This is a genomic window from Ruminococcus sp. J1101004sp1_RTP21198st1_B9_RTP21198_201120, assembly GCF_040924245.1.
Lineage (GTDB): Bacteria > Bacillota > Clostridia > Lachnospirales > Lachnospiraceae > Blautia_A > Blautia_A faecis.
In genome coordinates this window covers 1-57,671 of the sequence record NZ_JBCOMI010000016.1, presented here as the reverse complement: position 1 = coordinate 57,671, position 57,671 = coordinate 1, and the positions used below count along the sequence as shown (strand labels likewise).

Here is a 57,671-nt window from a genome sequence, read left to right as displayed (position 1 = left end):
TTCAGACTATCTGCAAGGGCAAGAGCTGTTCCGCTTGGTGCATCCACTTTCAGGTTATGGTGCTTCTCTACAATCTCCATGTCAAAACCAGCTGCTGCCAAAACCTTAGCTGCATCCTGAACCAGTTTCAAAAGAGTATTGATTCCAAGGGACATGTTGGCAGATTTCAGAACGGCGATCTTTTTTGCACTCTCTTCTACTCTTGCAAGCTGCTCTTCACTTAAACCTGTGGTGCAAAGAACTACCGGCATATTTTTCTTCTCGCAGTAGTCCATCAGCTTATCAAAAGCCTTCGGGGAGGAAAAATCGATAACAGCATCTGCTTCCACCTGGCAATCGTCGATGTTTGTAAATACCGGATAGCTGTTTTTCCCCTGGTCTGCAATGTCGATTCCTGCTACGATCTGGGCATTTGCATCCTTCTCAACAATATTGGAAATAACCTGTCCCATATGACCGTTACATCCGTGCATGATAATTTTAACCATTTTATTTTTTCCTTTCTTACTGTAAATTAACGAGCTTGTAAAAATTATTTCAACAATATACGCGCTCTGTTTTTCTCTGCTTACATATTACAAAGAAATCCCGTCAGCCGCTGTCAGACAATATGCTGCCGCACACCAGAGCTGACAGGCTCTGTCCGGGATTTCAACATTATTTATGCAAGCTTAATTCCGTAATCAGCAAGAGCTTTTTTCAGTCTCTCCTCATTCTCCGGCTCCATCTCACAAAGAGGCATACGGGTCGGTCCCACTTTCCAGCCCATCAGGTTCAGGGCAGTCTTAACCGGAATCGGGTTTACCTCGCAGAACAGTGCATTGATAAGCGGAACAGCCTCAAGCTGAAGTCTGGCAGCACCAGCAAGGTCTCCCTCCATAAATTTCATAACCATGTCATGTGTATTCTTCGGAGCAACATTGGATAAAACAGAGATTACTCCAAGTCCGCCAAGGGAAAGGATCGGAAGTACCTGGTCATCATTTCCGGAATAGAGCTCAAGAGCTCCGTCAGCCATGGACATCATCTTGGCAATCTGGGAAAGATCTCCGCTTGCAGCCTTGATTCCCACAATGTTCTTCACATTCTTCGCAAGAGCAACTGCTGTAGCAGGCTGAATATTGCAGCCTGTACGACTTGGCACATTATACATAATGATCGGAGTTTCCGGTACAGAATTGGCAATCTCTGTATAATGACGGATAAGACCCTTCTGGCTTGCCTTGTTGTAATATGGAGTCACAATCAGAAGTGCATCAGCGCCATAAGAAGCAGCTTCCTGAGACATCATAACTGCAGTCTCTGTGCAATTAGAACCGGTACCTGCAATAACAGGAACTCTTCCAGCTACCTTGTCAATTGCAAATTTGATGGTCTGGAGATGTTCTCCATGTGTCAATGTAGAAGACTCGCCTGTAGTGCCACAGATAACGATTGCATCTGTGCTGTTCGCAATCTGATATTCCAGAAGTTCTTCCAGTTTCTCATAATTTACCTTTCCATCTTCATGCATCGGGGTTACAATTGCAACGGCTGCACCTTTGAAAATTGCCATATTATTTCCTCCTATTCATCCTTATCATGAGTTCTGCTCTCTTCCAAGAGTGGTAATGGTAGTCACACTGTCCACATAATCCAAAATGCCAGGGTCTACCCGATTTCCCGTAAGTATCAAATGCATGGATTCGTCCTTCTGTTTCAAAAGCCCGACAACCATATCAACAGTAGCAATATGCTTATCCAGAAGTCCCAGAATTTCATCCAGTACCAGGAAATCACATTCCTGTGTAGCAATCACTTTACGGGCAAAATTTAAACCATTGAGAATATTGCGCTCCTCTTCAGCCTGCTCTTCCTCATTCAACTGGTCGTAACAGCTCTCCATCTTTTCGAAGCGGAAGATCTTGATATCCAGCTGATCCAGTTCTTCCAGAAAGTCCAGCTCACGCCGTTCATTTCCTTTCAGGAACTGAATGATGATCACACTTTTGCCCTGAGAAGATGCCCGCAGTGCCTGACCAATTGCCAGTGTGGTCTTACCTCTGCCATTTCCGCAATATACTTCTGTTATTTCTTTTTCCATACTGATTCCTCTTATTGTTAAAAATAATGTTACCGTCTGCCATAGATCAATAACATTCCTCGCAATGCCGTCTCCGCAAATGATACCGTTCATTATATTCCAGATATCGCGCTTTGCAAATAAGAACCGCAAACTGCGCCATTTTTAATATGTTTATATTACCGCAAAACCAGCAGAAATGCAAGCAGAAGAAACTTGGAGAAAAATCGGGCTGGCTGCCTTCCATAAAGTAACTGGCAGACCATGGCGTATTTCCCGCCACTTCGGTTGGTTTACACATACTCCAGCTTGCTCACCGATACCTCATAAGCGATTCTCTTCTGTGTCTCATTTTCCCCGATGCGCTTCATGTATTCCCTGCTTTGGATCCTGCCCCAGATCAGTACATGACCGCCCACTTCAAAGGCTGAAGCATAGCGGGCATTTCGTCCCCAGCAAATACACGGTATGTAATCTGATTTTCCATAAGGTCGGTTCACTGCAAGAAGCAGATCGGCAATCTCTCTTCCCAGCGGTGTTTTCCGGTAAACAGGCGGCTTACAGATATATCCGTCCAGGAAAATCTGGTTTACCGGTGCCAGAGAATCCTCTTCTTCCAGAAATTTCAATTCCCGTGCAAATGCGGAAAGCACCAGCCGGTTGTGTTTTTCTTCATGACGGTTATAGGAACGGAACTGTCCGTGAATTTCCACATACTGTCCCACGTAATCCTGGGTAACGTCCACCAGCCTTTCAGATACCATCACCGGAATCCTGTCTTCAGAATCGCTAAGCCTCTTTACCAGAAGATCCATGGTATAAAATCCTTCTCCGTAAACCTGGTGGCTGAATGTGAAACCTGTAACGATTTTTCCCGTGATGGAAACCTGATTGTTTTCAATAATTTTATCTGCCATGTTGTAGTTCTCCTTCCTTATTTTCACTTTTTTCTGCAGACATATGATGATATGAGTGTCAAAAGATCTTTTGACACTCATTTGATACCCGGATTGCTACGCAGCTACGCTGCTCCCGCAATCCTCCAAATATTCGAAATCCGCTGATTTACTGCGTAAATCGCTACTTTCTCATATTTGGCGTGTCCCAAGCTCAAAAGCCTTATCGTGCGAGCACGAACAGCTTTTTGACCTTTTGACACTGGTATCATATGATACTTGTCTTACTTGTTGGTCTATAATATCTATGAGAAAATCACCCTGTTTAGAACCAGAAATTTAAAATATTTTTTTCATAGAAATTAAAAAATTTTTTTTCAACACCTTGTAATTCGCGAAAAATGTGGTAAACTGAGGTTTTGGACAATATAAAGAAGAAACTACATTAATATGGAAAGAAAGAGGCAGAATTCCTCTGCCCGATAAAGAAAGGATTTCGATTTTTATGAAGACGAAACGCGAAGATGTACGTAACGTAGCCATCATTGCCCACGTTGACCATGGTAAAACCACTCTGGTAGACCAGCTTCTGAAACAGAGCGGTGTTTTCCGTGCCAATCAGGAGGTTCAGGAACGTGTCATGGACTCCAACGATATTGAGAGAGAGCGTGGTATCACAATTCTCTCCAAGAACACAGCAGTTCATTACAAAGACACAAAGATCAACATTATCGATACCCCAGGACATGCTGACTTCGGCGGCGAGGTTGAGCGTGTACTGAAAATGGTAGACGGCGTTATCCTTCTGGTTGACGCTTTCGAAGGCGCTATGCCTCAGACCAAATTCGTTCTGAAAAAAGCTCTTGAGCTGGATCTGCACGTAATCGTCTGCATTAATAAGATAGACCGTCCAGAAGCAAGGCCAGACGAGGTTGTTGACGAGGTTCTGGAACTTCTTATGGATCTTGGTGCTTCCGATGAGCAGCTCGACTGCCCATTCCTCTATGCATCTGCAAAAACAGGACACGCTGTTCTGGATCTGAAGGATACACCAGAGAACATGGAGCCGCTGTTTGAGGCTATTCTGAAATACATTCCGGCTCCGGAGGGAGACCCGGATGCAGACACACAGGTACTGATCAGTACCATTGATTATAACGAATATGTTGGACGTATCGGCGTTGGTAAGGTCGAGAGCGGCACTATTGCCGTAAACCAGGAGCTTACTCTTCTGAACCACCACGATCCGGACAAAAAACAGAAGGTTAAGATCAGCAAGCTTTATGAGTTTGACGGTCTGAATAAAGTTGAGGTAAAAGAGGCAACTATCGGATCAATTGTTGCAATTTCCGGTATTGCTGAAATTCATATCGGAGATACCCTTTGCGGCGGAGATAACCCGGAGGCAATTCCATTCCAGAAGATTTCTGAGCCGACTATCGCCATGAACTTCCTGGTAAATGACAGCCCGCTTGCAGGACAGGAGGGTAAATACATCACCTCCCGTCATCTCCGTGACAGACTTTACAGAGAGTTGAACACAGATGTCAGCCTTCGCGTAGAAGACACTGAGACAACTGAGTGCTTTAAGGTTTCCGGACGTGGTGAGCTTCATCTTTCCGTTCTTATTGAGAATATGAGACGTGAGGGATATGAATTTGCAGTCAGCAAGCCAGAGGTACTTTACAAAATTGATGAACGTGGCAAGAAATTAGAGCCAATGGAAATTGCCTACATTGATGTTCCGGAGGAATTTTCCGGTACCGTTATCCAGATGCTCAGCGAGCGTAAGGGTGAACTGCAGGGAATGAGCACTGCAAGCGACGGTTCCGTTCGTCTTGAGTTCCACATTCCTTCCCGTGGACTGATTGGTTTCCGAGGAAATTTCCTTACTTCCACAAAGGGAACTGGTATTATCAATACTATTTTTGATGGCTATTCTCCATATAAGGGAGATTTCCAGTATCGTAAACAGGGTTCCCTGATTGCTTTCGAGGGCGGCGAGGCTGTTACTTATGGTCTGTTTGCAGCTCAGGAGCGTGGAACTTTATTTATCGGACCTGGCGCAAAGGTTTACAGTGGTATGGTTATCGGACAGAATGGCAAGGCAGAGGATATCGAGCTGAATATCTGCAAGACCAAGCATCTGACCAATACTCGTTCCTCTTCTGCTGATGAGGCACTGAAACTGACTCCGCCAAGAGTTCTCAGTTTGGAGCAGGCTATTGAGTTTATCGATACAGATGAGCTTCTGGAGGTTACTCCAAGCAGCCTTCGTATCCGTAAGAAGATTCTGGATTCCCGTGATCGTAAGAGAGCTTCTATTAAGAAAAATGCGTAAGGGATTATAAGAAAATAGAGCAGATAGATCTTAGGTTGAGTAAGATTTATCTGCTCTTTTTGTATATAGCAAGCTCTAAAGCTCTTTCTTTAGTTTATAGAAGTCCTTCACAGCCTTCCAGCCAATTTTCACAATCTTCTTCACATTAATGGAATTAGTTCCGCCCTGTCTGGGTTTGAAGGTGATGTCTATGAATTGTACTTTTTCTTTGTAGTGGACAAAGTATGTAGTAAACATAATGTTGGGAATGTTGAAGTCTTCCGGGAGTTTGTCGATATATTTGGCTACCAGGCTGGATTTCATCAGGCGGTACGGCGCATTGGCGTCGGAAACTTTTACACCGAAGATCATTCTCAGCAGAAAGCATACAACATTCTCTACGAATTTTCTGGATTTTCCGTCGCCACGTACAGCGCGGCTACCGATTATTGCATCATACCGACCCCTCTGGTTCCAAAATGGCTCGAATTCGTCAGGGTTCGTCTGACCGTCTGAATCAGTCTGGAAAATATAATCGGCTTTCTGACGGATGGCATAGCGATATCCATAAAGTACTGTAGGGCCGTGACCGCCGTTTGGCTTATCCAGAGGGACAAGAAGTGGTCTTGTAGCAGCGCATTTCTGCAGAAGTTCGTAGGTGTTGTCTTTACTTCCATCGTTAATAATCACCAGTCTGGAATTTCCCTCATCGTTATGACGTTCCACTACTGGGTACCACTGGTCAATGGTTTTCTCAATATTCTCCGATTCATTATATGCCGGAATTACGATATATAAACTGGACATAACTTCCTCCCATTTACTGATTTTTCAAACAGGCTTTAAGCTTTAACAGCATATCTTTAACCGTACTTTATATATCATATTGTAACTGTTCAGTACCTTCACTGCTACACATTTTGCGGTACACAGAAATCATGCTTTCAGCCCGAATTCTTCTGCTAATTTTCCAAACTGGGGCAAAGAGTTCATAATCGTGTCATACGATACACAATAAGCCAGTCTTACATATCCAGGGCAGGCAAAGGAGCTTCCCGGCACCATAAGGATATTGTATTTTTTGCCAGCTTCGCAGAAGGCTTTTTCATCTGTAACTGGAGATTTCACGAATAAATAGAACGCTCCCTGTGGCTTAATACATTCAAATCCCAGTTCTTTCAGTCCATTGTAAAGAGCAAGGCGGTTCTTGTCGTAAGCTGCCACATCTACCTCTGCATCTACGCATTTCGCGATTACTTTTTGGATCAGGGATGGAGCATTTACGCAGCCGATAGTACGATTAGCAATGGCTGCTGCTGCGATCAGTTCCTCGCTTCCGTCTGCCTCGTCTGGAATAACCAGATAACCGATACGCTCACCTGGAAGAGAAAGGGATTTGCTGTAGGAATAGCCTACGATTGTATTTGCATAATATTTTGTCAGATAGGGTACCTGTACGCCGTCATAGGCCAGTTCTCTATATGGCTCATCAGAAATCAGGTAAATCACTGTGCCAAATTCTTTCTGCTTCGCTTCCAGAATTGACGCAAGTTTCCTGATTGTTTCTTCTGAATAAACAACTCCAGTCGGATTGTGAGGAGTATTCACAATGACAGCACGGGTCTTCGGTGTGATTTTCTCCTCAAATTCCTTCAGATTCGGCTGGAATGTGGTAGTATCCGGTGAGATTTCCACAAGATTGCCGTCATAATTGCGTACATATGCACCATACTCCAGAAAATAAGGTGCAAAAACGATCACCTCTTCTCCAGGATTCAGGATTGTCTTAAATGCTACGTTCAATCCGCTGGCTGCACCAACTGTCATGATCAGATTTTTTGCTGCAAAAGAAGTGCCAAATCGACGGTTCAGGGACTCTGCAATTGTCTGGCGAACATCCTCGAATCCTGCATTGCTCATATAGCCATGGAGAACTGTCGGCTCTTCCTCATTTACCAGATCAATAATGGCCTGACGAACACAATCCGGTGCGGGAACACTTGGATTTCCAAGGCTGAAATCAAATACATTTTCCGGTCCGTAAATCGCGCGAAGGCGATTGCCTTCCTCGAACATCATACGGATTGCAGAATTGTTTTTTACATATGGTTTCATTTTTTCTGCTATCATTTTATGTCACTCCTCTTTTGCTTATTTCTTATTAAGATTTCTCTATTATTTCGTCTTATTTTTCCCAAATATAATCCATCCTACAAGTCCCAGCACCAGCAGACTCACAATCATCCACACGGTCAGCACAACCGGTCCCTTCGGGCTGAACATATCATAATATCCTTTCAGATAAATCACAACTACAATCGCCGGAATCACATACAGCATGTATTTCTGTACGTTTGCAGGGAATTTCAGCCCTTCTCCGGTATCCGCCTCTTTAATAAAGCGCTTCCAGCCCCAGCCATATTTGGACACGCAGAACATTACAAATACTACAGAACCCAGTGGAAGAATATTATTGGATACAATGAAATCTTCCAGATCCATGATGTTCGTTCCTGCTCCAAGCGGCTGTATTCCTGACAAAATGTTGAAGCCAAATACTGCCGGCAGAGAAAGAAGGATCATTGCCACCATGTTGACTATAACAGCTTTTCCACGGCTCCAGCCTTTTCTGTCCATTGAATAGGATATAATATTTTCAAAGACCGCAATTACAGTAGACAGGGAGGCAAAGGACATAAACAGGAAAAACAGAGCTCCCCAGATTTTCCCTCCTGTCATCTGGTTAAATACATTAGGCAATGTAATAAATACAAGTCCCGGGCCTGCTCCTGGCTCCACACCAAATGCGAAGCATGCCGGAATAATGATCAATCCTGCCATCAATGCGACAAAGGTATCCAGAATCGTAATATGCAGAGATTCTCCCAGAAGGGATCTATCCTTTCCAAGATAGCTTCCGAAAATCGTCATAGAGCCTGCACCAATACTTAATGTAAAAAATGCCTGCGACAGTGCCCCAAAGATCACATTTCCGATTCCGATCTCGGCCATAGCGGCAAAATCCGGCACCAGGTAAAATTTCACTCCCTCCATCGCTCCGTCAAGCGTAAGCGAATGAACCGCAAGCACTACGATCAGCGCCAGAAGACATATCATCATTACTTTTGTGATTTTCTCCAGGCCACGCTGCACTCCCAAAGAGCACACTCCGAAGGATAAAACAACTACAATGATCATCCATAAAGTCATTGTACCAGCTGAATCCTGAAGTCCTGTAAAATAGTCTGCCACCTGTGCAGAATCTTTCCCGTCCAGTTTGCCGGCTGCCATTGCATAACAGTGGTAAAGCATCCATCCTGCAACCATGGTGTAGAACATCATCAGCACATAGTTGGAAACCATGCTCATGTAGCTGAAATTATGGAAGTTGGCGCCCTCCGGTTCCAGGTCGTGAAATGCCCTTGCCGTGCTTTTACGGCTTGCACGTCCTACTGCGAATTCACATACCAGTACTGGCAATCCCAACAAAACCAGAAATATCAGGTAAATCAGAATAAATGCCGCTCCACCATATTTTCCCGCCATATACGGAAACTTCCACACGTTTCCAAGTCCAATGGCGCATCCTGCAGAGACCAGGATAAATCCCAGCCGTGATCCAAAGGTTTCTCGTTCTTTCAAATCGTCCCCCTTGTTTTCTTTTTCATTTTATAGTGCCTGGCAGCTGCACCTTCCAGGCTTTGTTTTTGTTGGAAAGTAATAAAAAGGACCGGTTATATCCAGCCCTTTTTCATATTTTTCCTGATATCTTATTGTAACGCGCCCACACTTTTATGTCAACGCTTTTATGTGATGGAAATTTGACGTTTTAAAGTCGAAAATAAATCATTGGTGATAATTTACGATTTTTTTCGCAGTAACAGAGACCAATGTATTGGTGTCCGCAAACTTTTATACATAAAAAGAACAGTCTCACCTTAAACACCATTTTCCAGGCAAAACTGTCCTCTTTCATTATTCCTTAACTTTTCACACTAAGTCTCACCAGCGCCCTCTGCAGCTTGGCTTCAACGATCTTGTATTCCTTATCGGAAAGTCCACCCTTGGCCAGCTTTTCCTGGGCACGCTCTTTGGCTTTTCCAGCGCGGTCGGCGTCGATGTCCTCCTGCCATTCCCAGGTGGTTGCAAGAAGACTGCAATTGCCATCCATTACGGTGAGCATGCCACCGATGCAGGCTGCACTGCGGCTGGTGCCATTCTCCAGTATCACATGGGCCTCGCCCATTCCAAGAGCGGTACAGAAGTTGCAGTGTCCTGCCAGGATTGCCAGATCACCGGTAATGCTGCGGCACACAATGCGCTGCACCTCTCCCTCAAAAAGCAGGCCGTCGGGGGTACCGATTCTAAGGGGAAATGTCCTCATAGGCAGCCTCCTTTACTGATTCTGGTTATTTTTTGCTTTCTCAAATACATCGTCAATAGTTCCGGCAAACAGGAAGCAGCTCTCTGGAATACTGTCGCACTCGCCATCCAGGATCATCTTAAATCCACGGAGAGTCTCTTTCAGCGGAACGTACTGTCCCGGCATACCTGTAAACTGCTCTGCTACAGAGAAGCTCTGTGACAGGAATCGCTGCACCTTACGCGCGCGGCTTACTGTCAGCTTATCCTCTTCTGAAAGCTCATCCATACCCATAATTGCAATAATATCCTGCAGTTCTTTATAACGCTGCAGAACTCTCTGTACTGCACGTGCAATCTCATAATGCTCCTGTCCAACTACCTCCGGGGAAAGGATACGGCTGGTGGAATCAAGGGGATCCACTGCCGGATAAATACCCTGGCTGGCGATCTCACGGGAAAGTACGGTGGTCGCATCCAGATGGGTAAATGTAGTAGCCGGAGCCGGGTCTGTAAGGTCATCGGCAGGTACATAAACAGCCTGTACAGATGTGATGGAACCCTTTCTGGTAGAAGTGATACGCTCCTGAAGGGCACCCATCTCAGTAGCCAGAGTTGGCTGATAACCTACAGCGGAAGGCATACGTCCAAGAAGTGCGGAAACCTCTGAGCCAGCCTGTGTAAAACGGAAAATATTATCAATGAAAAGAAGCACGTCCTGATTCTTCACATCACGGAAATACTCTGCCATAGTCAGTCCGGAAAGACCAACTCGCATACGTGCTCCCGGCGGCTCGTTCATCTGACCATAAACCAGTGCAGTCTTGTCGATAACGCCGCTTTCCTTCATTTCATTGTAAAGGTCATTACCCTCACGGGTACGCTCTCCAACACCTGTAAATACGGAAAGTCCGCCGTGTGCTGTGGCAACATTGTGGATCAGCTCCATGATAAGAACTGTTTTGCCAACACCAGCACCTCCGAACAGACCGATCTTACCACCCTTTGCATACGGGCAGATCAGGTCAACGACCTTGATACCGGTCTCCAGGATCTCGGTTGCCGGCATCTGCTCCTCATAGGATGGTGCCGGACGGTGGATTGCCCAGTGCTCTTTCGTCTCTGGTGCCGGAAGATTGTCTACCGGATCACCAAGAAGATTAAATACTCGTCCAAGGCACTCTTCTCCAACCGGAACCTTGATGGGTTCACCAGTATCTACAGCCTTGGTTCCTCTTACCAGACCATCGGTGGAATTCATGGCGATACAGCGTACCGTATTATCCCCGATCTGCTGAGCAACCTCTGCTGTGAGCTTTGTGCCTTCATGATCAATTTCGATGGCATTGAGAAGTGCCGGCAGCTCGTCATGCCCGAACCGGATATCAAGTACCGGACCGATTACCTGCACCACCTCGCCAATGTGTTTTTCGCTCATTTAGCAATCTCCTTATAGATTGAAGGGTAAAATCCTTCATAATCATCATTATTTCTGTGACTGACCATCCGAAAAATCCATATAGTGATATTTCGTTATATTTTTCACTATATCTTATTTTTTGTCCAGCCAGCACGCGGATGAATATTCTATAAATGCAAAATATCAACTACTATTGTAAATACTGTCTTTTTCGTGGCAGCAATATATTTTGCACCTATCTTATACTCCCTCCGCACCTCCAACAATCTCTGTGATCTCCTGCGTGATGCTTGCCTGACGTGCCCGGTTGTAATGCAGATTCAGCTTCTCGATCATTTCCTCGGCATTGTTGGTCGCAGCCTCCATGGCGGTACGTCTTGCAGCCAGCTCACTGGCTACGCTCTCACAAACCGCACCATAGATCAAACCAGCCAGATACTCTGGAACGATGGCATCAAATACTTCCGACGCATCCGGCTCATACAGAATCAGATTCCGGATGCTCTTTGTATCCTGTTCATCTGTCAGGTCCTTCAGAGGCAGCACCGGTATCGCTGATGGCTGCTGGGAAAGCATGGAAACAAATTTTGTGTAACAAAGATCAATGTGTCCAAATTCTCCCTTCTTAAATTCCCCGCAGAGCAGATTCGCCATCTCAAAGCAGTCTGCAACAGAAACATCGGCAATTTCGCCAAAGCTTTCTGTAACACAGGCAAATCCATTTCGCTTCGAATACTCCACAGCCTTTTTCCCAATGGGAAGAACCAGGAAATCCTGATTCACAGAGGCTGCTTCCAGACATTTAAACAAGTTGGTGTTATATCCGCCAGCCAGACCACGGTCTCCGGCGATCAGTACATAGCAGCACTTCTCATTCCCGGATTCTCTGGCATATACAGAAGAAAAATCTGTATTCCCCTGTGCAATATCCACCAGAGTCTGATGCATAGTCTCAAAATAGGGCCGGCAGACTTCCGCCCTTTCTTTTGCTTTACGCAGTTTGGAGGATGCTACAAGCTCCATTGCCTTGGTAATCTGCATAGTGCTCTGCACACTTTTGATCCGCAGCTTTACCGCTTTCATGTTTGCAGCCATAAAAAGTCCTCCTTGTCACAATTTATTTCTCAGGTCTTGTATTTACAAAATTCTCAGTATACTGTTCCAATGCGCCCTTCAGCTTCTCTTCTGTCTCCGCAGATAATGCACCTGTGGAACGGATTTCCTGCATTGCAGCAGCACCCTGTGCATCACTGTCAATCCAGGTATAAAGACCAGCTTCATAGGTTCTTACATCCTCTGTAGCAACCCGGGAAAGGATTCCCTTGGTTACTGCATAAAGGATAGCTACCTGCTTCTCAACTGGAACCGGCGCATTCTGGTTCTGCTTCAGAACCTCCACAATACGGGCTCCCTGCTCCAGTCTGGCCTTGGTATCTGCATCCAGATCAGATCCAAACTGAGCAAAGCTCTGCAGCTCTCGATACTGGGAATAAATCAGCTTCAAAGTACCGGCAACCTTCTTCATTGCCTTGATCTGTGCATTTCCACCAACTCGTGATACGGAAATACCAGGGTTTACAGCCGGCATAACACCGGAATGGAACAGCTCTGTCTCCAGGAAAATCTGTCCGTCTGTGATGGAAATAACGTTAGTGGGAATATATGCGGAAACGTCTCCTGCCTGTGTCTCGATGATCGGAAGTGCAGTCAGGGAACCGCCGCCGTGTGCCTCATCCAGTCTTGCGGCACGCTCCAGAAGTCTGGAATGGAGATAGAAAACATCTCCAGGATATGCCTCACGTCCCGGTGGACGACGGATCAGCAGGGAAAGTGCACGATAAGCAACCGCATGCTTACTTAAATCATCGTAAATGATAAGTACATCTTTTCCCTTATACATAAAATATTCACCCATTGCACATCCGGAATACGGTGCAATGTACTGCAGCGGGCTGGCTTCTGAAGCAGTAGCCGCTACAACGATGGTATAATCCATAGCGCCATTTCTTGTAAGAGTCTCAACCAGGGAAGATACGGTGGAACGCTTCTGACCAATTGCAACATAGATACAGATCACGTCCTTCCCCTTCTGATTGATAATAGTATCTGCTGCCAGAGTGGTCTTACCAGTCTGACGGTCACCGATAATCAGCTCACGCTGACCTCTTCCAATGGGAACCATGGAGTCAATTGCCTTAATACCGGTCTGCAGAGGCTGGTTAACGCCCTGTCTCTCGCAGATACCTGGTGCCGGGCTCTCAATCGCCCTGTATTCACTTGTCACTACAGGTCCTGCACCGTCAATAGGCTGTCCAAGGGCATTTACAACTCGCCCGATCATAGCCTCACCAACCGGAACGGATACCACCTTTCCGGTGCGCTTTACGGTCTGACCTTCGCCAATACCGGAATCATCCCCAAATAAAACGATAGAAACACTGTTTTCTTCCAGGTTCTGCGCCATTCCGAAGCTTCCGTCCTCAAACTCAAGAAGCTCTCCTGCCATACAGTTGATAAGACCGCTGGCTCTTGCAATACCATCACCAACCATAAGAACCGTACCGGTCTCATTCTGTTTGATAGCGTTATCGTAGTATTTGATCTGACTGCGGATGACTTTTGAAATTTCTTCAGGTTTAAGCTGCATTTTCTCTATCCATCCTTATACTATAAGCTCGTTTAATTTCCTGGAAAGATCATCCAGACGGCTCTTTACTGTACCGTCCAGCTGTCTGCCCTCCAGTTCCACTTTAAGACCTGCAAGCACTGTAGGATCTGTCTTCTGGGTCAGGGTAACGGTCTTACCGCTTATCTTCTCCAGCTTGTCCTTAAGCGCTGCCATCTGCTCATCTGTCAGTGCAACCGCGCTGGTCACCACTGCAGTGGCAATGTTATGGTCCACATTGTACCGCCGTGTAAATTCCTCACAGCATCCGGAATACTCTCCCAGGATTCCGCGCTCACACAGCAGTTTCAGAAAATTCACCAGATACCGTTCTGCTTCTGTTCCAAATGCAGTATCAAGAAGTTTTGTCCTCTCTTCCTTCGGGATCGAAGGCTCTGACAACAATTTCACATAATCGGGATTCTCCCGGAAAAGCTGCCGGATTGTCTGCATCTGCTCCAGCACAGTGTCGGTAAGCTGTTCTTCAGCAGCAAGATCATACATGCTGCTGCCATATAATCTGGCAATCTGCGTCATGATGCCTCACCTACATTCGAAATAAACTCGTCGATCAGTTTCGCGTGATCCTCTTCTTTGATCTCACGCTCGATCACCTTGCCGGCAATCTCCATTGCCATGCCGCCGATCTCATTCTTCACCTCATTGACAGCTTTTCGTTTCTCCTGTGCAATGTCGCTCTCAGCCTTCTCTTTCATAGCACGGGCTTCCTGGGCTGCACTTTTCAGGATCTCCTCACTCTGGAGGGAAGCTGTCCTCTGTGCCTCTGTGACAATATCGCTGGCCTTTGCTTTGGCCTGCTGCATATTCTGTTCATACTCTGTCTTCATGGCAAGAGCTTCTTCCTTCGCCTTTGTAGCATCCTGGATTTCGGCATCTGCCATTGCTCTTCTCTTCTGAAGCATTTCATTGACAGGCTTAAACAAAAATCTTTTTATCAGATACATTTGAAGAAAAAGATTGCAGATCTGTGCGATAAACGTCCACGGCACAATTCCTACAAGTTCCTGTACCTGCATGTTCTAACCTCCTGTTGTAACTGCTACCATTCATACCGTTCCAGTATCTTACCAGTATAGAAACCAGCTGCTTTGGTGCCGTCTCTATGGAGCTTCCATAACAGCGGTCTGTGAATGGTAACGCCTGTGATACTTGTCCTTAATTATCCAAGGAACTTCATGAAGGTACCAGGTGCAACAAAGATCAGAAGCAGACCGGTTACGAAACCGTAAATACCTGTAGTCTCTGCGATCGCACAACCAAGAAGCATGGTAGAGGTTACATCACCTTTACACTCTGGCTGACGTCCGATTGCTTCCAGAGCTTTTGCAACTGCGTTACCTTCTCCAATACCAGGTCCGATACCTGCGATCAGTGCAAGACCAGCACCAATTGCACAACCAGCCAGTGCGATACCTTTTGCCAATACTGTAAAATCCATAATCAAATCCTCCTGTTATTTATGATTTCTCTTGTTAGAAATTCAATTCATCCGGAAACTGCAAAATATTTTCTGCATTTTCCGATTTTCTGCCCACTTCGTGAACATCCGCCTTCTTTACGCTACTCTTCTGCTGCATTCGCGATATACATTACAGTCAGCATACAGAAAATAAATGCCTGCATGATTCCGGAAAACCAGTCAAAATAAACTGACATAATTGCCGGAATACCAACGTCCAGGAATGGGATCTTCGACAAAACATCTCCCACAATACCCGGAATCAATCCAAACAGTTTGGAGCTTGCCAGCGCCAGCGCTGCATAGATCAAACCATTGATAACTACACCGGAAAGAATATTTCCAAAATGACGGCACGCCATACTGATCGGTGTGGCGATCTCAGAAAGAATATTAAATGGTGTCATAATAGGGATCGGAGTTGTAAATCCCTTCATATATCCACCGAAACCATTTGTCTTAATCTTCTGTGCCGTGATCATGGTAAATACAACAACTGCCCATGCAGCTTCTGTGGAAAGATCTGCTGTAGGGCTTCGCAGTCCTACAAGGCTGATCAGGTTGGATACCACACTGGTAGCAAAAAGCGCCGCCACAAAAGGAATCATATAGCTGAATTTCTCCCCCATATTTCCGATGACGAACTTATTTGCTGTCTCCACCAGTAGCTCAGCCACAGCCTGTCTCCTGGATATTTTCTCCACTTTCAGATCATGTGTCAGCCAGATACAAAGTCCTGTGATCAACAGCATAACCAGCCAGCTTACAACCAGAGTCTCCGTTATCTGGAATTTCCCCAGGATGGGAATCTCGAACGGAAACGTATAGAATATCCTGCCACCGGTTATTTCGATATCCATGTACTCTCACCTCCTGTCATTATAAATTTGTAACTGTTCCGTACCACATCTGTCACACACTTCGCGGAGCAGTACCTGCTGAATAGTTACATAAAATTGTATATATCATTATGCGGCCTTCCTCCCCCCAATGATTCCAACTGTCTTGATCACAATGTTTGGAAAAAGCAATGGTAAGATTCCGGCTACAAACTGAAAACAGGGAACCGCAATCGCCAGAACGCCCCAGATAAGCTGAAGCATCATTCTCTGACTATAGCTGGCCTTCATCTTCGCTGCAGCCTGTTTATCGTCCTCCATGGAAACTATCTTCTGAACGGTCAGCCCCATAAGGAAAAAGTTCAGTACTGCCACCATCCCGCCAATAAATCCGGCGAGAAGCACTGTATAATCAAACGGAATCTGCTCCGGCACTGCCAGATGTCCGATTCCAAATACAGCCCACATCAGGACTACGCATACAAATGTACCAATCGCCACCTTCTTCGTCTCTTTCCTCACTGCCGGCTGCACATCTGCAAACATTTTGCTCATACAAATCTCCCTTCTGAAACGTGTTTGAAAAAGGTTTTCTGCAAAATGTACGTCACACTTTGCAGGAATGATTCCTCAAACACACTCTAATGATGTCTGTTAAATGAAACTTTATTCTTCTTTTTCTCTTTCTCTTTCTTCTGATGTCCGGTTACGGACAGGTAAAGCTTATAGGCTACTGTAAAGGAGCCTCCCAGTCCGAAAAAAAAGCCAGGAATAAAAATCCATTCTCCTATTCCCAGGCTGGTACTCATCCACCAGCAGATCAGCAGGCACAGAAGCAGAGGAGTGATAAAGGATAAGCTAAATTGACTAAGCAAAGTCATATTCTTGATAATATCTCCCCATTTTTTCATAAAAGTCTCCTGTCTTAAGTCTCATTTTATAGACAGATTTTAACACAATTCAGTATGGATAGCAACTTCTATTGTGCACATTATTTAAAAATTGACTTCCATTTTATTGCATATCGTCAATTTTTTCACACTTCAAAAAGTAATTACATGCTAACAAATTCTTGTTATTTTGTCGTTATACAATCGTTAAACATTGACTAAAATTCAGACACGGCAGGTAGTATTGTCTAGTACATTGAATATTAAGTAACCGCCATATTGACTTGTCTGATTTTTCATCTGCTGCGTTGTCGTCGGTCGCCGTAGCCACCGCTACGCCTCCTTCCTCCGCCTTGCATATGAAGAAATCATCCTGCGTCAATATAGCAGAAACTTAATTTTCGATGTACTAGAATGTGTTTGAAACAGGCTCTGGCTGCAATATCCTTTGATATGCAAAAAACTGCCTTGTATCAGCATTCCCATTCCTGGTAAATTCATGCTGTACAAAGCAGTTTCTCTTTCATAGTTTCTTATGAACCGCACTATCTTATTTTAGAGCGTATTTATAAAATCATTCTCGCAATCTGCACGCCCCGCTTTGCGACATATTTTGCCCAAATTCGTAGAGCGTGTTTGTGAAATCATTTCTGAAAATTATGACGTGCCTCTTATGAAAGCTATTTCAATTTGCATACAAATAAGAACTGTATGTAGGATCATCAATGTTTGAGGAATCAATCCATGCCGGGTCGATACGCACATTCCGCTTGATTTCCACACTCTTCTTTGGTGCTGTAGTCAAAAGTGCTGTCCAGATGGTCTGATATCCCATCGCGTAAGGCTGCTGGGAAACCACGCCGACCTCTTTACTATTCCGGATAGCCTCCTGTTGTTTCGCTGTGGCATCCACACCAACCATCACAATGGAATCCTTTGTCTCATCCTTTTTCATGTCCAGATACAGATCGGCAATATCTGCATTATTGCAGAAAACACCGTCCAGCTGCGGATATTTGTCAAGAACCTCCTGCATGGCAGCTGTCATATCATCTACCTGATCCTGATAAACAATCTCCACAACTTCAATATCCGGATAATTGGTGATATAATTGGTAAAACCGCTTACACGTTCCTGAATGCTCTGCGTCTTTTCCTGCGCAGAAAAGACTGCAACCTTACCCATTTTTCCGATGGCTGTGGCTAATCTATACGCAGCGATTTCGCCCACCCTGGTATTATCCGTACCACGAAATGCACGGACCATCTTGCTGTCTGTAACACCAGAGTCAAATGCCACAACCGGGATTCCATTCTCCTTGGCAGCTTCCAGCTGCGCCTGAAGGGAATCCATATCGCTGGCAGAAACACAAAGTACATCCGGATTCTCTGCAATTACCGCATCTATGGTATTTACCTGGCTCTCCACATCTTTCTCATCACTGGCGCCTTCAAAGGTCATGGTCACCTGATCTTCTTTCTTGAAGCCATATGCCTCGTTTACATCGGCAATTGCCTGCTCCATTCCTTTCTTAACCAGTCCCCAGAACTCTCCGCTTGTACTCTTGCTTACAACTGCCACCCGGGATCCTGCCTGGAGTTCTACAGATGTATCAATTTCAGGAATAAGAGGATCCTTTTCTTCCTGGGCTTCTTCTGTGGATTCCGTAGTCTGCCCGTCAGAAACCAGTGGCGCGATCACTTTCTCCACTTCTTCTTTCTTACAGCCTGTGAAGGTGCATAATGCAGCCAGAACAACAGCAGGTATCACTGCTACTTTTTTCATTTTATTCACTCCTCATCTGAATGTTTAAAGTTTTTCATAGAAACTTTTTATAACTATTTTTCGCAGTCTTCATCTTTGTTTAATCTTGCTTTTACATTATACACAATTTCGGTTCCACGTCTATAGTTTTTATGTTTTTTTCACATTTGCGGGATAGAAATCCCCTTAAACTCAGCCCCTTCCGGCTTTGTCACGAATTTCATCACCTTTCCGGTTACCGGATGGAAAAAGGTAAGGCTTGCGGCGCACAGAGCCAGGCTGCCTGCCCCGATGGTCACATTCGTTCCGGCACCATATTTCCGGTCACCAGCCAAAGGCATTCCTGCATGAGCCATCTGAACCCGGATCTGGTGATGACGGCCTGTATCCAGATGAATTCGAAGCAGCCATTTTTTCTTTCCGGAAATTGCATCCACAGCCTCACCGAGAACCTCATAGGAAAGTCTGGCCTTCTTCGCACCAGGAGTGTGCGCATTTACCACGGAAGAAGTATTGGATTTTCCATCTTTTTTCAGATAATCCTCCAGAACTTTTTCTTTTTTCCCAGCCTCGGCCTGCTTTCCATATGTTACTGCCAGATAAATTTTTTCCATCTTTCCAGCTGTAATCTGTGCACTTAACGATTTCGCGGCCTCAGGTGTCTTCCCAAATACAAGAATACCTTCTACCGGCTGATCCAGCCTGTGGATTACTGCCAGATATGGAATCCTTCTCCCACCACCGTCTTGCATTGCCAGATAATTTTTCAGGCTGCTCTCCAGATCCATGGCACCGATTCTTGCATTCTGTACCGCAATTCCCGCTGGCTTACGGCAAACTATAATTTCTTTATCTTCGAAAAGAATGTAGTCCTCTATTTTCCCACTAAACATCGTCTGCTTCCCTCATAGTTTCCAATTTTCTCCGCTCATTATAGCGGATTAAAGCCTGATTTACAAGCTCACACTTTCTATTCCGGTATGCTTTATGCTGCATATCGGTTCCTGTTCACTTCGTATCCAATACATCATCCCGCTTTTTTGTCTCTCACAGCATGGAAAAGGACGGTCATCATTTTACTTATATTTCAAATGATGACCGTCCTAAAATTCTTCAGTATTCAATGGTCTTTTCCTCGTTTTTCAAATTGATTTACAATTTAATATTTACGTGGTCTTTATTCAGTTGTTCTATATTCAGTTTTAAGTTTTTATTTAAAATATCTTATCTTATTTCCTGCTCATAAACGATATGATGTTTATCATTCGGTTTATTTAGAAGTTTGATAGATTGAAATTATAATTCACGTTTTATAATTTCTTCTGCAGAAATATCGGATATACTTCTCAGGCTCTGAATCATTATCATAAACAATTTCAAACTTAATTCGGTTAAATCCAAAACCACTTACTGGTTCATATGCTCTCTTATATGTATTATACAAAAAAGTTTGAGCGGAAGTTCCTGATCTATTTCTGACTGGAATATCAATTATGATATTCTTCTAATGCAAAGTTTCGATTCATATTCTAAAGGTTCAATAGGAATCTCAAGATATCCTGCTTATCTGTGATAAGGGGTTATATCCTCTGGAGAAATGTTTCTTTACACAAGTTCCAGATCTTTGTATTAGTGGTGGACAGTTATTCAATATAAGTAATCGCTTCTATTTACCTTGGATACGTTTATAAGTATCAGCTGAATCAAGTGATACTTTATTTTCTATTTACACGGTTCTCGTATCAGGTCTTCTTGCAGGAAATGCGATTCCTGTCTCTCTTATATTGATTAGAAAGATTTTATGTTCCCATTGGAATCACTAAGCTCCTTTCTTTATGAAGTTGTTTTTCTTTTCTTTTGATGAGCTTATATTACCATCTCCTGTCTTATTTGTCAATACTTTTTCGTGTATTTTTTGTTTTATTTCTGTTTTATTTTGGTGCTTCACGTTGTATTTCTGTGTTTTTTACTAATTATTGTAATTATTCAGAATATTTGTTTATATAACAAAAAAGGCTCCTTTTTGCAAAAGTCTAAATAGGTGTTTAAAAAAGGCTTTCTGCAAGATATACGTCATGATTTGTGGGAGATTTTGTCCGGTTGAGGGTATCATAGCGGGCTACGACAACCGAATTCGGGAAAAATATACCGCAAAGTGGGACGTGCAGATTGCGGAAATGCTTTTTTAAACACGTTCTAGCCTATGTAGAAACACATTGAGCGATATTTGCCTTTTCATTGCAGTGTGATCATACCATGTAGAACTTTTTATGTAACAGGGAATTCTGATAAAAAGGCAGGTCGCTCTCAAAAAGAATGACCTGCCTCATAACATTTTATTTTCTATTGTAGTTGATCAGACAGCCTTTCAGGATGATTTCCCGCTCATCATCTGTCAGTTCTCCAAGTGTTACAGTAAATGGAACCAGTCCGCTCTCTTTTACCACATAGCCGGTAATGCAGTCGGCTTTCTCTTCCACAGCCTTGCGGATTTCCGGGAAGAACAGGTAATCACCGTTTACAAACGGAAGATCACCGGCCGGGATCAGGAATGGAAGCATTCCCCAGTTAATCAGGTTGGAACGGTAACGTTTGGTAGCGTATTCGTTGGCAATGTTTGCCCACCCGCCAAGTACTTTCTGACAGGAAGCAGCCTGCTCACGGGCAGAACCATCTCCGGGCTTCACTGCGAAAATAGTACTTCCAACGCCAAGATTGCCTTTGCCAGCTTCCGGATACTCTTTGTTCACCGCTTCCATAACCGGCTTCAGCTCTGGCAGTGCATCCAGCGGACATTCGCCGTTCTCAATGGCATGCTCTGCTTTCTGAACCTCTTTTGCTCGTCCAACATAAGCCGGATCCTTTCTGGAAAGAGTAAACTCAGCCAGTCCAAGAGGATTGGAACGGTAGGAGGAAGTCTCACCAGACGGGATCAGCTCGTCGGTAGTAGTTACCGGATCGTGAATTTCGGAAACAACCTTCAGAACCAGATTCTCTGCAAGTGCCGGCATCTTCGGCCAGTCTTTGATGTTCGGTCCAAACTGGATCTCAACAGACGGATCAGCCACGCCTTTGCTGTCAAATACACGGTTATCGTAAATCGTTTTATCAAAGAAATATTTCTGTCCTCTGTACTCTCCTGTGAAATTCTCAGCAGAGGTAAGGAATCCCTTGTTTGCAGCTGTAGCAGCGATAGAACGGGCATCCATAAGTGCGACAGAAGAAATCTGACCATTCTGGATCTTGGAGCCTTCACGGTTCGGGAAGTTTCTGGTGGTATGGCGGATACTGAAAGCATTGTTTGCCGGAGTATCTCCAGCACCGAAGCATGGACCACAGAATGCAGTTTTCACAACAGCACCTGTCTCAAGAAGATCTGCCAGAACTCCATTCTTAGCCAGTTCCATATAAATCGGAGTACTTGCCGGATATACGCTTAAAGTAAAGGCATCTGCACCGATGCTGGTTCCGCGGAGAATATCCGCTGCAGCACAGATATTCTCAAATCCACCGCCTGCACATCCTGCAATAATTCCCTGGTCAACATAAAGCTTTCCGTCTACAACCTTATTACGGAGAGTATAAGGAACCTTGCCGTCCAGACTTACCAGAGCTTTTTTCTCAACATCGGCAAGGATGTCATCCAGATTTGCATTCAGTTCATCAATTGTATAAGTATTGCTTGGATGGAACGGCATAGCGATCATTGGCTTGATCTCGCCAAGGTCAATCTCCACACAGCCGTCATAGTAAGCCACATCTCCCGGTTTCAGTTCTTTATAGCTCTGGGCTCTTCCATGGATCTCGTAAAACTCCTGAATCTTCTCATCTGTCTGCCAGATAGAGGAAAGGCAGGTAGTCTCAGTAGTCATAACATCGATTCCAATACGGAAATCAGCACTTAAATTAGCTACGCCAGGACCTACGAACTCCATTACTTTATTCTTCACATAACCATTTGCAAATACTTTACCAATGATAGCAAGAGCAACGTCCTGCGGTCCTACGCCCGGACGTGGGCTTCCTTTCAGATAAATAGCAACAACTCCTGGCATATTAATATCATATGTCTGGGAAAGGAGCTGCTTCACAAGCTCCGGTCCGCCCTCTCCCATAGCCATAGTTCCAAGAGCGCCATAACGGGTATGGCTGTCTGAGCCAAGGATCATCTTGCCGCACTCAGCAAGCATTTCGCGGGCAAACTGATGGATAACTGCCTGATGTGGCGGAACATAGACACCGCCGTATTTCTTCGCACAGGTAAGACCAAACATATGGTCATCCTCATTAATAGTACCGCCTACTGCACAGAGAGAATTGTGACAGTTTGTCAGAACATACGGTACCGGAAAACGCTCCAGTCCTGAAGCACGTGCAGTCTGGATAATTCCTACAAAAGTAATATCATGGGATGTCAGTTTATCAAATTTAATCTGAAGCTTGTCCATATTACAGGAAGTATTATGGGCTTTTAAAATAGAATAGGCAATGGTATTTCTTGCTGCATCTTCTCTGGAAACAGGAAGCTGGGCTTCAGCTGCCGGAATGATTTCCTTTCCATTATGCAGATACACACCGGTATCATATAATTTCATAATAAAGCTCCTCCTCATCTTAAGAGATTTGTAACTAACCAATTTTATCGTTAATTATAGTAGATTTCTCCGAAAGGGTCAAGCAAAAACACTTTAGCGTGCTAAAAAGCTTTTTCTGCAAAAAATGGTCTGTAATTTTGCTCCACATTTCTGTTGCAACTTTTTCAAATCAGTGATAAGGTAGAATCTACCAACACTGAAATAATGGGAGGTGTTCTAAGATGTTTCGCCTTTGGGGAAGAATCTGGAAAGATAACCATATGCTGAAGGATACCGTGATCTGTGATGACCGCCAGGAGACCAGAACGCACAAGGTTTTTCACTGTCTGGAGCAGATCTGTTATGAGCTGGATCTGGGAAATCCGATCTGGCTGGATACTACGGTGCGGGATTTTAAGAAGCACAGTAAAACACGTTTTTATCAGGATAATTTTATTGAACAGATTGACTTTGATTACCTGGAAATACAGGTAATAGAGGAAGATGGAGGAGAATGATGAAAAAGACAAAAATGTTTATGCTGGTTCTCACCAGCGCAGTACTTGCCCTTACTCCGGTAACTGCAAACGCAGCTGAAGCTGCACCTTCTCAGGTAACGGAAACTGTTATTGCCACCCCTACTCCGACACCCAAAAAGCCACAGAAAAAAGGCTGGGTGAAGACCAAATCCGGAATCAGAAGATACTATCGAAAAGGAAAACGCCTCACCGGTTTCCAGAAGATTGGCAAGAATTATTTCTATTTCAGTGCCAAGAGAACCCTATTAAAAAATACTACTGTTAATAAAGGTTACAGGGGATTTACTTACTACATCGACAATAAAAGTCATGTAATCGGCAGAAAAAAGGGTTCTACCTACTATACTGCCAGCGGAAAGAGAATGACTCAGGTTCAGATTGCCAACCTCCGCTCCAAGCAGATTGCAGCAGAGATCACCAATTCCAGCATGTCCAAATCCCAGAAGCTTCAGACATGCTTCAACTGGGTGATCAAGGGCTATTATAATATCTGGCGTGATTTTGACCAGGGCGGCAAGGACTGGCCGGCTACTTTTGCAAATGACCATTTTCTCCATCACAACGGAGACTGCGTTTCTGACGCTGGCGCATTTGCTTACCTCGCCAAGGCAATCGGATACAAGAATGTTTATGTATGTGCCGACGCTGTGCAGAGCAACAACAATGCCCACGCATGGTGCGAGATCAACGGGTATGTTTATGACCCGCTTTTCGCAGAGGCAAAGAGTTACAGCAAGTATTACGGTGCTACTTACGGCTCTTATGGACTTTACCCGGTTTTGAAATATAAGATCTCATAAATAGTTAATATTCGCTGTACTGGCTGCAGTAACTAAGTTCAGACAAAATATATGCGGCGCACAGATTACAAAAGCTCCCGGATCCGCTACAGGATTCCGAGAGCTTTTTTGGCAAGCTGGTCAGCCATATCGTTGTATTTGTCGTTGGAGTGTCCTTTTACTTTTACAAAATGGACTTTTACTTTCTTCATGGCTTCCCGGTAAAAGGCCTGATACGCAATTGTTCCGGGTTTGGTAGCTTTCCAGGCACCGGTGCACCATTTGGCAATGCCTTCATAATCATGGTAAATGGTGATTTCCGGAATATTATGATCCACAGCATACTGCATTGCCGCTTCGGAGCCTTTGATTTCTCCTGCTACATTATGCATCAGTGCCAGCTCTTTGTCTGTCATTTTTTCGCAGAATGTGTGCTCTTCTCCATCCTTCAGGATGACCATTCCGTAGGAAAATTCGCCGGTGTCAGAGCGGTAACTGCCATCTACGTAGGCAATCACCTGGTCTGACGCAGGTTTTTCTGCCCTAGAAAGTGTATCCGGGATGCCCTCTGCACTCACACCGGCAAATGCCTGTGCCTCTTCCATAGTGGGAAAGCTCTTAAATTCTGCTCCCGAAAATCCCGTGACCTGTTTCTGACACTCTGCCCAGGTCATAAATACACCTGTTTTTCTGCCTGTTCTTACTGCATAGTATTTCTTTGCCATGTAGTCTCCCTTCTGTATCAGACATTCTCAAACACTTTTTCTTTAATTATAACGAAACTGTTTCTTATCTTCAATAATAGATTAGAGCATGTCCACAACACACTCTAATCTATCCCTGGCCCGAAACTTTAATATACCCTGTTTGTCCTGTCGTCACGTTGGAACCGCTGAATGTTTTTCACCACTTCATCTACTACGCGGAATCTGGTCTCTTTCGCAGCCCATGCAATATGCGGAGTAATGATCAGCTTGTTGCTATCCTGGATCTTAAGAAGCGGATTCTCCGGATCCATTGGCTCTTTGCAAAGAACATCAAGGCCTGCACCTGCAATGGAGCCTTCGGTAAGAGCTGTATACAAATCTGGCTCATTTACAATGGCGCCTCGCGCAAGATTCAGGAAAATAGCGGATTTCTTCATCTTGCGGAATTTTTCCAGCGTCATCAGGTTCTCCGTGTACCCGTTCAGCGGTGCATGGACGGAAAGAATGTCAGAGCGGGAAAGAAGCTCATCCAGGCTTACCTGTTCATATTCTGTATTGTATTTCTTCCCGGAAGCGGAATAGCAGATAATATGGCAGCCAAATGCCTTGGCAATCTGCGCCACCCTGTTTCCAATTGCGCCAAGACCGATAATTCCCCAGGTTTTTCCATCCAGCTCGAAGAAATTCTGACCGAAGTGAGAGAAGCAGGTGCCTCTTGCATATTCTCCGGATTTTACGTAATTGTCGTAATAATTCAGTTTTTCCAGAACATAGAAAAGAAGAGCAAAGGTATGCTGTGCCACTCCGTTTGTGGAGTATCCGGCAACATTGTAAGCTGCAATTCCTCTCTTTTTCAGATAGTCGCCATCCAGGTTATTAAAGCCTGTTGCGGTCAGGCAGACCAGCTTCAGGTTCCGGGCTTTTCCAATGGTAGACTCGCAGATTGGAACCTTGTTGGCTACGATCACATCTGCGTCTTTTGTCTTTTCTTCCATTTCATCTGCAGTTGTTGTAGGATAAATAACTACCTCGCCCAGCGCCTCAAATGGGGTAAACACCATATCCTGTCCCAGGCTGTCTGCTTCCAGAATTACAATTTTCATAATGTGCTCCTCGCTTTCTTCTGTGCTCACTTATATAGTCGTGCGTTTCCTCATCTGTTTTATAAAATACCGTTTTCTCCAGGAAAATGCAATCCCCAAAATATAAGAGCGCAAAGCTGATAGTGCCTACGCCCTTATTTAGCAGTCTGTAATTATCAAGCCATAAATTCCCGGATGATCTCACGCATAATCTTCTCTTCCTCAGGAGTCAGCATCTTACTGAAATGACTTCCGGAAGCAGCGGTCTGCTTAATGCTGCTGGTAATCTTGTCCACGATTTCTTCCTGTAAAACGGGGTCCGCTTTTTTCGCAGCAGGAATCTCTTCTGCCCAGCTTCTCATCTGCTCCACATAATCTGTCAGCGTGTCCATCACCAGCTCTTCTTTGTAAGAAAAATCCAGAGCCTGACGCAAAAGCAATAATGTAACTGGTACAGTGGCGCCCACATACAGATAGGTCAGAGGAAGCCCCTCTTCTATCCTTAACGTCTGGGAAAAATAGATGGCACAGCCAAGGATCACAGTGGACAAAAGTGCCGGATACCACACCAGCCGATTCATTCTGTGAAGAAGCCTGTCCCGTGTTTTCCAAAGCCTCAGCCATTTTTCCTTCAGGCTGATCCGCTGGCTGCTGCCTGTTCCTTGGGTGTTTTTCGCGCCTGTGGTTTTGCTTCCGGTACTTTTCAGCATTCTTCTGTAGGTGAGGTTTGTCGTCAGCATTCCAATTGCTCCAAGAGCCCCCAGGGCCGCCATACTGTAGAGCAATATCTGCAGATCCATAATTTTCTCCAGCATAATGTCCTCCCATATTCTTAACGTTTACGAACATTATACCGCTGTCCTGCTCTGTATGAAACATAAATCGTTCGTCAAATTCTCGGTAAATCTCGCTTATCCTGTGGTTTCTCTGCATATTTTCCTATTTTATGATCACTTATATAAAGACTTTCCGCAATATATCAATTAGTTTTTGATTTATTGCGGAATAAACGTGATATATTGCGGAATAGTTTTGATATTCCGCGCGATAAGTAAAATATATCGCAGAAATAAATATAAATGCCCCTTAAACAGATTCTGCTTATTTCTACAGTGTCTGCTTAAAGGGCAGTATATTATCTTCCTTACATTTCCTGTAATGCAGCTACCACTTTCTCAAACTGCATAAAGTGAGACGCCTTTACCAAAATGGTATCACCAGTCTGCACATAATCAGACAGATGGGACAAAAGGCTGTCACGATCCGGTTCTTCTATAACGATAAGCTCCGGGTTCTTTCTCGCCATCTTCGCAATGTTTGCGGAAAGAGGACCGGTGCAGATGCATACGTCAATTCCACACTGGGCTGCATGCTCGCCTACCTCTGCGTGAAGCTGAACTTCATTCTCTCCAAGCTCTCCCATGTCGCCTAAGATTGCCACTCTTCTGCCAGCACCATCTTTCAGCACATCCAGTGATGCTTTCATGGACATTGGGTTGGCATTATAACAATCGTCTACGATAAGGAAACGGTCTGTCTCGATCATGTGGAATCTGCCGCTGATGGCTTCCAGGGTCTCAATTCCGTGACGGATCTGCTCCAGTGTCAGCCCATAAATGCGGCCTACCGCTGTAGCAGCCAGCGCATTGTATACCATATGGATTCCCGGCATCGGAATATCTGCCATAAAGGATTCTCCGCCTATATGAATACGGCAGGTCATTCCCTTTAAGCCTCTGCTTGTAATCTCGTCTGCATATACATCCTTGTCAGCTTCCATGCCGAAGAATACAGGCTTGATTCCTTCGTACTCTTTTACCATGCAAAGCTTATCGTCATCACCGTTTAACACGATATGACCATCTTTTTGCAGATATTTAAAGATCTCAGTTTTTGCTTTCAGTACACCGTCTCTGTCCCCAAGATTCTCCAGGTGGCAGGTACCGATATTGGTGATCACACAGGTATTCGGTCTTGCAATTTTTGCCAGACGAGTCATTTCGCCGAAATCGCTGATTCCCATTTCCAGAACTGCGATCTCATCCTCGTCACGAAGACGGAAAACGGTGAGAGGAAGACCTAACTCATTGTTAAAGTTTCCCTGTGTTTTCAGGGTACGGTATTTCTCTTTCAGCACAGAGGCAATTACCTCTTTTGTACTTGTTTTTCCCACACTTCCGGTAATTCCAACAACCGGAATCTGAAGCTGCTGCAGGTAAAATTCTGCAATGTCCTTTACAGCCTGAAGGGAAGATTCCACCTTGATATATGGGAAATCAGCATTCTCCAGGATTCTCTCAGATAAGGTAGCAAGCGCACCTGCCTCCATCACCTGGGGAATAAATTTATGGGCATCTACACGTTCGCCTACGATGGGAACAAATAAGGTTCCAGCTTCTGCTTTCCGGCTGTCTGTTGTAATAGAGGAAACCTCCTGCTCCAGCTTGTCAGACGGTCCGAAATAAACACCGCCGCAGACCTTGGTCAGGTTTTCCAGGGTAAGATTTTTCATTTTATTTAATCCTTTTTATATTTAATATAAACATTCGGTAAATAATACTTTGCAAGACATTTTAATTTAAAATAACTATTTCACAATTTATAACATACAAATCAAAGTGTTACTTTCATAAATAATCTAAACGAAATATGCAAATTAAAGTAGTTTCATTTCATATATGCAATAGAACGTATCACGAACGTTCTTTTGACTTGTCTTTTACTATTATTCGTACTTCTTTAATGAAATCCGGATCAGTTCCTCGCAAAGCGTCGGATAATCCATTCCCAGTACCTTCGCCTCCTGAGGAATCAGACTGGTAGGAGTCATTCCCGGAAGGGTATTTGCTTCCAGACAGTACATATCTCCGTTCTCTTTCATCATGAAATCCAGACGGCTGTAGCCGGTAAGCCCCAGTGCTTTCGCTGCCTTCACTGCATTCTCCTGCATTTTTGCTGTAAGCTCCGGAGAAATCTCAGCCGGGCAGGTCTCTACAGTAGAACCAGCCTGGTATTTATTCTTATAATCATAGAAGCCCTGGATTGGTGCAATTTCAATAATCGGATATGCTTTTTCATCTACAACTGCAACAGAGAATTCACGGCCTTTGATATATTCCTCCACAACAATGTCTGCGCCATACTGGCATGCATCTGTAAGAGCCTCTTCGTACTCTTTCTGGTCATTTACAATATAAACACCTACGCTGGAACCGCCGCAGCTTGTTTTTACAACTACCGGGAACTGCAGGTTATATTTGGCAATGTCTTTCTCCAGATTGTCTCTTGTCATAGTAAAACCGCCTGGTGTAGGCACATTATTCATCAGAAAGACTTCTTTTGTAATGCGCTTATCCATTGCCATGGCGCTGCTCAGATAACCGGTTCCTGTATAACGGATTCCCATCAAGTCAAATGCAGCCTGTACCTTGCCATCCTCACCATTTGCGCCGTGAAGTCCAAGGAACACAATGTCACATTTTTCGCAAAGTTCCAGAACATTTGGTCCGAAAAAGCTTCTGCGTTTTTTCTCCATCTCCTTGATCTGCGGATTGAAGCTGCTCATATACTCTGCTGCCTTTTCCACATCATATTCAGCCGGGAAAGGATTCTCCCAGTCTACATTCTCAACTCCACAGAAAATATCTACAAGTATTGCCTCATGGCCTTTCTGGCGCAGCGCACCGCAGATTCCGGTACCGGATACAATGGAAATCTCTCTCTCCGTACTGGTTCCTCCAGCCAAAACTACTATCTTCATAATCTTATATCTCCTTTTTTGTTCGTAAACGTAACTGTTCAGTTCCTTCACAGTTACACGCTTTGCCATGCACAGAAATCATGCATTCGCATGATTTCGCGCTGAATATTCTCTACTGAATAGTTACTCATACACAACCACCGGCATGCCAATCTCAATATTTGCATAAATCTCGGCAGCCTTGTCATATGGAACATTTACACATCCATGGGAGCCTTCCCACAGATAAAGATTTCCTCCAAACTCAGACCGCCAAGAAGCGTCGTGGATTCCCACATTTCCTGCAAAAGGCATCCAATAGGTCACATTTGCTTCGTAGTCCTCTCCTGTAAGCACTGCCGGAGATTCCTTGGCATCCAGTGCATAACAGCCTGTAGGAGTGCCACAGCCTTCTATATCCGGATTTCCGCTTACAATAGGTGTGTCCACGATTGGAGTTCCCTTCTGGTAAAAAACAAGACGCTGGTTTGTCAAATCTATCTCCACATAGGTGGATCCAATATCATTTGTACCGCGGCTGTAGCCTGAGTACAGATAAACAGGCTCACGCACCTGTGTAACGCCGCTTTCGACAGCTTCGATCAAAGCCTTTACCTCTTCATCCTGATCAATTACCCAGCCATAATCACCGCCTTTAATTTCCACCTGGCGATTATCGTAAGTCAGAAATGTTCTGGTCTGTCCCATGGTATCATATTTCAGCCCAAGGTCTGCCACATACTGCCGCACCAGGTTTTCATCCAGGATCACATTACCATCCTCATCATAACCGAACCAATTCTTGATCAGGGTACGGTCCACAGTCTCAGTACGATCAGCAAAGTCGTAAGTTATGATCACCTTGACAAGCTGATTCATTTTTTCACAATTGGCTTTCAGCAGCTCATCTGTGCTGTATACCGAAGGCTTCCGGTAGCAGCTCTCGTCCTCCAGATTTACAGAAGTTTTTCCCCGGAGCATGGCTGCGGAAATCACTTCCTCCGTCTTAGTGCAATCCAGAGCATTTCCCATTACTTCCGGAATGATTTCAAAAGTATCTCCGGTATCCTGGATCTGGGCATCCACAGGCTGGACTACATTCTCTGGCTGCATGCATTTCAGATTATCAACAGCCTGCCCCATCAGCTCCACGTTATAGCTGAGGGATTCTGAAATATCATAATTCTTATCCTGGTTAAAAGCAAGAAACCAGGTAAATCGATCCTGATCTTTGATCAACTGCTTCACAATGCCGGTAGACACATAGGAAAGCCCCACATCCTGGGCGGAAATGGCTTCCTGACCGTTTTTCATGGTCTCCACAGCAAGAACATAAGCGCTTACACGCTGGTTCAGAAGGTCCTCGGTGTCTTCCGAAGTCATGTATGAACAATTAAATCCATTCACCATAGAGCCTGGAAGAAAATGACTGGAAAAGTAGTGCACGCCATATCCATAAGCTCCTGCTGTAAGAAGCAGCAGCAAAACCACAAGTAAAATAACAATCGTTTTTCCTGCGCCTGCTTTTTCCTTATTTTTTGCCATAAATTCCTCCCTGCTTATGATGAATTCTTATTGCCTTTACACGACCACATCTTCTGTTTAACCTTATGCAGGAAATAAACTCCATAGTCGGCATTTATTTATGCCTTCCAAATGCAGACGGGTAAAGACAATAAAAAGCAGATGATTACTGTTCACAGATAACAGTAGATTACTCTGCCTCTTTTTATATGCCAGATCAGGTACTTTTCCTGATCTGGCATGGTTACATTCTATGCGCAAATTTCCGATTTCAGAGCCTGTTTGAAAATTGTGGCTCACCTTTTACGGAAAGGTTGCCTTTCACAGCAACACGCTTTTAGCCGAGAAGTTTTTCTACACTGACAAGCTTCACACAAAGTACGAATACCTGTGCTGCTTTGCCAAGATCCTCAAGTGTAGGGAAGGATGGTGCGATACGGATGTTGGAGTCTTTCGGATCCTTGCCGTATGGATAAGTAGCACCTGCGCCAGTAAGGACAACACCAGCCTCTTTTGCTCTGGCTACAATTGCCTTTGCGCAGCCATCCAGGGAATCAAAAGAGATGAAATATCCGCCGTGTGGCTTTGTCCACTCACCGATTCCAAGTCCGGAAAGTTCTTTGTCAAGCGTATCCAGAACCAACTCGAATTTCGGGCGGAGGATATCTGCGTGTTTTCTCATGTGGGCGTGAAGTCCGTCAAGATCCTTGAAAAATCTTACGTGACGGAGCTGGTTCAGTTTATCATGACCGATGGTCTGAACCTGCATATATTTGCGGAAATCATCCAGGTTTGCCTTGGAAGCTGCAACGGCAGCGATTCCGGAGCCTGGGAAGCTTACCTTTGAAGTGGATGTAAATTTATAAACAAGATCAGGGTTACCAGCTTTTGCACACTCACCAAGAATCTCAACCAGGAAATCCTGATTATCATCATAGAGATGATGGATGCTGTATGCATTATCCCAGTAAATACGGAAGTCCGGTGCTGCTGGTTTCAGTCTTGCAAAACGCTCTACGGTTTCTTTGGAGTAAGTGTAACCCTGTGGGTTGGAGTATTTCGGAACACACCAGATTCCCTTGATCGCTGCATCTTCACTTACCAGCTTCTCTACCATGTCCATATCCGGTCCCTGTGGAGTCATCGGAACATTGATCATCTCGATTCCGAAAAATTCGGTGATTTTGAAGTGACGGTCATAACCTGGTACCGGACAGAGGAATTTCACCTTGTCAAGCTTGCACCATGGAGTATTTCCCATTACACCCTGAGTCATGGAACGTGCGATACTGTCGAACATAACGTTCAGGCTTGAGTTTCCATATATGATAATGTGTTCCGGATCTACCTCAGACATTTCTCCAAGAAGACGCTTGGCTTCCGGAATACCATCAATCACACCGTAGTTACGGCAATCTACTCCGGTCTCGCATTTCAGATCTGAATCGCCCTTCAGGACGTCCATCATATCCATAGAAAGTGCCAGCTGTGCATTGCTTGGCTTTCCTCTTGACATATCAAGGGCAAGTCCCTGTGCCTTGATCTCTTCAAATTCTTTGTCCAGCTCTTTTTTCAGTGCCAGAAGCTCTTCATGATTCATTTCGGTATATTTTTTCATAAATTCCTCCTTTGGCAATTGCCTGTTTGGTGTATCCTCCTCGTATATCTTTTCCATTTTAGTATGCTAAATTGTCGGTTGTCAAGTGTTTGGCTCTATTTTATATAAAATCCCCCTTAAACCGCTTCCCATCTTCCAGAAGCACCGCATGGCAATACCAGCCCATTTGACTTCACCGGAAGACCAATTTCCTGAGAATCTACATGTCCCTTATACTTCTTCATCTCTGTTGCCAGCATATAAGTAAGTACAGCCGGAGCAAGTCCGGTTGTGTAGGAATTAATCAAGAAAAACAGGGGATCATCACTGAGAATCTTTGTGCAAAGTTTCACAAGTGGATGAATGGCATCCTCAATTTTCCAGATCTCGCCTTTCGGGCCTCTTCCATAGGAAGGAGGATCCATGATAATTGCGTCATAGTGATTACCCCGGCGGATTTCACGCTCTACAAACTTCACACAGTCATCTACCAGCCAGCGGATTGGTGCATCAGCAAGACCACTTGCTGCCGCATTCTCTTTCGCCCAGGTAACCATTCCCTTAGACGCATCCACATGTGTAACTGATGCACCTGCGGCTGCTGCCGCAAGTGTGGCACCGCCTGTATAAGCGAACAGGTTCAGCACCTTAACTGGTCTGCCAGCCTTGCGGATCTTATCCCCAAACCAGTCCCAGTTTACAGCTTGCTCTGGGAAAAGACCGGTGTGCTTAAAACTGAATGGTTTCAGATGGAAAGTAAGATCCTTATAATGAAGATCCCACTGCTGTGGCAGATCAAAGAATTCCCATTCTCCGCCGCCTTTGGAACTGCGGTGATAATGTGCATTCATCTTGCGCCATCCCGGCTCAGTTTTCGGTGTATCCCAAATTACCTGCGGATCCGGACGGACAAGGAGATATTTCCCCCATCTCTCCAGCTTCTCGCCGCAGGAAGTATCAATTACTTCATATTCTTTCCAACCATTTGCTATCCACATTTATATTTACCTCGTTCTCTATTCTGTATCAAACATTATTTTATGATAGCAGAAAACTATATCCTCGTCAATTTTGTTAATACCTAAACATACTAATTATTTCTATAGTGTTCCGGAGTAATCCCTTCCATTTTTTTGAACACCCGAAAGAAATATTTAACATTTTCATAGCCTACACTCTGCGCAATCTGATACATCTTTTTATCTGTATTTCTTAACAGAGCTTTAGCATGACTTATTCTCACTTGATTTACATAATCTACAAAGCTTATTCCATTCTGAGACTTGAACGCTGAACTGAGATAACTCCTGTTCAATCTAAATAATGAAGCTACAAATTCCTGTGTGATGTTCTTTTCATAATGCAGATCAATATATTTCTTTACATTATCTAAAACATCTTTTTCGGAATAAACACCAGCACTTTCAAATGCCATTGCCATGTTTTTAAAAAGATTCCCGAAATACTCTTCTAATTCTTTAAAACTGAATATGAAATTCATATTATTAATGAGATTTAGACTTGCAGCTTTACTTTTATGCAATTGCATTTCATCCGGAAGTGATTTTTTTAAGATTTCAGCCATTTCCAGGCAATAATCTTTAGCATTTTTTAAACAACATTTTTCATTTCTTGCAAAATAATGAAACAACTCTGGAAAAATCACTTCAGCTTCACCTATTTTTCCAGCCTCTATCAAAAACATAAATTGTTCCGCCTTAGGCCATACTATTATACAGTCTGAATGTATTCCCTCTTCATAGATCATGTAATTTTTTTCAGGAATCATCGTCATTTGATTTAATGCATCTGTACTCTCAAGAAATGCTTCATGTAATTCCTTTAGTGAACTATGTTTTCCGCTGATTCCATAAAAAGGATGTATCCTACAGCTTTCAAAAAACCTTTCTACACTATCTTTCATTTCCAATAATTTAATTTTAATATCATAAGATGCTTTTTCAGAAAAGAATACCAGTATAAAACACATATTTTCTACATTATCTTTTTGCAAAATCACCGTATTCATTTCCATATTTCGCATAAACATAAACTCTAGTAATTCACTTTCGTTTATCTCTTCTGCCACTACTGTTACAAGTACATAATTTTCAGCGGACATTCGAGCCATTTTCTGTGAACTCAGGCTTGAAATTTCCTGCCCCATTCCAAATAGAATATTCTTCAGGATCTGGCGGTCATACTCATACTTCAACTTTTCTTTTTCTGCCTCATTCAACGTAATCTGCTGGTTCAAATTTTCCCTGTCCTCAAGTCGATTTACAACCCGGGTTACCGCCTCCCATATACTTTCTTTGCTGAACGGCTTCACAATATAATCTAATGTATTGGAACGCAATGCTTCTTTTGCATACTCAAAATCTTTATATCCGCTAATCACAATTATAAATGTATCTGTATATTGTATAGATAATATAGGCAAAAGCTGCATTCCATCCATAATAGGCATTTTCATATCTGTAATCACAAAATCCGGCTTTTGCTTTTCCATAATTTCCAGAGCATCTTTTCCATTAGACACTTGCGCAATACATTCTATATTAGGATAATTTTCCAGTTTCTTTATAGTTCCCCTACGGATCAACGGCTCATCATCAATTATAATATATGTGTACATCTCCCATTCCTCTTTTTCTATCACTCAGATTACTCGATTTCAGGAACACAAATCGTTACTGTCGTTCCCTTTCCAGTTTCGCTCACAATGTTTACTCCATACTGCTCTCCATAATATAATTGAATTCGGGAATTTATATTTTTCAAACCGATACTTCCATTTCCATCCCCGTTCGGCTCTGCAAAACTGCTTTTTTTCATTAATGATTTTCGCAGTTGCTCCATAGCTTCCCCTGAAATTCCCACTCCATCATCTGTTACTGAAAAATAAAGCTTCCCCCCTGCTTTTCTTGCAGACAATGTAATTGTACTTCCCATACTACAATTAAGCAATCCATGATACAAAGCATTTTCAACTAATGGCTGCAAAGTCAGTTTCAATATATGACTGGACAAAAGTTCCTGAGGTACATCCATATTAAAAATAAAAGCATTGTCAAATCTAATCTGCTGAATGGCAACAAAGTTCTCTACATGGCAAAGCTCTTTTTCCAATATTACTACCGCACCCTTCGTCTTTATGCTATATCGAAACATATCCCCCAACGCCAATGCCATAGTTGAAATCTCTTTTTCGCCTTCAATTTCTGCAAGACTGTTTATGGCCTCCAAAGTATTATATAAAAAGTGTGCATTAATCTGAGATTCTAACGCTTTCATCTGCGTATCCATAAGAATCAGTTTATTTTCATATTCAGATTTTATATAACGTTTATTTTCCTCCAACATATTATAATATTGATTGTATAAGGTTCCTATCTCATCCGTTCTATTAAAATATGGTGACTCCAAAATTATAAGTTTCTCTCTTTGCTGCGCCATAATCCGGCTTAAAGCAGTAATAGGCTTTGTCAGATATTGTGCCAGGAAATATGATAGAACTACAAATATAATCAAAAAAATCAGCAATGCACCTACCATAAGCTTCCAAATCATTCGATACTCAGCGGCAAGTTCGGTTTTGTCAAAAACAGCCGTCAAAACTACACCATTACAGGAAATATCTCTTTCATATTCAATAACCTGATTTTCTTTTGCGCCATCACCATCTGATGTACTATATAACACATCATCTGCCCGTTTCAGCGTAAATTCAGCAGACTTTGGCAATACATTTATTTTATCTAACGAAAAAATCTCTGGCGCACAGTTAACATAAAGTACTCCCAGGAATTTTCTGGAATAGACATCATATATGCACATGGAAAAAGAAACAGATAGCGTATCATTCAAAAGATATTCTCTTTTTTTAATCCCATCTGCATATATTTTGCCTTCTAGACTTAATGTATTTTCATACCATTCCGATTCCTTAGGATTATAGTCGCTCCGCACTTCTACACCATTTCCATACCCCTGGCCAATAATCTCACCAGAAGGCGTAAATACAAAAATACCATTAATATATTCTGATAAAAATACCATATTTTGAAATGTTGATTTCAAACTCTTATTTGCTTCGTAAATATCTTTAGCACTATTTTCAGAATCTGTATCTGAAAATTTACGAAGTTCCTGCAAAAATGATTCTTCATTAGGGGCTGCGTACTGCACCGTTTCCAGAATATGCTGTATATCGCTAAAAACAGAATTTGTTTCTTTCACAGCCTGATCCATAATATTTAATGAAGTGGTCACAATCTGCGTATTGGACAAACTAATATAATGAGTATAGGCAATATAAAAAAACAACAGCAGCGGCACTAATGATAGTGCAGAAAAAATCAGGAAAAATCTATACTTTAACTTCATATTCTTCCTCGTTTCATTATTTCTTTGCAGTTTACATTTTCCAAAATAAAATTTATACTGTAATCATATCACAACTGCTAAAAATTTGGTAGAGAAAGGACTTTTCATGAAAAAAACAATTTATTTTTTTACAACAGTCACGCTCTGCAGCTTATGTATATTTTCCTATCCACAAATCCTGTCAGCCCAAGACAATACTTCTGAAAAAACAGAAGTCACCTTTATGGTCAGCGGCACTGGCGATTATGCAAAAACGCAAAAAGAAAAACTTGAACAGCAATTACTTCCCTACTTTCCTGATATTGAAATTACAGTAGAAGCCTATCCAGAAGAACAATATTATACTCTTTTAAACACAAAACTCAGTATGGGGGAAGGTCCAGATTTTTTTGATATTCAGCCAAATCTTGCCGGACCTAATGCAGTACAAAAGCTTGCCCCGGCAGGATATCTTGAACCGCTCGATGATCTGGAACTTGTTCAAAAAGCTCCTGCTGAAAATAAAGAACCTGTCAGCTGCAATGGACATGTATATTCCTTAACTCATGTCACCATGACCTTATGTACTTATTATAATAAACAGATTTTTCAGGAGCTCAACCTTTCAATTCCCCAAAACTGGCCTGAATTTTTACAGGTCTGCGAAAAAATAAAACAGGCAAGTATTACTCCAATCATTTCAGGAAATAAGGATTCCTATTCCTTACAATTTGGACTCTACCAAATTGCAGCAAACCAGGTATATGCAAACAATCCTCTGTTTAATCAGCAGCTAAAAGACGGTATAACTGCTTTTACAGCCAAAGATACCTGGGATAAGACAATTGATCAGTATCTTCTTCTGTATAAAAACAACTATGTTCAGTCAAATTCTCTAAGTATGAGCAATGCTGAAGCCATTGAACATTTCATAAACGGCGATGCAGCCATGATTTTCAACGGAAACTTCAGTTCTTCCTACCTCACAGAGAAAATGACTGAAGATGCTCTTGGAGCATTTCCTTTACCGGCAAATGAAACAGGCTCTCCTATTTATGGCGTTATTTCCAGTGGTGGCGGAACTGCGATTTATTCCGGCAGTAAACATGTAGACTTATGTAAAAAAATCTGGGAAAAACTGCATTCTTCTTTTTCCTTTACTTCAAAAGCTTTCACAGGAATTTGGGATGTTTTTCAACCACTTCTTGCTGAACAACGTTATACGATCAACTGTAACCAGGGATGGCTTGGTGACGTTGAATGGGTTTTGGAAGACGGTATATCTCAGAAAATAGCAGGAGACTCTATATCAGTCAGTCATATCACGGCTTTAATGCAAAAAGCCTACGATGAAGCAAGGTAAACTTTCGGTAACAAATATTATCCAACAATTGTATACCAAACAAAAAACCAAAAGATACTCCTCTTTTCTTATAATTAACCCATCAAGAAAATTATGAATGGAGGGTATCTATGAAAAAAAGAAAACAACTAGGACGTGTAACAGTCATTGCCGTATCTACCGCTTTAATGGCAACCTCATCAGGAGTTGCCGTTATGGCAGAGGCAGAAAGTATCCCAACTGAAATTTCCAATTTACGTGTAGGAAATTATACAGAACCACTTGCTGTAGAAGACGAAAAACCAGTCTTCAGCTGGCAGATGGATTCTCAGTTACACGGTCAGAAGCAGACCGCCTATCAAATTGTCGTCACCAAAGAGGCAACTGGAGATGTTGTATGGGACAGTCAGAAGCAGGAAGATAGTGCCTCAGTTGATATCAGTTACAATGGTGATTCTTTAGAACCAGAGACTGCATATCAGTGGACCCTTACTGTATGGGACAAAGATGGAAAGGAATACACCCAGACTTCCCGCTTTGAAACCGGAATTATGAATCCCGATCTTGAAGGATGGGATGGTGCCGAATTTATTGGAACCACTGCAACAGCATTAGATGCAACCAGTGCTTGTGTATGGCATATCAATACAGATATGCAGATTACAGAAGGAAACAAAGCTTCTCTTATTGTTGGCGCTAACGACTATCGACTTAATGATCAATTCCAGAATGTTGAAAATGTTGAGGGCGAAAACTACATTCGTCTGGAATTTGATTTTAGTGGTGTTTCTGCTGGAAATGGCGCAAAACTTAACATATACAGAGTGGGTTATGCACAGGGAGACAGTGCTGATACTCCGTATTTAACTATTTCAGCTGCTGATACAGAAGATACAAACATCGATGAATTATTTACTCCTGAAAACATTAACGATGTACATAATATTGACATTTACTGTGAAACAGGAAACATTACAATCAAAGTTGATGATCAGGAATTATTCGTAGGCCCCGAACAGGAAGGACGTTTTGGAACCAGCCGTCCGTCTTTAACAGTCAGCCCATTATCAACCGGCAATAACTATAACACATTCCCAAACCTTAACTCTATTGGTTTTTCCACTGAAGATGGTTGTAAGGCAACTTTCAGTAATTATCAGATTATTGATATTGGCCAAAGTGATCAGGATGTTTTATTCAATAGTACTACAGGTGCAACTTACAGCATTTTTGATGGAAATGAAGGCATTCAGGTTGATGGAGACAATATCGAAGTAAGTGGAAATACTTTTGTGTATGCAGATCCAAGCTGCGGTTCCATGCCAATGCTTCGAACTACATTTGATGTTACAAAAAAAGTTGCAAGTGCAAAAATGTATGTCACTGCAATGGGGATTTATGAAATGTACATCAATGGCCAGCGAATGGGAGATGACTGGTTTAATCCTGCTGACAGCCAGTACAGAGATACCCTTTGCTATCACGCTTATGACGTCACTGACATGCTGTCAGAAGGCACTAATGCAATCGGTGCTATTCTCAGTGGAGGCTGGTATACTGGTTACATGACTTTCAGCCCCGGAAATTATAACTTCTTTGGTGATGACCCTGCTCTTCTTTCAAAACTTGTAATTACTTACGAAGACGGAACTGAAGATGTTATTGTTTCTGACGATGATACCTGGCAGGTATACAATAATGGACCAATTGAATATAGTAGTTTCTTCCAGGGTGAGCGTTACAATGCAGAAAAAGAAGACTCCATTGAGGGATGGTCTACATCTGATTATGACACTACAGACTGGGAAACTCCAGATGTAATCAGTTCCCGTGACTGGATTGATTTCGATATTGTTTCCCGCTACGATGTACCTATCCATGTTCTTGAAAACTTTACTGCGAACAGAGTTCTTGAAACTCACAGTGAAGATGGAACTACTTATACATATGATATGGGTGTTGCAATGGTTGGTGTACCTTCAATTACTATTCCAAAGGGCTGGTTAAAAGAAGGGGATACCGTTATTCTTCGATATGGTGAAGACATCTATCCTGGTAATGAGGATTCCCAGAATACAAACGATTATTATACAGGACTTTATGGAGAAAATGGAACTTACCATGCAAATGTAGCCGGCCGTGTTCTCCATGATACTTATCGAGCTGCATTGGCAACAGATTTCTATACAGCAAGCGCTGAAGATGAAAACAAAGATGTTACAATACAGCCAAGCCTGACTTATCGTGGATACCGCTATATCCAGATTACCATTCCATCCAGCACAGAAGCTCTCCCAACAGAAAATGTACAGGGACTTGTTCTTTCTTCTGTACAGGAGTTAATCGGTACATACGAAGCGACAACAACAGATGATACTATTACCAATTATGTAAATCAGCTTTTCTCTAACATTCAGCGCAGCCAGGTTGGTAACTTTATGTCAATTCCGACAGACTGCCCACAGAGAAATGAACGTATGGGATGGACTGGTGATGCACAGGCCTTCTCCAGAACTGCAACCTATAATGCAGATGTTGAGAACTTCTTCCGTCAGTGGATGGTTGCATTGAGAGACGACCAGGCCGATAACGGAGGAATTGGAAGTACTGTTCCGACTTATACTACTTCTACTGATGTAGAATTTGCAGATGGCACTACCTGGGCCGCAGCGGTATGCATGGTACCGTGGCAGCTTTATACTCAGTATGGTGATACTCAGATCATCCGCGAAAACTTTGACACTATGAAAGCATGGCTGGATGGTATGGACAGCTTTGACTTTGAAGCAAATGGAAAAACTTACACCGGTCTATCTGGAAAAACTACTGGTTTAGCTGATTGGCTTTCCATTGATGGTAATACTACATCTGATATTGTAAACAATGCAATTTATATTTATATGATGGAAGTAACTGCAATTATGGCTGACGAAATCGGCGAAACAGAATATGCACAAACTCTTCGTGACCGCCATGATCTTGCAAAACAGGAATGGAATGAAGTTTATGTAGATTCTGAAACAGGTATGACTCAGAATGCAGATGGAGAAATTATTGATTCTCAAACCTCTTATGCTACACCATTAAACTTCAACTGCTTTAATGACGAAAACAAAGAGTTTGCAGCAAAACGTCTTGCAGAACTGGCAGCTGATCCAAATCAGAGCAATGGAGGAAACGGTCTTGTAACTGCTTCCAGCCTCGGTCAGGATGGTGGTGATCCTATTGATTGTCCTGCATATTCAATTACAACAGGTTTCTCTGGAACACCAAACATTCTTCCTGCACTTTCCAGAAACGGAAATAGTGAGACTGCTTATAACATGATCACTTGTACAGACTACGCGTCCTGGTTATATCCAGTAACCCTCGGTGCTACTACAGCTTGGGAAAGATGGAATTCTTATGAGCTTGCTTTCGAGGATGGTGGAAACAGCGCAATGAACTCTTTTAACCATTTTGCACTTGGTTCTGTTGGTTCCTGGATGTATGAATATCAGCTTGGTATTACAACAGATTACGCAGATAGTGAAGGTGGCTATCAGAATTTTGTACTGCAGCCACAGATTGGCTCTATGTATACTTCCTTAACAGGAAGCTATAACTCCAACTACGGCGAAATCAAGAGTTCCTGGACTGCAGATAACGGAGAGCTTCTCTCTTATTCCGCAACTGTTCCCGCAAATACTTCTGCAACACTGTATCTTCCAATCTCTGAAGATCAGGCAAATGTAACAACAGTTCCAGAAGGTGCTGAATTCGTAGAAATGACAGAGCATAACGGAATCACCTGTGCTGTTTATACATTAGAATCCGGAAGCTATGAATTTACGGTTGGAGCATAAGCTTCAAACACAATTTCACATTAAATCTCCACAAATTATGGGGCAGCTGACTGATCAGCTGCCTCTTAATCTATATTATAGTATTAAAAAGTGCCCAAAAATCCGCCCCTCTTTTTTCAGATTTTTTCAATTGAACCGCACATTTTTTTGAACTATAATCACATTAAAAAGGAGCGTGATCCAAATGTCAGAAAAGACAACCGATAATAAATTCCCCTACACCTGCACCCCAGCCTACGACCGAGATGCTTGCAAAGGCTGCGTCTGTTCCACCTGCTACGAGCAGGAATTCTGCGACCGGTGCAGCACATGTGAAAATCATTCAAAACGTAAAGAACACTGTAATGCTTACGAAGGTGCATATAACTACTAAGTATCCAATTGATATAGTGCATTACTGGAATCTAAACAGTTTCTGCCAGTACACAGCATTTAAGCAATGGGTATTACTCCAGCGAACCATTTCAGGCGCGCCCTTAGCGTAGATGAAATCCAGCGCTTACGAAGATTTAGGAGTGACAGCTCTCCGGAACTCCTTAGTCGCAGTTTGCGATTAGTTCATCGTAGCGTTGCGCCGGTGAGTGAGTAATACCCATTGTCCGAATGCGTCCGCTTTAACGCACTTTCAAAAAAACAGACTGGCGTTCCCACCAGTCTGTTTCACTTCTATTTTTCAGTTATCAGCATCCCGCCTTCGCAGCCTTCTCCTTCTGTCTCTCATCCCACAGCTGATCTGCTCTATCTTTCCAGCAGGCTGCATATTTATCACATTTGCCGCAAAGGTGCTCTGCGCTCTCCGGAGACTGAAGATCTGTGGATTTTGCGCCAGTCTCTGCAACTAATTTACGCAAAATTTCCGGATTTTCCAGCATTGGACATGGACGAAGCATGTTCTCGTTGAAAGGCTGGTTATCATGATAAGCCTGGAAAATCGGGCTCTTCAGTGCGTCCAGAAGAGAAGTATCCTTGATGTTGCAGTTTGAATAATGGATGAATACACAAGGCTCCACATCACCATTTGCATTAATATGCAGATAATGTCTTCCACCTGCAATACATCCATGTACAAATTCAGCATCATTCTGGAAATCCAGTGTAAAGATTGCTTTTGTGCTTCTGAATTTACGGATTGCACGATACATTTCTTCTCGCTGATCCGGTGTAAGAAGAAGCTCCGGTGAAGCGTCATTTCCAACTGGCATATAATGGAAGAACCATGCAAATAATGCACCACAGTCAATCAGCTTGTCGAAATATTCCTCGCTGCTTACACTGTCTACGTTCATACCTGTATAGCAGGTGGAAACTCCAAATGGAAGCCCTCTGTCCTTCAACAGCTTCATTGCATGCATAACCTTCTGATAGATTCCCTCTCCACGACGTCCGTCGTTGGCTTCCTCGGAACCTTCCAGACTGAATGCCGGAACAAAGTTCTTTACTTTTAAGATTTCATCACAGAATTCCTCATCGAAAAGTGTTCCGTTTGAGAAGGAAAGGAACTCACAATCCGGATGCATCTCACAAAGTTTAATAAGATCTTTCTTACGTACAGTAGGCTCACCACCGGTATAAATATACATGTAAACACCAAGCTCTTTACCCTGTCTGATAATGGAGTCAATGGTCTCCAGATCCAGGTTCAGCTTGTGACCATACTCTGCTGCCCAGCATCCTGTACAATGCAGATTACAGGCACTTGTAGGATCCAGAAGAATTGCCCACGGAACATTACAGTTGTTCTGTGCTGCAACTTCTTCCTGTCGTGCACTTCCCTTTAAGCTGGCGTTTACAATAAAGTTCTGGAAAAATACTTTTCGGACACCTGGATCCAGCTGATACAGATTCATGATCAGCTTATACCAGTTGCTGTCTGTGTCCTGGATTGCATTACGAATGGCATCCCTCTGACCTTTATACCAGTCCTGCGGAGTGAATTTATCTACCAGCTCCATCAGCTTCGGAATGTTTGTCTCTGGATCCTTTTCCAGATATTCTAATGCTTTTGTTACTGCACCCTCTACGGCTGCCTGTTTTGCTTTATCAATCAGTTTCATAATGCTCCTCCTTTAAATTTCTCTGAATTCATCTTCCCAGACTACATTTTCATTCTCACGGATTTTCACAGTGTATACTACCACACAAAGCTTCAGTATTCCCTCCAGCAAAAATGCCACGCCAGTAAAAATCACAGTCAGCTTTGCACCTCCTGCCGGATCAACGAGAAGAAGCATTCCAAATATTCCGGTTGTTACTGCAATAAGCAAAACTGCCCACCAGAGCTTCAAACCGAATTTTTTCGCTTCCACTGACATCTGGATCCGAAGCAATGCATCGGTCAGAATCACAAGACCGAAAATCACGAAAATCAGTCTTAGTATGGCTTCCCTTCTCACCAGAATCAGAATTCCAACTGCAATCATGAGAATTCCAAAGCCAAGGTCAAATTGAAAAGCCAGACAGTAAAAATCTCTGGAAAAATAGCCGATAATTTTTATGATTCCATCTGCAATGAACAGAATTCCTGCAAGAACACAAATTATTTTCACGGCTTTTTCCGGAACAGCCATCAAAAAAATTCCCAAAGCACAGAAAACAACTGCCATCACTATATATCCATTTCGTGCTATTTTCAAAGTTCCTGACGAATTCATTCTGATTCTCCTTTCTGCTTTTCATGGATTTATTATAGTAAGATAAATTTCAAAAAGGAACGGACAAAAAAAGGACTGTGTCTGAAATTCAGACACAATCCCATATTTGCCTAAAAGCTTACCGCATTTCCATTCTCCGGGGAAAAAAGCAGATTTACAAATTCCCTATACGATTTTCAGATAAGCAGGTTTGGTTCCTGCCACCTTTTCCAATGTTTTCTCAAAAGTATTTTCATAGAGTTCACGCAGTTTCTCTGCATATTCTGTCAGATCGTAAGACATCCTGTGATCCATCCAGTCCAGAATCACTCCGATCATTACGCATTTATAAAAATGCATGAGCACCTTCATATCTTCTTTTTCCATAATTTCTTCTTCAAAATTATGTACGATATACTGCTTTATAACATACTGGCACATTTTATCCAGTACACTGGTAAACGTTTCTCTCTGCACGGAACAGTAAATATGGAGCATGACCTTCTTGTTCTCTCCGATCAGATTCACCAGTACCTCAAGGCATTCCAGCATAGAATCCACTTCCACCGGATGTTCAAAGGCATTGTCCACTTCCCGAAGAAGAGCTGATTCCACAACATCAGAAATATCGCGGAAATGATAATAGAAAGTATTCCGGTTCACACCGCAGCGCTCCACAATATCCTTCACTGTAATTTTCGCAAGAGGTTTCTCATTAAGCAGTTCAAACAAAGTCCTGATAATAATTTCTTTCGTAAAACCAGACATTTTCTCACCTGTCATCTTGAAATGAAGCCGTAAAAAAGCCTAATCGGCTATGTTTCTGGCTTGTTAAGTTATTATCACAGATTATGCCACAAACCAATTTAAAATGCAAGGACAACGCGCCCTTGCATTTACATTAATTTCCCCTGTTCTGATAAAACATCAATTTCTGGAACTGATTCATTTCTTCGGATACGTCCCGGACAGCTCCATAAAACATTTTATGTCCATCCTGTTCTCTCAGGAAAAATGCTTTGATATTTATCCAGATATACTGACCGTCTTCTCTTCTGCGACGCACAGTTCCCTCTGCACCTTCAGCCAGTCTCTGGAAAGACCGCTGGAAAATATTCTGCATTTTTTTCCTGTCATCCGGGTGTATTGCCTCCATGACCTGAACATTCTCTGCCAGATCCACAGGATCCTGTCCAACCAGCAGACAGTACTTATCATTTACCTGCAGCAGCTCCACATTGTCACAATATACATCATAAATGGCAATTGGCCCAAGAATATTATTCAGTATGCTGTCACTTGCCAGCTCAGACTGAAACAGATCCTTGAAACGCACATGCTCAATTTTTCGTGCCTGAATCCCCCGGTAATCCACATTATTCTCGTCATTGAGAAGTGCTTTTATTTCTTCAACCGGAAGAGGCTTGTAGAAGAAATAACCCTGACCATAAATACAGCCCATATTCAGCAGATAATTGATCTGGTCTTCCGTCTCAACGCCCTCTGCGATCATGCGAAGTCCCATAATATTTGCCATTCTGGTAACAGCCTCAAGAATTCCCATTCCCTTGTCCATGGTATTCTCATCCATTTTCAGGAACTTCATGTCAATCTTCAGAACGTCTACATTTACATCCTTCAGCATATTCAAAGAAGAATATCCGCTTCCAAAATCATCCATCAGAACGGTAAAGCCTGCATTTCGCAGTGCCTCTGCCACACCGGTAATCACCTTATATTCTTCTACATAAGCACTTTCTGTAATCTCCAGCTCTACATATTCCGGCGGAAGCCCATATTTGCGAACCAGATTTTTAAAATGCTCTACTACATCAATTGCATAAATATCCACACTGGATACATTGACAGAAATAGGAATTACCTTGTGTCCGCTTTTTATCCAGTCCTGCAGCGTCTGGCAAACCTGCTCCCACACCTTCATGTCCAGTTCTGTGATCAGTCCGTTACTCTCCATAACCGGAATAAAATATCCAGGTGCTACAATTCCCTTCTCAGGGTGCTTCCAGCGCACCAGTGATTCCAGCCCAACGATCTTACCTGTATTCAGATTACATTTCGGCTGAAGATAGTAGATAAACTCATCTCTTTCCAGACCAGCCTGCACCTCAGCAAGGAGCACATGATTATTCTCCAGTCGTGTCTTCATATCTGAGCTGTAATAAGCACAGCGTACAGCATAATTTCCCTTTACTGTCTCCTGCGCAAGAATTGCCCGGTCATACATCTGTGAAGCACTGAGACTGATATCATCAATTACATAAAAACCAAAAGCAGGAAGGAATCCGGTATGTCCACCGTATGCACGCACAAATCCGGTAATACGGCATTTCAGATTTTCGAGAACTTTTTCATCATTTGGAAGAACAATTACAAAGTCATCCCCACCCATATATCCGGCAATCCCGCCAAATTCCTGACGCATTTTATTAAGATGCGCCCCGATTTCTCTTAGGAGCTTGTCTCCTGCCACCTGACCATACCATTCGTTAAAAAGCTTAAAATGTTCAATATCAATGGCTATCAGACAGTATTTCCCTGCCGCAGCTTCATTTATTCTGAGAAAGGTTTCTGTCTGTGTAAAAAAAGGAATTCTGGCAAATAAACCTGTAAGCTTATTCTTCTCCGTCTTGCCCGGGTTTCTCCGTTCCAGGATCTCCTTCTTCATATTTACAAAACGGCAAAGATTATCCATATCTTCCTCGTAAATATCCTTTGCCAAAATCACATGACAGTTCCTTGCTCCCGGCCACTCGACCTCTCCAGCATTGATTTTCAGCCATTTCCCTTGATCTTCATTATAGAATAAATCTGTCTTCCGGTTCGGATGTGCCAACGGGCAATTACGACAGGGCTTCTCTCTTCCCCGAAACTTCTCATAACAGATCTCTCCGGGCTCAAATTCCGAAAACTGTTTCATCAGTGCTTTACTCATATACTGAATTCGATATGACTCATCTACTATGTATGTAATTGTCTCAGTTCTCTTCTCCTGTCTCATACGCGTCCTTTTCCATTTCTGAATGTAAATCCAACGATTAAAACTATTAAAAATATTATAAGCTATTCCTTTTCAATACGCAACAGGTCAACTCGCGAAAGTTTTTCTTTTTTTTTAGGCAAAATGACACACAAAAAAGGAATCCTGCTTAATAGGAAACTCCAACGTAATTTCCTATTACAAAAAACACCTAACCTGAATGGTCGGATTCGCCTTTCCATTGTTGACACATATTACGATAAAGCTAAGAAATGCTCCCGCCAGAAAACAATAGAATCTATTGACTGACTGGATAAATTGGAAAAACAGTATGATGACCCTATTGCTCACTTTCAAAAAAGAGTGGAGCAGCTAAAAGCTGAAAAAGCAGGTAGATGAGAAACAGGTTGTTTTCTGGAGTGAAAAATATGCCAAACGAGCAAAAAGCTGCGCTGACAAAAGCCGACAATATTGTTGCATTTAGCGGAGCTTTCTTTTACACTTATATTTATCGGACAAGTACGTTTTTACACGGTGCAGTATATCCATAAGCTTACATACAATATTTTCATAAGAATATCTTAAGATTTTACCCCTTTCATCTTAAATTTTGTCTGATACCTTATATATTACAGGGGAGGTGAAAAAGAAAATGGCAACAATTCTTGTATGTGATGATGATAAAGATATTGTAGAAGCCATCAGCATTTATCTGGAACAGGAAGGTCACCAGATTCTAAAGGCTTACGATGGACAACAGGCACTTTTGGTTTTACAGAAAAATGAGGTAGATCTGTTGATCATCGACGTAATGATGCCGAAGCTGGATGGCATCAGGGCAACTTTGAAAATCAGGGAGGAGCATTCTCTTCCTATTATCATTCTTTCAGCAAAGTCCGAGGATGCAGATAAAATTCTTGGATTAAATGTTGGAGCTGACGATTACGTAACCAAGCCCTTTAGTCCTTTAGAGCTGATTGCCAGGGTTCGTTCCCAGCTTCGAAGATATACCCAGCTGGGTGCAGCGGTTTCCTGTGAAAGTCAGCATATTTATACAACCGGCGGGCTGACGGTGAATGACGATCAGAAAGAAGTTCAGGTGGATGGCGAAACCCTGAGGCTTACGCCAATTGAATATAATATTCTGCTTCTTCTCATAAAGAATCTGGGCCGGGTATTTTCCATCAATCAAATTTATGAAAATATCTGGAATGAAGAAGCAATTGCGGCAGATAACACAATTGCCGTACATATCCGGCATATCCGGGAAAAGATTGAGATAAATCCCAAGGAGCCCAGGTATTTAAAAGTTGTCTGGGGACTTGGATATAAAATTGAAAAGCTTTGATTAAAAGTATTTGAAAAATTCGCTATTGAATATGCCAAATGGCGTTACCAATACGATAAGCAGCACATTATCAAGAAAGGGGTTAATCATATGGAAAAGAAAAAATGGCACCGCAGCCCTGGTATCAAAGGGCTTTTGCTCCTATTGCAATATATTTTTCTGGGAGCTGTAATCTTCTCAGGTTTATTTTTAATTACCTCTTTGGCACATGGTCTGAGGCTTTCTGATTCCGGGAAAGATTATCTGGATTCCACGGCATTTGCCAATACCCTCTACGACGCAGCCTATGACGTGATGTACGGAATTTCTGGTACATTTCCCTATACTAACGTATCCTGGAAAGGCCTTGCCCAAAATGAAGCTTCCCAGTCATCTGACAAAAATGCCTCATCTGAGTCTCACGCTTCTTTAAATCAGACATCTGCATCCCAAGTAGTTGATCTTAATGAATTTGCCAACGATGAAGAAATCTCTTTTCAAAACACCTCCGGTCTGGCCTATTCAGTTTCAGACCTGGAAAAATGGGCGCAGGATTTTGATACCTCCAGTGGAAATCCCATTGTGATCTGCCACCAGGCTTCTTTCTCTGCCGACGAATCACTTTCCCGGCACTATTACTATGTTGATGATTTTTTGAAAAAAATTGACAGCGGAGAACTGGATTTTTCTGTGGATATGGAGTATTACGGATTCAGTGACTCTGCAACTGAAATAGCATCCTACGATGAAAATCTCAAACAGCTTATCGAAGACATCAAATACGACATGCAATATGGTGTAATGGATGATCTTTCTGGTATTCAGATCACATCCGGGGACGGCAAAGTGCTCTATGATTCCATCTCCCTCTATGATGGATATTATGAACCAACAGAGGCTTATCCGCCCCAAGGCGCAGACAGCATTCTGGATGTTCTAAATTCCAATGCCAAATGGAACGACCGCATAGATGAGGCTTTCGAATCTCTTTACAGCCTTCTTTCCAGAACTGACTTTTATATTCAGCAGGAGCAGATTCTGAAAAATTATTCCCAGGGTCACTCCAACATGAGTTACATTTACATTAACGAGGATGACGGACAGGTTATTTCCAATGACAGCGAGCTGGAAGCCCAGCTGGGCTATACCTTGGAACGCAGTGTAACACACGCTGATTCAGCCATAGAAAATCCTACAGCTGACAATATGGGGGGCACCATCGATTATTGCACAAAACTGACAGATCTTTTAAAATCTATAAATGATATTTCCTATGTTCTTATCCAATATCAACCAGATGGATTTACCAGCAACCTGGCAGGGCTCAGGAAATACAATACTTTCCCCGGAAACAATGTTACCTGCGACTCCTGGAAGGAGGTGGCAAACTCCCTGCTGCCAGCAGTGAACAGCAATTTCATCTTTGCAGCCTATGTGGATCAGACATTTCCTGTTTCCGATACCTTTTTTGCCGACAAAACATTTTTTGAAAACTATTCCAGCTATCAGAAGCCGGTATTTCTTTTCTTCCTGCTGTGCAGCTTTCTTTTCCTGGCTGCGTTTGTATGGCTAACAGCAATTGCCGGAAGAAAAAACAGTGACCAAAAGCTGCACCTTTGCTTTTTTGACCGCTGGCCAACCGAGCTTTCTGCAGGACTGATTCTGCTTGCATGGTTTCCTGTCCTGGTACGCTTTTTACAATGCCTATCCTTTGCAGACTATCAGATTGGCAGACTGCGTGCCACATCGCTCCTTGATGTGAGTCTGTTGCTGAAGCTTATGATTCTGGGGCTTTACACTTTATTCTGGTTCCAGATTGGCTACCTTAGCCTGGTACGGCGGATCAAGGCAAAGCAGCTCTGGAAAAACAGCATTCTGCGCCGTCTTCTTGTCCTGACCTCCAGACTGATTCATTCAGCCAGTCACAAGCTTCACGCCCTTGCTGATCTCTACTCCAGAAACACTGCTGCCAGACTGAAAGCAACCTTCGCTTTTCTTTGCTTTCTTTTCATCAAATATATAATCTGCGGTCCCTTACTTGGCAGCATGCAGCTGTTCTTTTTCTTCAGCTGTCTGGCTGATCTTTTGATACTGCTATATGTTATTACAAAAGCCTGCAGCAGAGAACAGATCATAAAAGGACTGAGAGAAATTTCCAATGGAAACCTGCAATATAAAATTCCTCTGGAACGGCTTTGGGGCGATGATAAACATATTGCAGAATATATTAATAACATTGGAAGCGGTCTTGACGCAGCTGTAGAAAACAGTGTGAAAAATGAGCGAATGAAAACCGAGCTGATCACCAACGTTTCCCACGATCTGAAGACCCCGCTGACTTCCATTATCAGCTACATTGATCTTCTGAAACGTGAGAATTTTACAGATCCTAAGGTTCTGGAATATCTGGATATTCTGGAAGCCAAGGCAGCCCGGCTGAAAGTACTCACAGAGGATGTGGTAGAAGCCTCCAAGGCCAGCACCGGAAATCTGACACTGAACATGAATAATCTTGATTTCGTAGAAATGCTCCATCAGGTAATCGGAGAGTTCGAGGAGCGTTTCGAAAAACACCATCTTACCATGATAGTACATTTTCCAGATGAGCCTTCTGTAATCTATGCGGATGGTCAGCGGCTGTGGCGTGTTTTGGAAAATATTTTCGGAAATGTAACAAAATATGCTATGGAAGACACCCGGGTTTACGCGGAAGTAATGAACGCCCACGGTCAGGTGGTTTTCACCCTGAAAAATATTTCCGCCCAGCCGTTAAATTTCGCTGCCGAGGAACTTACCGAGCGTTTCGTCCGCGGTGACGTAGCCCGTGGCACCGAGGGAAGCGGGCTTGGACTTAGCATTGCCAAAAGTCTTACTGAGCTCCAGGGCGGCAAATTCCAGCTTTACCTGGATGGGGATTTATTCAAAGTGACTATCACCTTCCAGGCGCAGAATTCCAAGTGCACTGACGCAGAAGTCCCTGCTCAGCCCAAACCGGAAGCGAGATGATTTTTATCATATGCAGCTATAAAAATAGCAGCAGGAGTAAGCGATTAGTTGTTACTGTTCACTCCGTTCACAGTAACACGCTTCGCGATGCACAGAAATCATGCTTTGCATGATTTCGCGCCGCAACTCTCGGGTTTTCTGTGAACTTTGTTCACAAAAAACACCTCGCGGAATGCTACCAGTGAACAGTAACCTTTAGATCACATAATCATCTGCACTTGCAGCCTGCCAGTCCAGAAGATCTCCCAGTGTAATATTATCTACCACCTCATTGATGGCATCATCAATCTTCTTCCAGAGAATACGGGTAACACAAGCATCCCCTTTCTCACAGCCGGCTCCATCCGGTGCTACACAGTCTACCGGTGACAGGCAGCCCTCGGTAAGTCTGAGGATCATGCCCACGGTGTACTCCTCTGGTCTGCGTTGCAGTAAATAGCCGCCCTGTGGTCCTCTGACACTCTTCACATATCCGGCCTTGTTCAGCACGGAAATGATCTGCTCCAGATATTTCTCGGAAATTTCCTGTCTACGTGCTACATCTTTCAGCCGGATCGGCTCTCCATTGTCATTGGTAGCCAGATCAAGCATTAACTTTATTGCATATCTACCCTTAGTGGATATTCTCATCTTCATTCCTCCTGCTCTGTGATTCTGCAAATGCAAAATCACTCTACAGAAGATTATACCTTCTAATTCCTATTATTTCAATAGGAAATTATCTTTTTATTCGCAGATAATCCAGTATTCCGGAAATAGTTATCGTCTGCGCATGAGCCGCTGCGCGAACTGATAAGCTGGTTCGCAATGTGAACTTTTTCTCACTCTCTGATGTTTCCTCATAAATTACCGGAACTGCTGTGTCGTCATAAGGCTGTCAAGAGTTTCAACTGCCTGATCATTCTGGATGATTTTAAACGTGACATCCTTTTCCCCATCAATTGGCAAGTAATAACAGCAGTCCCTAAAATTCTAATTTTTCTCAAATCGTTTCCTTTCGCGGGCTAGAGCGTGTTTGACAAAATATACCGCCAAGCGAGGCGTGTCGATTGCAGAAATATGCTGAAAAAAGAATCGCAATTTTCCTGTCTTTCCCTTATAATAATGCTGATAATAAAATGCTTTATCAAACAAGTATCATTTAAAAAGCACTTGAAAAACAGGAGAAAACGAAATGAGTAACCGAATTGAAATAACAGATTTCACTGCCCCGGAGCTGGATGTTTACGCCAGAATCCCGGAGGTGCAGCTTCTACGATTCTATGAGCCCAAACCAGGACTTTTTATCGCAGAAAGCCCAAAGGTAATCCAACGCGCGGCCAATGCCGGATATCAGCCGGTTTCTTTTTTAGTTCAACACAAGGATCTGGAAAAAGAAGGAAAAGAATTGTTACAAAAGTTCCCGGGAATTCCGGTTTATACAGCAGATTATGAGGTACTTGTAAAGCTTACAGGCTTTGCACTTACCCGTGGAATGCTTTGTGCCATGACTCGCCGGGACCTTCCCTCTGTGGAAGATATCTGCAAAAATGCCCGCCGTATCGCCATTCTGGAAAATGTAGTGAACCCAACCAATATCGGAGCCATTTTTCGTTCAGCTGCCGCGCTTCATATGGATGCGGTTCTTCTCACCCCAGGCTGTTGTGATCCTCTTTACCGCAGAGCCACCCGGGTAAGTATGGGTACTGTTTTTCAGATTCCATGGACTTATTTTCATAAAAAAGTGTCCTGGCCGAAAGCTGGAATGGAGCAGCTTCGCTCTCTCGGATTTAAAACTGTAGCAATGGCTCTTCGGAACGATTCCATCAGCATTGACGCCCCAGCCCTTCAAGCCGAAGAAAAACTAGCGATTATCCTTGGAGCTGAAGGAGACGGACTGGTGGATGCAACCATCACCGGCTGCGATTACACCGTAAAAATCCCCATGTCCCATGAAGTGGATTCCCTGAATGTAGCTGCCGCAAGTGCTGTGGCTTTCTGGGAACTTGGAAAAAGGTGAGGGAATGCTTCCTCACCTTTTCCAGAGCGTGTTTAAACAGGTTCTAAGACTCCAGCATTTTCACCAGACATTCCTTTTTATAAAATGAGATTCCATAACAAAAGATATCTTTATACCTGTCCTTATAATCCTCTGCATACTTTCTCTCTTTCATCTGCGCCAGTGCTTTATCACAATCTTTATTTAACTGTTTCATGCTTTGCGAATATTTTACTTCGAAAATCGCTACCTTTCCATTGGCTTTATCAATAATCACAAGATCTGGTCTTCCCAATCCATGCTCTTTGTTCGATTCAATCTGTTCACCAGCTCCCATAAAAATGCCTGTGAGAAACGCATGATAGAAGTCTTCTTTATAATCATGATAACTGATGGTATTCCACAGCAATAGATTCATTTCTCTGGTTATAATTTCTGGTTTTTGATTCCAGAGAGCCTGAAAAATCGCTGTTCGATTCCATTTTTTCACACTGTCAGCAAACCATTTCATTACCGTAGTTTCAAAAATTTCTCTTATTTCCGCATTTGGTATCTTTAATGCTTTGGTATCCGGTGAAAATGCAGTTTTCCCTTCTGAAATCCACGCTTCTGTCAGATAACCAGTCATGTAAAGAATACTCCAAAGATTACTTTCGGATGAATGCAAATAATCATAAGTCAGGTTCTCATCAATATCCTGAAGAATATATCCACCAGAAAGCAATGTTTCCATTTTGTCCGTAATGCTATTGCCTGCAAAATCAATGAAAGAGCGGATAATTGCGTTGTCACTGGTATTTTTCCAATAACTGACTGGCTGCGCTTTGGGATTTCTCTGAAGTTCCCGCAAATAATTCATAACATCCCACGGGCAGTACACATCAATTTCTCCCATATGATATCCATCGTACCATTCCTTCATCTGCTTTGCATACTGCACTGTCCCTGTATCTTCCAGGATTTTGTTGACCTCCTGCTGGGTAAATCCGAAATATTCATTGAATCCGGTATTTGCAATCGTATCTGTAACAAAGTTATTTGTCCCTGTAAAAATGCTCTCTTTTGCAATCTGCAGACAGCCTGTGATAACAGCAAATTTCAATGAAGTATTATCTTTTAATGCAGTACTCATCATACCTCTGATAATTTCCAGCATTTGCTGGTAATATCCTTTGCTGCTGGCTTTTGCTATAGGAACGTCATATTCATCTATAAGCAAAATCATCTGCTTATGGTAATAATTCTCGAGCAGACGCATAAGCAGACTAAGAGATCTGATAACCAAAATTTTGCTTCCCTCACCAGATTTCAGAAGTTTAAAGCGTTTACAATCTTCTTCATCAATTTCTTCGCTTTCCAGCAAAAAACTGTATTTCTGATACAAATCAGAGATGGTAAATACCAGCTGGTCATACGCACTTGCAAAATCAAGTCCATCTATATCTTTAAATGTCAAAAAAATAGTAGGCCACTTATTCAACCATTTTTCACAAAGCTCGTGATTTCTTGAAATTTCAAGCCCTTCAAATAATTTCTGACTCTCATTTCGAACATTAAAGAAATAGTAGAGCATGCTCATGCCCAATGTTTTCCCAAATCGTCTCGGTCTGGTAATCAATGTTACTTTCGCTGCACCATCGGTTAGGAGTTCAGATATGAAACCGCTTTTATCAATATAATAGTTATTATTCTCACGTATCTCTTTAAAATCAGAGATACCTACTGGAATATTAGGATTTCCCATATGCCCTTCCTTCCTAAACAGATATTTTTTATATAAACATGATAACACAGCAGTATAGTTTCAGCAAATAAAAAAACGATAACCAAATGGTTACCGTCTCATTTACTGTACCTTCAAAACTACATACATGTTACATCCTAATGGAATCATTTTTCAACCTTGCGATTGTTGGTCAAGCCCTCACCCTATTAGTAACAGTCAGCTCCATGTGTTACCACACTTCCACCCCTGCCCTATCTACCTCGTCGTCTTCAAGGGGGTTTACTTCTTTCGAATGGGACATCTCATCTTGAGGGGGGCTTCACGCTTAGATGCCTTCAGCGTTTATCCCTTCCGGACTTGGCTACCCGGCCGTAGACTTGGCAGTCTAACCGATACACCAGCGGTCCGTCCATCCCGGTCCTCTCGTACTAAGGACAGCTCCTCTCAGATATCCTACGCCCACGCCGGATAGGGACCGAACTGTCTCACGACGTTCTGAACCCAGCTCGCGTACCGCTTTAATGGGCGAACAGCCCAACCCTTGGGACCTACTACAGCCCCAGGATGCGATGAGCCGACATCGAGGTGCCAAACCACTCCGTCGATGTGAACTCTTGGGAGTGATAAGCCTGTTATCCCCAGGGTAGCTTTTATCCGTTGAGCGATGGCATTCCCACTTAATACCACCGGATCACTAAGCCCTACTTTCGTACCTGCTCCACCCGTCGGTGTCGCAGTCAAGCTCCCTTCTGCCTTTGCACTCTTCGAATGGTTTCCGTCCATTCTGAGGGAACCTTTGGGCGCCTCCGATACCCTTTCGGAGGCGACCGCCCCAGTCAAACTCCCCGTCTGGCATTGTCCCACCGCCGGTTCACGGCGGCTGGTTAGAAGCCCAGTACTGCAAGGGTGGTATCCCAACAGCGGCTCCGCAGCAACTGGCGTTACTGCTTCCTAGCCTCCCACCTATCCTGTACATGCAATACCGGACCCCAGTACCAAACTGGAGTAAAGCTCCATGGGGTCTTTCCGTCCTGGCGCAGGTAACCAGCATCTTCACTGGTACTTCAATTTCACCGGATGCATTGTCGAGACAGCGCTCAAATCATTACGCCTTTCGTGCGGGTCGGAACTTACCCGACAAGGAATTTCGCTACCTTAGGACCGTTATAGTTACGGCCGCCGTTTACTGGGGCTTAAATTCAAAGCTTCGC

General features: G+C 43.1%; 45 protein-coding genes, 1 rRNA gene and 3 pseudogenes (1 of these 49 running past the window's edge). 11 read left to right on the top strand and 38 right to left on the bottom strand.

The annotated features are described in order from the left end of the window. From dapB to AB5618_RS12265, 4 genes are all read right to left on the bottom strand, one after another. A protein-coding gene (dapB, locus tag AB5618_RS12280; RefSeq protein ID WP_148461017.1) for a 4-hydroxy-tetrahydrodipicolinate reductase crosses the window boundary here: on the bottom strand, positions 1 to 488 show its 5' portion. Its footprint begins 271 nt before the window's first position; only the first 488 of its 759 coding nucleotides appear in the window; the start codon lies at positions 486 to 488; the stop codon falls past the left edge of the window. A 173-nt stretch (positions 489 to 661) separates the two neighbouring features. Next, complete coding sequence (dapA, locus tag AB5618_RS12275) at positions 662 to 1,555, bottom strand: 4-hydroxy-tetrahydrodipicolinate synthase (RefSeq protein ID WP_118582161.1); 894 nt, start codon at positions 1,553 to 1,555, stop codon at positions 662 to 664. Between the two features lie 24 nt (positions 1,556 to 1,579). Further along, positions 1,580 to 2,083, bottom strand: coding sequence for a cob(I)yrinic acid a,c-diamide adenosyltransferase (locus AB5618_RS12270; RefSeq protein WP_173716858.1), 504 nt, complete (start codon positions 2,081 to 2,083; stop codon positions 1,580 to 1,582). A gap of 272 nt (positions 2,084 to 2,355) precedes the next feature. Continuing rightward, entirely contained in the window at positions 2,356 to 2,979 is a 624-nt protein-coding gene (locus AB5618_RS12265) for a single-stranded DNA-binding protein (RefSeq protein ID WP_118582155.1), read from the bottom strand. A gap of 484 nt (positions 2,980 to 3,463) precedes the next feature. On the opposite strand from AB5618_RS12265, the gene typA reads away from it, so the two are divergent. Then, entirely contained in the window at positions 3,464 to 5,299 is a 1,836-nt protein-coding gene (gene typA / locus AB5618_RS12260; protein WP_368366787.1) for a translational GTPase TypA, read from the top strand. A 75-nt stretch (positions 5,300 to 5,374) separates the two neighbouring features. Here typA and AB5618_RS12255 read toward each other — a convergent pair whose 3' ends face one another. The 14 genes and pseudogenes from AB5618_RS12255 to AB5618_RS12190 form a co-directional block, all read right to left on the bottom strand. Then, positions 5,375 to 6,085 carry a glycosyltransferase family 2 protein gene (locus AB5618_RS12255; protein ID WP_195590910.1) on the bottom strand — a complete coding sequence of 237 codons (711 nt, stop codon included), beginning with the start codon at positions 6,083 to 6,085 and terminating at the stop codon, positions 5,375 to 5,377. A 129-nt stretch (positions 6,086 to 6,214) separates the two neighbouring features. Beyond that, entirely contained in the window at positions 6,215 to 7,408 is a 1,194-nt protein-coding gene (locus AB5618_RS12250) for a pyridoxal phosphate-dependent aminotransferase (protein ID WP_118582146.1), read from the bottom strand. A gap of 45 nt (positions 7,409 to 7,453) precedes the next feature. Next, positions 7,454 to 8,920, bottom strand: a complete 1,467-nt coding sequence (locus AB5618_RS12245) for a sodium-dependent transporter (protein ID WP_368366786.1) — start codon at positions 8,918 to 8,920, stop codon at positions 7,454 to 7,456. Positions 8,921 to 9,260: 340 nt separating this feature from the next. After that, positions 9,261 to 9,662 (bottom strand): ATP synthase F1 subunit epsilon, encoded by a 402-nt coding sequence (gene atpC, locus AB5618_RS12240; protein ID WP_118582140.1) that lies wholly within the window; start codon positions 9,660 to 9,662, stop codon positions 9,261 to 9,263. 12 nt (positions 9,663 to 9,674) lie between these two features. Next, positions 9,675 to 11,078 carry a F0F1 ATP synthase subunit beta gene (atpD, locus tag AB5618_RS12235; RefSeq protein WP_148461013.1) on the bottom strand — a complete coding sequence of 468 codons (1,404 nt, stop codon included), beginning with the start codon at positions 11,076 to 11,078 and terminating at the stop codon, positions 9,675 to 9,677. A gap of 222 nt (positions 11,079 to 11,300) precedes the next feature. Further along, the gene (gene atpG, locus AB5618_RS12230) at positions 11,301 to 12,155 is read right to left on the bottom strand and encodes an ATP synthase F1 subunit gamma (RefSeq protein WP_195590908.1); all 855 of its coding nucleotides are present in this window, start codon (positions 12,153 to 12,155) and stop codon (positions 11,301 to 11,303) included. 22 nt (positions 12,156 to 12,177) lie between these two features. After that, a complete protein-coding gene (gene atpA / locus AB5618_RS12225) occupies positions 12,178 to 13,707 on the bottom strand; it encodes a F0F1 ATP synthase subunit alpha (RefSeq protein WP_118582131.1) in 1,530 nt (509 codons plus the stop codon). A 15-nt stretch (positions 13,708 to 13,722) separates the two neighbouring features. Then, on the bottom strand, positions 13,723 to 14,262 hold the full coding sequence (gene atpH, locus AB5618_RS12220; RefSeq protein WP_118582128.1) for an ATP synthase F1 subunit delta: 540 nt from the start codon (positions 14,260 to 14,262) through the stop codon (positions 13,723 to 13,725). Next, complete coding sequence (atpF, locus tag AB5618_RS12215; protein ID WP_118582125.1) at positions 14,259 to 14,762, bottom strand: F0F1 ATP synthase subunit B; 504 nt, start codon at positions 14,760 to 14,762, stop codon at positions 14,259 to 14,261. Before atpF ends, atpH begins: the two co-directional genes overlap by 4 nt. A 143-nt stretch (positions 14,763 to 14,905) precedes the next feature. After that, the gene (gene atpE / locus AB5618_RS12210) at positions 14,906 to 15,184 is read right to left on the bottom strand and encodes an ATP synthase F0 subunit C (RefSeq protein WP_179962564.1); all 279 of its coding nucleotides are present in this window, start codon (positions 15,182 to 15,184) and stop codon (positions 14,906 to 14,908) included. A gap of 122 nt (positions 15,185 to 15,306) precedes the next feature. Next, complete coding sequence (locus AB5618_RS12205; RefSeq protein WP_118582122.1) at positions 15,307 to 16,065, bottom strand: F0F1 ATP synthase subunit A; 759 nt, start codon at positions 16,063 to 16,065, stop codon at positions 15,307 to 15,309. A 108-nt stretch (positions 16,066 to 16,173) separates the two neighbouring features. After that, positions 16,174 to 16,599, bottom strand: a complete 426-nt coding sequence (locus AB5618_RS12200) for an ATP synthase subunit I (RefSeq protein WP_118582119.1) — start codon at positions 16,597 to 16,599, stop codon at positions 16,174 to 16,176. 6 nt (positions 16,600 to 16,605) lie between these two features. Beyond that, positions 16,606 to 16,668 (bottom strand): annotated as a pseudogene (locus AB5618_RS12195) (DUF6783 domain-containing protein); the annotation flags it as partial. A gap of 17 nt (positions 16,669 to 16,685) precedes the next feature. After that, complete coding sequence (locus AB5618_RS12190) at positions 16,686 to 16,955, bottom strand: AtpZ/AtpI family protein (RefSeq protein ID WP_173717843.1); 270 nt, start codon at positions 16,953 to 16,955, stop codon at positions 16,686 to 16,688. 551 nt (positions 16,956 to 17,506) lie between these two features. Between AB5618_RS12190 and AB5618_RS12185 the strand changes: the two are divergent. Next, a pseudogene (locus AB5618_RS12185) lies at positions 17,507 to 17,563 on the top strand (DUF6783 domain-containing protein); the annotation flags it as partial. A gap of 56 nt (positions 17,564 to 17,619) precedes the next feature. Here AB5618_RS12185 and AB5618_RS12180 read toward each other — a convergent pair. Both AB5618_RS12180 and AB5618_RS12175 read right to left on the bottom strand, forming a co-directional pair. Beyond that, positions 17,620 to 18,720 (bottom strand): substrate-binding domain-containing protein, encoded by a 1,101-nt coding sequence (locus AB5618_RS12180; RefSeq protein WP_173773544.1) that lies wholly within the window; start codon positions 18,718 to 18,720, stop codon positions 17,620 to 17,622. Positions 18,721 to 18,860: 140 nt separating this feature from the next. Next, positions 18,861 to 19,592 carry an RluA family pseudouridine synthase gene (locus AB5618_RS12175; RefSeq protein WP_173773545.1) on the bottom strand — a complete coding sequence of 244 codons (732 nt, stop codon included), beginning with the start codon at positions 19,590 to 19,592 and terminating at the stop codon, positions 18,861 to 18,863. 1,182 nt (positions 19,593 to 20,774) lie between these two features. On the opposite strand from AB5618_RS12175, the pseudogene AB5618_RS12170 reads away from it, so the two are divergent. After that, positions 20,775 to 20,825 (top strand): annotated as a pseudogene (locus AB5618_RS12170) (hypothetical protein); the annotation flags it as partial. A 210-nt stretch (positions 20,826 to 21,035) separates the two neighbouring features. Here AB5618_RS12170 and AB5618_RS12165 read toward each other — a convergent pair. Continuing rightward, positions 21,036 to 23,294: a hydratase gene (locus AB5618_RS12165; RefSeq protein ID WP_368366785.1), complete on the bottom strand. Its 2,259-nt coding sequence runs from the start codon at positions 23,292 to 23,294 to the stop codon at positions 21,036 to 21,038. A 221-nt stretch (positions 23,295 to 23,515) separates the two neighbouring features. Here AB5618_RS12165 and AB5618_RS12160 point away from each other — a divergent pair, with 221 nt between their 5' ends. Continuing rightward, positions 23,516 to 23,791 (top strand): hypothetical protein, encoded by a 276-nt coding sequence (locus AB5618_RS12160; protein WP_118582107.1) that lies wholly within the window; start codon positions 23,516 to 23,518, stop codon positions 23,789 to 23,791. Then, on the top strand, positions 23,788 to 24,612 hold the full coding sequence (locus tag AB5618_RS12155) for a transglutaminase domain-containing protein (RefSeq protein ID WP_368366784.1): 825 nt from the start codon (positions 23,788 to 23,790) through the stop codon (positions 24,610 to 24,612). Before AB5618_RS12160 ends, AB5618_RS12155 begins: the two co-directional genes overlap by 4 nt. Positions 24,613 to 24,698: 86 nt before the next feature. Here the strand turns inward: AB5618_RS12155 and AB5618_RS12150 are convergent, their stop codons facing one another. From AB5618_RS12150 to AB5618_RS12105, 10 genes are all read right to left on the bottom strand, one after another. Beyond that, positions 24,699 to 25,316 (bottom strand): ribonuclease H family protein, encoded by a 618-nt coding sequence (locus AB5618_RS12150; RefSeq protein ID WP_148461008.1) that lies wholly within the window; start codon positions 25,314 to 25,316, stop codon positions 24,699 to 24,701. A gap of 128 nt (positions 25,317 to 25,444) precedes the next feature. After that, a complete protein-coding gene (locus AB5618_RS12145) occupies positions 25,445 to 26,404 on the bottom strand; it encodes a D-2-hydroxyacid dehydrogenase (protein ID WP_347160969.1) in 960 nt (319 codons plus the stop codon). A gap of 152 nt (positions 26,405 to 26,556) precedes the next feature. After that, on the bottom strand, positions 26,557 to 27,195 hold the full coding sequence (locus tag AB5618_RS12140) for a hypothetical protein (protein ID WP_148461006.1): 639 nt from the start codon (positions 27,193 to 27,195) through the stop codon (positions 26,557 to 26,559). A gap of 329 nt (positions 27,196 to 27,524) precedes the next feature. Next, positions 27,525 to 28,892, bottom strand: a complete 1,368-nt coding sequence (murF, locus tag AB5618_RS12135; RefSeq protein ID WP_148461005.1) for a UDP-N-acetylmuramoyl-tripeptide--D-alanyl-D-alanine ligase — start codon at positions 28,890 to 28,892, stop codon at positions 27,525 to 27,527. Positions 28,893 to 29,105: 213 nt separating this feature from the next. Then, a complete protein-coding gene (locus AB5618_RS12130) occupies positions 29,106 to 30,140 on the bottom strand; it encodes a D-alanine--D-alanine ligase (RefSeq protein WP_148461004.1) in 1,035 nt (344 codons plus the stop codon). Between the two features lie 123 nt (positions 30,141 to 30,263). Continuing rightward, positions 30,264 to 31,664, bottom strand: a complete 1,401-nt coding sequence (locus AB5618_RS12125) for a L,D-transpeptidase/peptidoglycan binding protein (RefSeq protein ID WP_148461003.1) — start codon at positions 31,662 to 31,664, stop codon at positions 30,264 to 30,266. A 316-nt stretch (positions 31,665 to 31,980) separates the two neighbouring features. Further along, positions 31,981 to 33,261, bottom strand: a complete 1,281-nt coding sequence (locus AB5618_RS12120) for an aminotransferase (RefSeq protein ID WP_148461002.1) — start codon at positions 33,259 to 33,261, stop codon at positions 31,981 to 31,983. A gap of 116 nt (positions 33,262 to 33,377) precedes the next feature. Further along, positions 33,378 to 34,238, bottom strand: coding sequence for a class I SAM-dependent methyltransferase (locus tag AB5618_RS12115; RefSeq protein ID WP_148461001.1), 861 nt, complete (start codon positions 34,236 to 34,238; stop codon positions 33,378 to 33,380). Between the two features lie 92 nt (positions 34,239 to 34,330). Continuing rightward, positions 34,331 to 35,878, bottom strand: coding sequence for a response regulator (locus AB5618_RS12110; protein WP_148461000.1), 1,548 nt, complete (start codon positions 35,876 to 35,878; stop codon positions 34,331 to 34,333). Positions 35,879 to 35,907: 29 nt separating this feature from the next. After that, complete coding sequence (locus AB5618_RS12105; RefSeq protein WP_148460999.1) at positions 35,908 to 37,629, bottom strand: sensor histidine kinase; 1,722 nt, start codon at positions 37,627 to 37,629, stop codon at positions 35,908 to 35,910. Between the two features lie 106 nt (positions 37,630 to 37,735). On the opposite strand from AB5618_RS12105, the gene AB5618_RS12100 reads away from it, so the two are divergent. From AB5618_RS12100 to AB5618_RS12090, 3 genes are all read left to right on the top strand, one after another. Further along, a complete protein-coding gene (locus tag AB5618_RS12100; RefSeq protein WP_148460998.1) occupies positions 37,736 to 38,971 on the top strand; it encodes an ABC transporter substrate-binding protein in 1,236 nt (411 codons plus the stop codon). 110 nt (positions 38,972 to 39,081) lie between these two features. Then, positions 39,082 to 42,795: a family 78 glycoside hydrolase catalytic domain gene (locus tag AB5618_RS12095; RefSeq protein WP_148460997.1), complete on the top strand. Its 3,714-nt coding sequence runs from the start codon at positions 39,082 to 39,084 to the stop codon at positions 42,793 to 42,795. Between the two features lie 184 nt (positions 42,796 to 42,979). Further along, on the top strand, positions 42,980 to 43,168 hold the full coding sequence (locus AB5618_RS12090) for a hypothetical protein (protein WP_148460996.1): 189 nt from the start codon (positions 42,980 to 42,982) through the stop codon (positions 43,166 to 43,168). A 307-nt stretch (positions 43,169 to 43,475) separates the two neighbouring features. Here the strand turns inward: AB5618_RS12090 and AB5618_RS12085 are convergent, their stop codons facing one another. The 4 genes from AB5618_RS12085 to AB5618_RS12070 form a co-directional block, all read right to left on the bottom strand. Continuing rightward, positions 43,476 to 44,849, bottom strand: a complete 1,374-nt coding sequence (locus tag AB5618_RS12085) for a radical SAM protein (protein WP_173735300.1) — start codon at positions 44,847 to 44,849, stop codon at positions 43,476 to 43,478. A 12-nt stretch (positions 44,850 to 44,861) separates the two neighbouring features. After that, positions 44,862 to 45,446, bottom strand: a complete 585-nt coding sequence (locus AB5618_RS12080; RefSeq protein ID WP_173735301.1) for an HdeD family acid-resistance protein — start codon at positions 45,444 to 45,446, stop codon at positions 44,862 to 44,864. A 165-nt stretch (positions 45,447 to 45,611) separates the two neighbouring features. After that, positions 45,612 to 46,193: a TetR/AcrR family transcriptional regulator gene (locus tag AB5618_RS12075; RefSeq protein ID WP_368366783.1), complete on the bottom strand. Its 582-nt coding sequence runs from the start codon at positions 46,191 to 46,193 to the stop codon at positions 45,612 to 45,614. Positions 46,194 to 46,326: 133 nt separating this feature from the next. Next, a complete protein-coding gene (locus AB5618_RS12070) occupies positions 46,327 to 48,444 on the bottom strand; it encodes an EAL domain-containing protein (RefSeq protein WP_148460992.1) in 2,118 nt (705 codons plus the stop codon). A gap of 631 nt (positions 48,445 to 49,075) precedes the next feature. On the opposite strand from AB5618_RS12070, the gene AB5618_RS12065 reads away from it, so the two are divergent. After that, complete coding sequence (locus tag AB5618_RS12065; protein ID WP_368366782.1) at positions 49,076 to 49,771, top strand: response regulator transcription factor; 696 nt, start codon at positions 49,076 to 49,078, stop codon at positions 49,769 to 49,771. 90 nt (positions 49,772 to 49,861) lie between these two features. Continuing rightward, positions 49,862 to 52,756, top strand: coding sequence for a sensor histidine kinase (locus tag AB5618_RS12060; protein WP_368366781.1), 2,895 nt, complete (start codon positions 49,862 to 49,864; stop codon positions 52,754 to 52,756). Positions 52,757 to 52,951: 195 nt separating this feature from the next. On the opposite strand, the gene AB5618_RS12055 is transcribed toward AB5618_RS12060, so the two are convergent. Further along, entirely contained in the window at positions 52,952 to 53,386 is a 435-nt protein-coding gene (locus tag AB5618_RS12055; RefSeq protein WP_173716837.1) for an Rrf2 family transcriptional regulator, read from the bottom strand. 544 nt (positions 53,387 to 53,930) lie between these two features. On the opposite strand from AB5618_RS12055, the gene AB5618_RS12050 reads away from it, so the two are divergent. Then, on the top strand, positions 53,931 to 54,755 hold the full coding sequence (locus tag AB5618_RS12050) for a TrmH family RNA methyltransferase (protein WP_368366780.1): 825 nt from the start codon (positions 53,931 to 53,933) through the stop codon (positions 54,753 to 54,755). A gap of 43 nt (positions 54,756 to 54,798) precedes the next feature. Here AB5618_RS12050 and AB5618_RS12045 read toward each other — a convergent pair whose 3' ends face one another. Together AB5618_RS12045 and AB5618_RS12040 are read right to left on the bottom strand one after the other, a co-directional pair. Beyond that, positions 54,799 to 56,478, bottom strand: a complete 1,680-nt coding sequence (locus AB5618_RS12045) for an AAA family ATPase (RefSeq protein WP_368366779.1) — start codon at positions 56,476 to 56,478, stop codon at positions 54,799 to 54,801. Between the two features lie 168 nt (positions 56,479 to 56,646). Beyond that, a 23S ribosomal RNA gene (locus AB5618_RS12040) occupies positions 56,647 to 57,671 on the bottom strand; the annotation flags it as partial.

Coding starts and splice junctions, on each gene's coding strand:
- dapA (WP_118582161.1), bottom strand. CDS start 1,555: ATGGCAATTTTCAAAGGTGCAGCCGTTGCAATTGTAACCCCGATGCAT.
- AB5618_RS12270 (WP_173716858.1), bottom strand. CDS start 2,083: ATGGAAAAAGAAATAACAGAAGTATATTGCGGAAATGGCAGAGGTAAG.
- AB5618_RS12265 (WP_118582155.1), bottom strand. CDS start 2,979: ATGGCAGATAAAATTATTGAAAACAATCAGGTTTCCATCACGGGAAAA.
- typA (WP_368366787.1), top strand. CDS start 3,464: ATGAAGACGAAACGCGAAGATGTACGTAACGTAGCCATCATTGCCCAC.
- AB5618_RS12255 (WP_195590910.1), bottom strand. CDS start 6,085: ATGTCCAGTTTATATATCGTAATTCCGGCATATAATGAATCGGAGAAT.
- AB5618_RS12250 (WP_118582146.1), bottom strand. CDS start 7,408: ATGATAGCAGAAAAAATGAAACCATATGTAAAAAACAATTCTGCAATC.
- atpC (WP_118582140.1), bottom strand. CDS start 9,662: ATGAGGACATTTCCCCTTAGAATCGGTACCCCCGACGGCCTGCTTTTT.
- atpD (WP_148461013.1), bottom strand. CDS start 11,078: ATGAGCGAAAAACACATTGGCGAGGTGGTGCAGGTAATCGGTCCGGTA.
- atpG (WP_195590908.1), bottom strand. CDS start 12,155: ATGGCTGCAAACATGAAAGCGGTAAAGCTGCGGATCAAAAGTGTGCAG.
- atpA (WP_118582131.1), bottom strand. CDS start 13,707: ATGCAGCTTAAACCTGAAGAAATTTCAAAAGTCATCCGCAGTCAGATC.
- atpH (WP_118582128.1), bottom strand. CDS start 14,262: ATGACGCAGATTGCCAGATTATATGGCAGCAGCATGTATGATCTTGCT.
- atpF (WP_118582125.1), bottom strand. CDS start 14,762: ATGCAGGTACAGGAACTTGTAGGAATTGTGCCGTGGACGTTTATCGCA.
- atpE (WP_179962564.1), bottom strand. CDS start 15,184: ATGGATTTTACAGTATTGGCAAAAGGTATCGCACTGGCTGGTTGTGCA.
- AB5618_RS12205 (WP_118582122.1), bottom strand. CDS start 16,065: ATGGATATCGAAATAACCGGTGGCAGGATATTCTATACGTTTCCGTTC.
- AB5618_RS12200 (WP_118582119.1), bottom strand. CDS start 16,599: ATGAGCAAAATGTTTGCAGATGTGCAGCCGGCAGTGAGGAAAGAGACG.
- AB5618_RS12190 (WP_173717843.1), bottom strand. CDS start 16,955: ATGAAAAAATGGGGAGATATTATCAAGAATATGACTTTGCTTAGTCAA.
- AB5618_RS12180 (WP_173773544.1), bottom strand. CDS start 18,720: ATGAAAAAAGTAGCAGTGATACCTGCTGTTGTTCTGGCTGCATTATGC.
- AB5618_RS12175 (WP_173773545.1), bottom strand. CDS start 19,592: ATGTTTAGTGGGAAAATAGAGGACTACATTCTTTTCGAAGATAAAGAA.
- AB5618_RS12165 (WP_368366785.1), bottom strand. CDS start 23,294: ATGAAATTATATGATACCGGTGTGTATCTGCATAATGGAAAGGAAATC.
- AB5618_RS12160 (WP_118582107.1), top strand. CDS start 23,516: ATGTTTCGCCTTTGGGGAAGAATCTGGAAAGATAACCATATGCTGAAG.
- AB5618_RS12155 (WP_368366784.1), top strand. CDS start 23,788: ATGATGAAAAAGACAAAAATGTTTATGCTGGTTCTCACCAGCGCAGTA.
- AB5618_RS12150 (WP_148461008.1), bottom strand. CDS start 25,316: ATGGCAAAGAAATACTATGCAGTAAGAACAGGCAGAAAAACAGGTGTA.
- AB5618_RS12140 (WP_148461006.1), bottom strand. CDS start 27,195: ATGCTGGAGAAAATTATGGATCTGCAGATATTGCTCTACAGTATGGCG.
- murF (WP_148461005.1), bottom strand. CDS start 28,892: ATGAAAAATCTTACCCTGGAAAACCTGACCAAGGTCTGCGGCGGTGTT.
- AB5618_RS12130 (WP_148461004.1), bottom strand. CDS start 30,140: ATGAAGATAGTAGTTTTGGCTGGAGGAACCAGTACGGAGAGAGAGATT.
- AB5618_RS12125 (WP_148461003.1), bottom strand. CDS start 31,664: ATGGCAAAAAATAAGGAAAAAGCAGGCGCAGGAAAAACGATTGTTATT.
- AB5618_RS12120 (WP_148461002.1), bottom strand. CDS start 33,261: ATGAAAAAATATACCGAAATGAATCATGAAGAGCTTCTGGCACTGAAA.
- AB5618_RS12115 (WP_148461001.1), bottom strand. CDS start 34,238: ATGTGGATAGCAAATGGTTGGAAAGAATATGAAGTAATTGATACTTCC.
- AB5618_RS12110 (WP_148461000.1), bottom strand. CDS start 35,878: ATGTACACATATATTATAATTGATGATGAGCCGTTGATCCGTAGGGGA.
- AB5618_RS12105 (WP_148460999.1), bottom strand. CDS start 37,629: ATGAAGTTAAAGTATAGATTTTTCCTGATTTTTTCTGCACTATCATTA.
- AB5618_RS12100 (WP_148460998.1), top strand. CDS start 37,736: ATGAAAAAAACAATTTATTTTTTTACAACAGTCACGCTCTGCAGCTTA.
- AB5618_RS12095 (WP_148460997.1), top strand. CDS start 39,082: ATGAAAAAAAGAAAACAACTAGGACGTGTAACAGTCATTGCCGTATCT.
- AB5618_RS12090 (WP_148460996.1), top strand. CDS start 42,980: ATGTCAGAAAAGACAACCGATAATAAATTCCCCTACACCTGCACCCCA.
- AB5618_RS12085 (WP_173735300.1), bottom strand. CDS start 44,849: ATGAAACTGATTGATAAAGCAAAACAGGCAGCCGTAGAGGGTGCAGTA.
- AB5618_RS12080 (WP_173735301.1), bottom strand. CDS start 45,446: ATGAATTCGTCAGGAACTTTGAAAATAGCACGAAATGGATATATAGTG.
- AB5618_RS12075 (WP_368366783.1), bottom strand. CDS start 46,193: ATGTCTGGTTTTACGAAAGAAATTATTATCAGGACTTTGTTTGAACTG.
- AB5618_RS12070 (WP_148460992.1), bottom strand. CDS start 48,444: ATGAGACAGGAGAAGAGAACTGAGACAATTACATACATAGTAGATGAG.
- AB5618_RS12065 (WP_368366782.1), top strand. CDS start 49,076: ATGGCAACAATTCTTGTATGTGATGATGATAAAGATATTGTAGAAGCC.
- AB5618_RS12060 (WP_368366781.1), top strand. CDS start 49,862: ATGGAAAAGAAAAAATGGCACCGCAGCCCTGGTATCAAAGGGCTTTTG.
- AB5618_RS12055 (WP_173716837.1), bottom strand. CDS start 53,386: ATGAGAATATCCACTAAGGGTAGATATGCAATAAAGTTAATGCTTGAT.
- AB5618_RS12050 (WP_368366780.1), top strand. CDS start 53,931: ATGAGTAACCGAATTGAAATAACAGATTTCACTGCCCCGGAGCTGGAT.
- AB5618_RS12045 (WP_368366779.1), bottom strand. CDS start 56,478: ATGGGAAATCCTAATATTCCAGTAGGTATCTCTGATTTTAAAGAGATA.